General features: G+C 68.0%; 55 protein-coding genes (2 of these 55 only partly in view). 30 read left to right on the forward strand and 25 right to left on the reverse strand.

Annotated elements, in window-relative coordinates; genetic code table 11:
• Positions 1-1,568 carry the 3' portion of a S9 family peptidase gene (locus CJ177_RS26760; protein WP_095869017.1) on the forward strand. It extends 562 nt beyond the left edge of the window, so the window shows 1,568 of its 2,130 coding nt (coding positions 563-2,130); its start codon lies beyond the left edge, outside the window; its stop codon occupies positions 1,566-1,568.
• Positions 1,569-1,671: 103 nt separating this feature from the next.
• Here the strand turns inward: CJ177_RS26760 and CJ177_RS26765 are convergent, their stop codons facing one another.
• The 4 genes from CJ177_RS26765 to CJ177_RS26780 all read right to left on the reverse strand — a co-directional run bounded on the left by CJ177_RS26765 (position 1,672) and on the right by CJ177_RS26780 (position 4,900).
• Positions 1,672-1,851 carry a hypothetical protein gene (locus CJ177_RS26765; RefSeq protein ID WP_037230587.1) on the reverse strand — a complete coding sequence of 60 codons (180 nt, stop codon included), beginning with the start codon at positions 1,849-1,851 and terminating at the stop codon, positions 1,672-1,674.
• A 162-nt stretch (positions 1,852-2,013) separates the two neighbouring features.
• Positions 2,014-2,565, reverse strand: a complete 552-nt coding sequence (locus CJ177_RS26770) for an LppP/LprE family lipoprotein (RefSeq protein WP_005244416.1) — start codon at positions 2,563-2,565, stop codon at positions 2,014-2,016.
• 83 nt (positions 2,566-2,648) lie between these two features.
• A complete protein-coding gene (locus CJ177_RS26775) occupies positions 2,649-3,338 on the reverse strand; it encodes a response regulator (protein WP_005244415.1) in 690 nt (229 codons plus the stop codon).
• Positions 3,335-4,900 carry a sensor histidine kinase gene (locus tag CJ177_RS26780; protein ID WP_025431862.1) on the reverse strand — a complete coding sequence of 522 codons (1,566 nt, stop codon included), beginning with the start codon at positions 4,898-4,900 and terminating at the stop codon, positions 3,335-3,337. Before CJ177_RS26780 ends, CJ177_RS26775 begins: the two co-directional genes overlap by 4 nt.
• Before the next feature lie 160 nt (positions 4,901-5,060).
• Here CJ177_RS26780 and CJ177_RS26785 point away from each other — a divergent pair, with 160 nt between their 5' ends.
• The 3 genes from CJ177_RS26785 (at position 5,061) to CJ177_RS26795 (ending at position 7,828) form a co-directional block, all read left to right on the forward strand.
• Complete coding sequence (locus CJ177_RS26785) at positions 5,061-6,446, forward strand: cation:dicarboxylate symporter family transporter (RefSeq protein WP_061701192.1); 1,386 nt, start codon at positions 5,061-5,063, stop codon at positions 6,444-6,446.
• Positions 6,447-6,528: 82 nt separating this feature from the next.
• Positions 6,529-7,023 (forward strand): glutathione peroxidase, encoded by a 495-nt coding sequence (locus CJ177_RS26790; RefSeq protein ID WP_025431863.1) that lies wholly within the window; start codon positions 6,529-6,531, stop codon positions 7,021-7,023.
• Positions 7,024-7,123: 100 nt separating this feature from the next.
• Positions 7,124-7,828, forward strand: a complete 705-nt coding sequence (locus CJ177_RS26795; RefSeq protein WP_025431864.1) for a DUF2334 domain-containing protein — start codon at positions 7,124-7,126, stop codon at positions 7,826-7,828.
• A 50-nt stretch (positions 7,829-7,878) separates the two neighbouring features.
• Here CJ177_RS26795 and CJ177_RS26800 read toward each other — a convergent pair whose 3' ends face one another.
• On the reverse strand, positions 7,879-8,526 hold the full coding sequence (locus tag CJ177_RS26800; protein ID WP_061040664.1) for an MBL fold metallo-hydrolase: 648 nt from the start codon (positions 8,524-8,526) through the stop codon (positions 7,879-7,881).
• Between the two features lie 131 nt (positions 8,527-8,657).
• On the opposite strand from CJ177_RS26800, the gene purS reads away from it, so the two are divergent.
• Both purS and purQ read left to right on the forward strand, forming a co-directional pair.
• On the forward strand, positions 8,658-8,897 hold the full coding sequence (purS, locus tag CJ177_RS26805) for a phosphoribosylformylglycinamidine synthase subunit PurS (RefSeq protein WP_005244409.1): 240 nt from the start codon (positions 8,658-8,660) through the stop codon (positions 8,895-8,897).
• A complete protein-coding gene (gene purQ, locus CJ177_RS26810; protein ID WP_009477892.1) occupies positions 8,894-9,571 on the forward strand; it encodes a phosphoribosylformylglycinamidine synthase subunit PurQ in 678 nt (225 codons plus the stop codon). Before purS ends, purQ begins: the two co-directional genes overlap by 4 nt.
• A 44-nt stretch (positions 9,572-9,615) precedes the next feature.
• Here purQ and CJ177_RS26815 read toward each other — a convergent pair whose 3' ends face one another.
• Positions 9,616-9,705 (reverse strand): WhiB family transcriptional regulator, encoded by a 90-nt coding sequence (locus CJ177_RS26815; protein WP_257014688.1) that lies wholly within the window; start codon positions 9,703-9,705, stop codon positions 9,616-9,618.
• Positions 9,706-9,778: 73 nt separating this feature from the next.
• Positions 9,779-10,426: a HemK2/MTQ2 family protein methyltransferase gene (locus CJ177_RS26820; protein ID WP_005244403.1), complete on the reverse strand. Its 648-nt coding sequence runs from the start codon at positions 10,424-10,426 to the stop codon at positions 9,779-9,781.
• A 196-nt stretch (positions 10,427-10,622) separates the two neighbouring features.
• Here CJ177_RS26820 and malQ point away from each other — a divergent pair, with 196 nt between their 5' ends.
• On the forward strand, positions 10,623-12,728 hold the full coding sequence (gene malQ, locus CJ177_RS26825) for a 4-alpha-glucanotransferase (RefSeq protein WP_095869018.1): 2,106 nt from the start codon (positions 10,623-10,625) through the stop codon (positions 12,726-12,728).
• 9 nt (positions 12,729-12,737) lie between these two features.
• Here the strand turns inward: malQ and CJ177_RS26830 are convergent, their stop codons facing one another.
• A complete protein-coding gene (locus tag CJ177_RS26830; protein WP_025431865.1) occupies positions 12,738-13,328 on the reverse strand; it encodes a TetR/AcrR family transcriptional regulator in 591 nt (196 codons plus the stop codon).
• Between the two features lie 93 nt (positions 13,329-13,421).
• Between CJ177_RS26830 and CJ177_RS26835 the strand changes: the two genes are divergently transcribed.
• The 7 genes from CJ177_RS26835 (at position 13,422) to CJ177_RS26865 (ending at position 21,564) form a co-directional block, all read left to right on the forward strand.
• Positions 13,422-14,627 (forward strand): macrolide family glycosyltransferase, encoded by a 1,206-nt coding sequence (locus CJ177_RS26835; protein WP_061040666.1) that lies wholly within the window; start codon positions 13,422-13,424, stop codon positions 14,625-14,627.
• A gap of 40 nt (positions 14,628-14,667) precedes the next feature.
• Positions 14,668-15,021, forward strand: coding sequence for a VOC family protein (locus tag CJ177_RS26840; protein ID WP_005244396.1), 354 nt, complete (start codon positions 14,668-14,670; stop codon positions 15,019-15,021).
• Between the two features lie 25 nt (positions 15,022-15,046).
• Positions 15,047-16,330 carry a M18 family aminopeptidase gene (locus CJ177_RS26845; protein ID WP_005244393.1) on the forward strand — a complete coding sequence of 428 codons (1,284 nt, stop codon included), beginning with the start codon at positions 15,047-15,049 and terminating at the stop codon, positions 16,328-16,330.
• 143 nt (positions 16,331-16,473) lie between these two features.
• Complete coding sequence (gene purL, locus CJ177_RS26850) at positions 16,474-18,759, forward strand: phosphoribosylformylglycinamidine synthase subunit PurL (protein ID WP_095869019.1); 2,286 nt, start codon at positions 16,474-16,476, stop codon at positions 18,757-18,759.
• A 3-nt stretch (positions 18,760-18,762) separates the two neighbouring features.
• Positions 18,763-20,532, forward strand: coding sequence for an alpha/beta-hydrolase family protein (locus tag CJ177_RS26855; RefSeq protein WP_095869020.1), 1,770 nt, complete (start codon positions 18,763-18,765; stop codon positions 20,530-20,532).
• Positions 20,529-21,173, forward strand: coding sequence for a CPBP family intramembrane glutamic endopeptidase (locus CJ177_RS26860; RefSeq protein ID WP_005244387.1), 645 nt, complete (start codon positions 20,529-20,531; stop codon positions 21,171-21,173). Before CJ177_RS26855 ends, CJ177_RS26860 begins: the two co-directional genes overlap by 4 nt.
• 4 nt (positions 21,174-21,177) lie before the next feature.
• A complete protein-coding gene (locus tag CJ177_RS26865; protein ID WP_095869021.1) occupies positions 21,178-21,564 on the forward strand; it encodes a sterol carrier family protein in 387 nt (128 codons plus the stop codon).
• Here CJ177_RS26865 and CJ177_RS26870 read toward each other — a convergent pair whose 3' ends face one another.
• Complete coding sequence (locus CJ177_RS26870) at positions 21,565-22,884, reverse strand: cyclopropane-fatty-acyl-phospholipid synthase family protein (RefSeq protein WP_095869022.1); 1,320 nt, start codon at positions 22,882-22,884, stop codon at positions 21,565-21,567. It abuts the gene before it with no gap.
• A 174-nt stretch (positions 22,885-23,058) separates the two neighbouring features.
• Between CJ177_RS26870 and purF the strand changes: the two genes are divergently transcribed.
• Both purF and purM read left to right on the forward strand, forming a co-directional pair.
• Positions 23,059-24,642 carry an amidophosphoribosyltransferase gene (gene purF, locus CJ177_RS26875; RefSeq protein ID WP_005254820.1) on the forward strand — a complete coding sequence of 528 codons (1,584 nt, stop codon included), beginning with the start codon at positions 23,059-23,061 and terminating at the stop codon, positions 24,640-24,642.
• A 120-nt stretch (positions 24,643-24,762) separates the two neighbouring features.
• Complete coding sequence (purM, locus tag CJ177_RS26880; RefSeq protein ID WP_005244377.1) at positions 24,763-25,842, forward strand: phosphoribosylformylglycinamidine cyclo-ligase; 1,080 nt, start codon at positions 24,763-24,765, stop codon at positions 25,840-25,842.
• Positions 25,843-25,953: 111 nt separating this feature from the next.
• On the opposite strand, the gene CJ177_RS26885 is transcribed toward purM, so the two are convergent.
• The 4 genes from CJ177_RS26885 to CJ177_RS26900 form a co-directional block, all read right to left on the reverse strand.
• On the reverse strand, positions 25,954-26,154 hold the full coding sequence (locus CJ177_RS26885) for a DUF3073 domain-containing protein (RefSeq protein ID WP_005244376.1): 201 nt from the start codon (positions 26,152-26,154) through the stop codon (positions 25,954-25,956).
• A gap of 181 nt (positions 26,155-26,335) precedes the next feature.
• Entirely contained in the window at positions 26,336-27,289 is a 954-nt protein-coding gene (locus CJ177_RS26890; RefSeq protein ID WP_005244373.1) for an asparaginase, read from the reverse strand.
• Positions 27,286-27,954, reverse strand: a complete 669-nt coding sequence (locus CJ177_RS26895; RefSeq protein ID WP_005244372.1) for an MOSC domain-containing protein — start codon at positions 27,952-27,954, stop codon at positions 27,286-27,288. Before CJ177_RS26895 ends, CJ177_RS26890 begins: the two co-directional genes overlap by 4 nt.
• Positions 27,951-29,072, reverse strand: coding sequence for a folate-binding protein YgfZ (locus CJ177_RS26900; protein WP_257014689.1), 1,122 nt, complete (start codon positions 29,070-29,072; stop codon positions 27,951-27,953). Before CJ177_RS26900 ends, CJ177_RS26895 begins: the two co-directional genes overlap by 4 nt.
• Before the next feature lie 63 nt (positions 29,073-29,135).
• On the opposite strand from CJ177_RS26900, the gene CJ177_RS26905 reads away from it, so the two are divergent.
• From CJ177_RS26905 to cydC, 5 genes are all read left to right on the forward strand, one after another.
• Positions 29,136-30,008, forward strand: coding sequence for an aminodeoxychorismate lyase (locus CJ177_RS26905; protein WP_095869024.1), 873 nt, complete (start codon positions 29,136-29,138; stop codon positions 30,006-30,008).
• Positions 30,009-30,141: 133 nt separating this feature from the next.
• Positions 30,142-31,638: a cytochrome ubiquinol oxidase subunit I gene (locus CJ177_RS26910; protein ID WP_025431869.1), complete on the forward strand. Its 1,497-nt coding sequence runs from the start codon at positions 30,142-30,144 to the stop codon at positions 31,636-31,638.
• A gap of 11 nt (positions 31,639-31,649) precedes the next feature.
• Complete coding sequence (cydB, locus tag CJ177_RS26915; protein ID WP_005244367.1) at positions 31,650-32,687, forward strand: cytochrome d ubiquinol oxidase subunit II; 1,038 nt, start codon at positions 31,650-31,652, stop codon at positions 32,685-32,687.
• Entirely contained in the window at positions 32,684-34,390 is a 1,707-nt protein-coding gene (gene cydD / locus CJ177_RS26920; protein WP_095869025.1) for a thiol reductant ABC exporter subunit CydD, read from the forward strand. Before cydB ends, cydD begins: the two co-directional genes overlap by 4 nt.
• Positions 34,380-36,113: a thiol reductant ABC exporter subunit CydC gene (gene cydC / locus CJ177_RS26925; RefSeq protein WP_025431871.1), complete on the forward strand. Its 1,734-nt coding sequence runs from the start codon at positions 34,380-34,382 to the stop codon at positions 36,111-36,113. Before cydD ends, cydC begins: the two co-directional genes overlap by 11 nt.
• 188 nt (positions 36,114-36,301) lie before the next feature.
• Here the strand turns inward: cydC and CJ177_RS26930 are convergent, their stop codons facing one another.
• Both CJ177_RS26930 and CJ177_RS26935 read right to left on the reverse strand, forming a co-directional pair.
• Positions 36,302-37,411 carry a type IV toxin-antitoxin system AbiEi family antitoxin domain-containing protein gene (locus tag CJ177_RS26930; RefSeq protein WP_061701182.1) on the reverse strand — a complete coding sequence of 370 codons (1,110 nt, stop codon included), beginning with the start codon at positions 37,409-37,411 and terminating at the stop codon, positions 36,302-36,304.
• Between the two features lie 98 nt (positions 37,412-37,509).
• A complete protein-coding gene (locus tag CJ177_RS26935; protein WP_005244359.1) occupies positions 37,510-38,232 on the reverse strand; it encodes an FABP family protein in 723 nt (240 codons plus the stop codon).
• Between the two features lie 242 nt (positions 38,233-38,474).
• Between CJ177_RS26935 and CJ177_RS26945 the strand changes: the two genes are divergently transcribed.
• Positions 38,475-39,782: a cutinase family protein gene (locus tag CJ177_RS26945; RefSeq protein WP_095869026.1), complete on the forward strand. Its 1,308-nt coding sequence runs from the start codon at positions 38,475-38,477 to the stop codon at positions 39,780-39,782.
• A gap of 67 nt (positions 39,783-39,849) precedes the next feature.
• Here the strand turns inward: CJ177_RS26945 and CJ177_RS26950 are convergent, their stop codons facing one another.
• The 5 genes from CJ177_RS26950 to CJ177_RS26970 all read right to left on the reverse strand — a co-directional run bounded on the left by CJ177_RS26950 (position 39,850) and on the right by CJ177_RS26970 (position 43,005).
• A complete protein-coding gene (locus CJ177_RS26950) occupies positions 39,850-40,155 on the reverse strand; it encodes a DUF1416 domain-containing protein (protein ID WP_005244353.1) in 306 nt (101 codons plus the stop codon).
• Positions 40,156-40,158: 3 nt separating this feature from the next.
• Positions 40,159-40,995: a sulfurtransferase gene (locus CJ177_RS26955; RefSeq protein WP_061701180.1), complete on the reverse strand. Its 837-nt coding sequence runs from the start codon at positions 40,993-40,995 to the stop codon at positions 40,159-40,161.
• A 67-nt stretch (positions 40,996-41,062) separates the two neighbouring features.
• A complete protein-coding gene (locus tag CJ177_RS26960) occupies positions 41,063-41,515 on the reverse strand; it encodes a DUF4395 domain-containing protein (protein ID WP_005244351.1) in 453 nt (150 codons plus the stop codon).
• Positions 41,516-41,752: 237 nt separating this feature from the next.
• Entirely contained in the window at positions 41,753-42,229 is a 477-nt protein-coding gene (locus CJ177_RS26965; protein WP_061701179.1) for a thioredoxin family protein, read from the reverse strand.
• Entirely contained in the window at positions 42,226-43,005 is a 780-nt protein-coding gene (locus CJ177_RS26970; RefSeq protein ID WP_005244349.1) for an LmeA family phospholipid-binding protein, read from the reverse strand. Before CJ177_RS26970 ends, CJ177_RS26965 begins: the two co-directional genes overlap by 4 nt.
• Positions 43,006-43,211: 206 nt before the next feature.
• Here CJ177_RS26970 and CJ177_RS26975 point away from each other — a divergent pair, with 206 nt between their 5' ends.
• From CJ177_RS26975 to pstB, 6 genes are all read left to right on the forward strand, one after another.
• Complete coding sequence (locus CJ177_RS26975; protein WP_025431875.1) at positions 43,212-43,967, forward strand: response regulator transcription factor; 756 nt, start codon at positions 43,212-43,214, stop codon at positions 43,965-43,967.
• Positions 43,967-44,884: a mycothiol synthase gene (gene mshD, locus CJ177_RS26980; protein ID WP_095869027.1), complete on the forward strand. Its 918-nt coding sequence runs from the start codon at positions 43,967-43,969 to the stop codon at positions 44,882-44,884. Before CJ177_RS26975 ends, mshD begins: the two co-directional genes overlap by 1 nt.
• Positions 44,885-45,098: 214 nt before the next feature.
• Positions 45,099-46,217, forward strand: coding sequence for a phosphate ABC transporter substrate-binding protein PstS (gene pstS / locus CJ177_RS26985; RefSeq protein ID WP_005244346.1), 1,119 nt, complete (start codon positions 45,099-45,101; stop codon positions 46,215-46,217).
• Between the two features lie 67 nt (positions 46,218-46,284).
• Complete coding sequence (pstC, locus tag CJ177_RS26990) at positions 46,285-47,358, forward strand: phosphate ABC transporter permease subunit PstC (protein WP_095869028.1); 1,074 nt, start codon at positions 46,285-46,287, stop codon at positions 47,356-47,358.
• A gap of 3 nt (positions 47,359-47,361) precedes the next feature.
• Positions 47,362-48,270, forward strand: coding sequence for a phosphate ABC transporter permease PstA (gene pstA, locus CJ177_RS26995; RefSeq protein ID WP_005244344.1), 909 nt, complete (start codon positions 47,362-47,364; stop codon positions 48,268-48,270).
• 43 nt (positions 48,271-48,313) lie between these two features.
• Positions 48,314-49,090 carry a phosphate ABC transporter ATP-binding protein PstB gene (pstB, locus tag CJ177_RS27000; protein ID WP_005244341.1) on the forward strand — a complete coding sequence of 259 codons (777 nt, stop codon included), beginning with the start codon at positions 48,314-48,316 and terminating at the stop codon, positions 49,088-49,090.
• A 144-nt stretch (positions 49,091-49,234) separates the two neighbouring features.
• Here the strand turns inward: pstB and phoU are convergent, their stop codons facing one another.
• The 4 genes from phoU to CJ177_RS27020 all read right to left on the reverse strand — a co-directional run bounded on the left by phoU (position 49,235) and on the right by CJ177_RS27020 (position 54,342).
• On the reverse strand, positions 49,235-49,933 hold the full coding sequence (phoU, locus tag CJ177_RS27005) for a phosphate signaling complex protein PhoU (RefSeq protein WP_005254798.1): 699 nt from the start codon (positions 49,931-49,933) through the stop codon (positions 49,235-49,237).
• An 82-nt stretch (positions 49,934-50,015) separates the two neighbouring features.
• Positions 50,016-52,043, reverse strand: coding sequence for an LCP family protein (locus CJ177_RS27010; protein WP_095869029.1), 2,028 nt, complete (start codon positions 52,041-52,043; stop codon positions 50,016-50,018).
• 119 nt (positions 52,044-52,162) lie between these two features.
• On the reverse strand, positions 52,163-53,305 hold the full coding sequence (gene dusB / locus CJ177_RS27015; protein ID WP_095869030.1) for a tRNA dihydrouridine synthase DusB: 1,143 nt from the start codon (positions 53,303-53,305) through the stop codon (positions 52,163-52,165).
• A gap of 80 nt (positions 53,306-53,385) precedes the next feature.
• Positions 53,386-54,342: an acyl-ACP desaturase gene (locus tag CJ177_RS27020; RefSeq protein ID WP_025431878.1), complete on the reverse strand. Its 957-nt coding sequence runs from the start codon at positions 54,340-54,342 to the stop codon at positions 53,386-53,388.
• Between the two features lie 496 nt (positions 54,343-54,838).
• Here CJ177_RS27020 and CJ177_RS27025 point away from each other — a divergent pair, with 496 nt between their 5' ends.
• Together CJ177_RS27025 and CJ177_RS27030 are read left to right on the forward strand one after the other, a co-directional pair.
• Positions 54,839-55,279, forward strand: a complete 441-nt coding sequence (locus tag CJ177_RS27025) for an MmcQ/YjbR family DNA-binding protein (RefSeq protein WP_005244335.1) — start codon at positions 54,839-54,841, stop codon at positions 55,277-55,279.
• On the forward strand, positions 55,276-55,878 hold the full coding sequence (locus tag CJ177_RS27030) for a hypothetical protein (protein WP_005244334.1): 603 nt from the start codon (positions 55,276-55,278) through the stop codon (positions 55,876-55,878). Before CJ177_RS27025 ends, CJ177_RS27030 begins: the two co-directional genes overlap by 4 nt.
• 5 nt (positions 55,879-55,883) lie before the next feature.
• On the opposite strand, the gene CJ177_RS27035 is transcribed toward CJ177_RS27030, so the two are convergent.
• Positions 55,884-56,570, reverse strand: partial view of an NAD(P)-dependent alcohol dehydrogenase gene (locus tag CJ177_RS27035; protein ID WP_095869031.1) — the 3' portion only. The gene runs 402 nt beyond the window's last position; only the last 687 of its 1,089 coding nucleotides appear in the window; the start codon falls outside the window, past its right edge — the gene reads right to left on this strand; it ends in the stop codon at positions 55,884-55,886.

Genomic DNA, 56,570 nt, shown 5'->3' on the forward strand with positions numbered 1-56,570 from the left:
TCCCCGACACCGCGCCCGGCGCCACCTGGGCGATCGACCACAGTCACGTCTTCTACCTGACCGTCGACGAGTCCTGGCGTCCCGACACCGTGTGGCGGCACAAGCTCGGCACCGACCGCGCGCAGGACGTCACCGTGTTCCACGAGCCGGACGAGCGGTTCTGGGTGTCGGTCGGGTCCACGCGGAGCGAGAAGTACCTCATGATCTGGGTGGGGTCGAAGATCACCAGCGAAGGCTGGGTGCTCGAATCGGAGAACCCCGAGGGCGAGTTCCGAGTGGTGCTGCCGCGACGCGAGGGTGTCGAGTACGGCGTCGAGCACGCGGTCGTCGCGGGAGAAGACCGCTTCCTGATCATGCACAACGACGTCGTCGACGGTGAGAAGGCCGAGAACTTCGTGCTCGCCGACGCGCCGGTGTCCGACCCGACGTCGCAGACCATCCTCATTCCGCACCGCTCCGACGTGCGGTTGGAGGAGGTCGACGCGTTCGCCGACCACCTCGTGCTCGGCTACCGCCGCGAAGCGTTGACCCGGCTGGCCATCTGGCCGCTCGGTGAGGACGGCTACGGCGAGTTCACGGAGATCGAATTCGACGAGGAACTCTTCAGCGTCGGGCTCGGGGCCAACCCGGAATGGCGGCAGCCGACACTGCGGATGGCGTTCACGTCGTTCATCACGCCCGGCCAGGTCTACGACTACGTGCTGTCGACGGGTGAACTCGCCCTGCGCAAGTCGCAACCCGTGCTCGGCGAATTCGATGCCGGCAACTACGAGCAGCAACGCGACTGGGCCGTCGCCGACGACGGGACGCGCATCCCGCTCTCGATCGTCCGGCGCAAGACGAACGGCGTCGACGACCCCGCCCCCACCCTCCTCTACGGGTACGGATCGTACGAGGCCAGCATGGATCCCGCGTTCTCCGTCGCGCGGCTGTCCCTGCTCGACCGCGGAGTGGTGTTCGTAGTCGCGCACGTGCGCGGCGGCGGCGAGATGGGCCGGCACTGGTACGAGACCGGCAAGACGCTCACGAAGAAGAACACCTTCACCGACTTCGTCTCGAGCGCACAGCATTTGATCGACACCGGACGCACCACTGCGCAGCAGATGATCGCCGACGGCGGCAGCGCAGGCGGCCTGCTGATGGGTGCGGTGGCCAACCTGGCACCCGAACTGTTCGCCGGCATCCTCGCCAACGTTCCCTTCGTGGACCCTCTGACGTCGATCCTCGACCCCTCACTGCCGCTGACCGTCATCGAATGGGACGAGTGGGGAAACCCGCTCGAGAACCCCGAGGTCTACGAATACATGCGCTCGTACAGTCCGTACGAGAACGTCGAGGCCAAGGACTACCCGGCGATCCTCGCGATCACCAGCATCAACGACACCAGGGTCCTCTACGTCGAACCGGCCAAGTGGGTCGCGAAACTGCGCGCCACCAAGACCGGCGACACACCCCTGCTCCTCAAGACCGAGATGAGCGCCGGACACGGCGGCGTCAGCGGACGCTACGAGAAGTGGAAGGAAGTAGCGTTCGAATTCGCGTGGGTGCTCGACATGATCGGCGATTAGGTACTGCGGCACCCGCGCCGAGGATCCGATGTCTCGGCGTGTGAAAAGCATCGGCGGGCGAGGCGGAAGTCGGCTTGTCAGGGGACTTTCCGCCTCGCAGGGCTCAGATGCAGAAACTGATGCTGGCCGACCCCAATGGCAGGTTGAGGCAGACCGAGATCGAACCGACTGCCGGGGTCGGTGCGGGAGCGAGCGGTGCGGCGACAGCTGCGGGGGCGGCCAGGGCGCCGAGTGACAAGGTCATTGCAATCGCGGCGAGTGTGGTGGCAATTCTGCTAGACATGTGAAGGTCCTTGACTGAGTTACTACGAGCCGGAGGTGACTCCTCTACAATCGTCCACCGATGTGATGCAGGTCACAACCTCTAGGTGAGGTTTTCTCGACCGTCTCCGGTGGCCCCTTCCGTGTCATGTCAATAGCGTTGCGCCGCAGTGGTAGTCGGATGTCATTCGTACGAGTCGAGCATCTCCTGCGGTAACGGCTGCTCCATGACCACCCGGGATCCGTCCCAGGAGTAGGTGACGACCGCAGGTCCGCCCGACGGGCAGCAGTTGGCGTCCTGCTCGCCGAGCCACCTGTACTCCACCGAGACGGAGTCGTCGGTGGATCCGACCACGTCGGTGTAGGCATACGATTCGGCTGTCGCGGTGCCCAGATACGTGCCGTCGTGGAAGAACAGCACCTGGGTCGGCGAACTCACCGTTCCCATGGGCGTCTCCGCCGTGGCCCACAGCAGTGCGGGGCAGTCCTCGCCGGCGGCATCGGACGCGGTTCCGGGTACCCACGGATCGCCACCCGGCGCGTTGCCGAGCGTCGCGAACGCGTCGCTGACCATCGCGGAATCGAGGTCGAGACACGGCCCGCTGCGTACGTCTGCGCCAGAAGCGGCCTGTGGGATCGGGGAGGCGACGGATTCTGCCGCGTTGTCGCTTCCAGCGCACCCGGTGAGCACGGTCGCGGCCGCGACGGTCAGAACTGCTGCCACGTGAGTCTTCATGTGTTCTCCCTGCATCGTCCCCCGACAGGAATTACTTCGCCTCACTCACTGTCTCGCGCGGCGTGGCCGGTTCGTTACGGGGGTCAGCGCAGCGCGTACCGAATCTGCGGGCGCCCCGCCCGGCCGTACTCGGTGTGCCGGGTGAGCACCCCGTCGTCGGCGAGGCGTTCGAGATACCGCCAGGCCGTGACCCGGGAGACCCCGATGCTGGCCGCCACCTCGGCCGCCGTCAGCGGTCCGGCGGCGTCACGGACGCACGCCGATACATGATCGAGTGTCTGGGGTGCAACGCCTTTCGGGGACGCCGCGCGCTCGTCGGAGGTGCGCAGCGCGGACATCGCCCGATCGATGTCGTGCTGACTCAGCGCGTTGCTTCCGGCGGGCAGGGCGTCGCGGAATTCCCGGTACCGCTCGAGTTTGTCGCGGAACGCCGCGAACGTGAACGGCTTCAGCAGATACAACGCGATTCCGCGCGCCACGGCGGTGCGGACCATCTCGAGGTCGCGGGCCGAGGTCACCGCGATCACGTCGGGACTCGGTCGCACGCCGCTCAGTGCCGCCGCCACGTCGAGTCCGCTGGCATCCGGCAGACCGATGTCGAGGAGGACGAGGTCGATGGGGTCGTCGCTGCCGTTCGCGGCGGCGACCGCGCGCATGGCGCCGTTGCCGTCGTGAACGACGGTGTGGACCGAAAAACCCGGAATGCGTTCCACATACGCCCGATGCGCCTCGGCGATGAGTGGTTCGTCCTCGACGATCATCACGCGGATCACGAGGCGGCCCCCTCGATCGGGATCTCGACGACGATCATCGATCCGAGCGACGGCTCCGTGTGGATCGTCCCGCCGTGCCGCGCCACTACCTGGGCCACCAACGCCAGCCCGAGCCCGCGCTGACCCGACTTGGTGGAGTAGCCGCGCGTGACCGCCTTGTCGAGTTCGTCGGCGGGAATGCCGGGGCCGCTGTCGGCCACCCGCACCACCATCATCGAATCCTCCTGACGGACGGTCACTTCCACCCACGCATCCTCTCCGGGAGATTCCGTCGCACCGCGGGCGGCGTCGATCGCGTTGTCCACGAGATTACCCACCAGCGTGACGAGTTCACGCGCACTGAGCGGCGCGACGGGTCCGAGGGCGGTGTCTTCGGTGACGGTCAGGTCGACTCCCCGTTCGGCGGCCACACCCACCTTGCCGAGCAGCAGTGCGGCCAGGGCTGGTTCGTGCACCGCCGTCATCAGGCGGTCGATCAATTCCTGCGACAACCGTAGATCCTCGGTGGCGAACGCGATCGCGTCGTCGTAGCGGCCCAGTTCGACCATCGTGATGATCGTGTGCAGACGGTTCGCCGATTCGTGGGCCTGCGACCGCAGCGATTCCGCGAATCCGCGCACGGAGTCGAGTTCACCCATGATGCTTTGCAATTCGGTGCGATCGCGCAGTGTCAGCACCGTCCCGAGACGCTGTCCCTCCCACGTCACGGGCTCCCGGCTGACGAGCAGCACGCGGTCGGGGGTCACGTGCACCTCGTCCCGGGAATCGTCGTCGTGCGACTGCCGAAACGACTCCGGCAGCGCGGCCACCGGGACGGGGCCCTCCGGGAGATCGAGGAGGCGGCGCGCTTCGTCGTTCACCACTTCGGCCTTCGCGGTGTCACCGCTGTCGCGGCCGAGCACCACCAGGCCCTCGCCGATCGAGTGCAGGACGGCGTCGTGATGCTCGTACATCTGCCGCAGCTCGTCCGGCGCCATCCCCAGCGTCTGACGGCGCAGGCGCCGGCTCAGCAGGAACGATCCGGCTGCCGACACCGCCAGACCGATCGCGGCGACCGCGAAGATGGTCGGCAGGCTCGCGGCGAACTGGTCGCCGATCTTCTCGCGCGTGACGCCGACGGACACGAGACCCGCGATCCGGTCGCCGTCGTACACCGGGGCCACGGCGCGGATCGACGGTCCGAGTGAACCGGCATACGTCTCCGTGAACGTTTCCCCGCGGAGGGCGCGCTCGATGTTCCCGGAGAACACACCACCGATCAGCTCCGGGTTGGTGTGGGTGAAGCGGATGCCTGCGGGCGTCATCACGACGATGAAATCGGTGCCGGTCGCGGCGCGGATCTGCTCGGTCTGGGGCTGGAGAACCGCCGTCGGGTCGGGCGACCGCAATGCCTCGACGGTGCCGTCCGACATCGCGAGCGTGGTGGCGACGGCCGTGACGGCACGTCGGGTGGTCTCGTCGCTGTCGCGACGCTGGTCGACGATGGCCAGCGCGGTCCCGGCCCCGATGACCAGCACCAACACGACGAGCTGCAGGAGGAAGAGCTGCCTCGCGACGCTCATGGGCCGTCTCGGCGGATGGTGCGGCAATGCATTTCTCCTGAACGTAATGAACACAAACTTCTCCAGCCAAGCGATCGCTTAGAAGATTCTTCCAAGACGTGATCGCGGTCACTAACCGGCCTCACCGATCAGCTTGCCACTCGAATTGGAGGACAATCCCATGAGTACTGCGACAGGGAAGACCAAGAAGCGCGACCGGACACACTGGTTGTACATGGGGGTCATCGTCGCCGTCGTCGCGGGCGTCCTCGTCGGATGGCTGGCTCCGGGAGTCGGCAAGTCGCTCGGCGTGCTCGGCACGATGTTCGTCGACCTCATCAAGATGATGATCAGCCCGGTCATCTTCTGCACGATCGTCCTCGGCATCGGATCGGTGAAGGCCGCCGCCAAGGTCGGCAAGGTCGGCGGACTCGCCCTCACCTACTTCATCGGCATGTCGACGGTCGCGCTCGGCATCGGCCTGCTGGTGGGCAACCTGCTCAACCCGGGCTCCGGCCTGAACATCAGCGCCGACACCGCGGGCACCGGAGCGGCGCTCGCCGAGAAGGCCCACGGCGCCGGCGGCACCATGGACTTCCTCCAGTCGATCATCCCCACATCGCTGATGTCGGCGCTGACCGAGGGAAGCGTGCTGCAGACCCTGTTCGTCGCGCTGCTCGTCGGCTTCGGACTGCAGGCACTGGGCAAGCAGGGTGAGCCGATCCTGCGCGCTGTCGGCTCCGTGCAGAAGCTCGTCTTCAAGATCCTGTCGATGATCCTGTGGCTCGCACCGATCGGTGCCTTCGGTGCCATCGCGAACGTTGTCGGCCAGACCGGTCTCGGTGCCGTCGTCCAGCTCGCCACGCTCATGCTCGGCTTCTACCTGACCTGCCTGATCTTCGTGTTCGGTGTCCTCGGATCCGTGCTCCGCGTCGTCGCAGGCGTCTCCATCTTCAAGCTGGTCCGGTACCTGGCCCGTGAGTACCTGCTGATCTTCGCCACGTCCTCGTCCGAGTCCGCACTGCCCCGTCTGATCGCGAAGATGGAACACGTCGGCGTCGAGCGCACCACCGTCGGTGTCGTCGTCCCCACCGGCTACTCGTTCAACCTCGACGGCACGGCGATCTACCTGACCATGGCGTCGATCTTCATCGCCGACGCAATGGGCCAGCCGCTGTCCTTCCCCGAGCAGCTGTCGCTGCTGGTGTTCATGATCATCGCGTCCAAGGGTGCTGCCGGAGTCAGCGGCGCCGGGCTCGCCACCCTCGCAGGCGGCCTGCAGAGCCACCGTCCCGAACTGCTCGACGGCGTCGGCCTCATCGTCGGTATCGACCGGTTCATGTCCGAGGCCCGCGCGGTCACGAACTTCTCCGGCAATGCTGTCGCCACCCTCCTCGTCGGTTCCTGGACCAACACGATCGACAACGAGCGCGTCCGCACCGTCCTCGACGGCAAGCTCCCGTTCGACGAGTCGACGATGGTCGACGACGGCCACGGTGAGGTCGTCGAAGAGCAGGTCACCGAGACCCCTGCCGCCGACGAGCCGCGGGTGCTCGTGAAGAGCTGATACCCACTCCGAAGTAAACCTCTGTGCGCCCGGGCGATTCGAAGCCTGGGCGCACAGAGGTTTGTTGGCTACGTTGGTGCGCATGACGACACCTGTTCAGAACATCGGCATCAACACACTCGGCGGCACGCCGACCTCACTCGGCGAATACGACGGCCGCGCCGTCCTCGTGGTGAACGTCGCCTCGAAGTGTGGACTGACCCCGCAGTACAAGGGCCTCGAGAAGCTCGCCACCGACTACGCCGACCGCGGACTGACCGTGATCGGCGTCCCGTGCAACCAGTTCATGGGTCAAGAGCCCGGCACCGCCGAAGAGATCGAGACCTTCTGCTCCACCACCTACGGCGTCACGTTCCCGCTGCTGGAGAAGATCGAGGTGAACGGTGAGAACCGGCACCCCCTCTACGAAGAACTGACCAAGGCTGCCGACGCCGAGGGCGCCGCGGGCGACATCCAGTGGAACTTCGAGAAGTTCCTCGTCGCACCCGACGGCACCGTCGTGAACCGGTTCCGTCCCCGCACCGAACCCGACGCCCCCGAGGTCGTCGAGGCCATCGAGGCAGCCCTGCCCAAGTAGTAGGCGGCTTCGCCGCTCGTGCGCCTTTTCGGTAGCTCCCACTACCGGAAAGGCGCACGAGCTTTGCTCGCTGTTCACGTTCACCTGGCACGCTGGGGCCATGACCGGACAGCTGATCGTGTCGGTGTCAGGAATCAAGGACGAGACGCGCGACTTCGCGGCCGCGTTCGCCGAGGAGATGGATGTGCGCGGCGTGCCGCTGTCGCTGCTCGTCGCCCCGCGCCTGAAAGACAAGTATCGACTGGTCAACGACCCCGCGACGCAGGATTGGGTCCGCGCGCGCCGATCCCGCGGCGACGCCGTCGTCCTGCACGGATACGACCAGGCCGCGACCAAGCGTCGCCGGGCCGAGTTCGCCTCGCTTCCCGAGCACGAGGCGCGGTTGCGGTTGCTCGCGGCGGACCGGGTGATGGAACAGACCGGATTGCGCACCAGATTGTTCGCTCCTCCCCGCTGGCTGGCGTCGCAGGGTGCCGTCGCGGCTCTGCCGTCCGCCGGCTTCCGGCTGCTGGCCGTGATGACCGCCGTCCACGACCTCGAACGCGAGACGTCGGTGCGGTCGCGCGTGCTGGGGATCGGTGAGGGATTCCGCGCCGAACCGTGGTGGTGCCGGGCCCTGGTCCTCGGCTCCGGACGGACCGCCAGGCGTGGGGGCGTGGTGCGCCTCGCCGTCACCGCGAAGCAGTTGGGCACGTCGGGACCTCGGCAGGCGATGCTCGACGCCGTCGACCTCGCGCTCTACCACCACGCGCGGCCGCAGGTGTACCGCTGGGAGCCGCGGATCCCGCAGATCGGTGCCGCCTGACCCGTGAGTACTTATTAACCGCCCGCGGTTAACAAGTACTCACGGGGCCGTCAGGCCACCTCGACGCTCGACTCGCTCGGCATCGTGCGGAACTCGGTGCCCTCGGGAGCCATGTCCGAGTAGCGGCCGTAGAAGATGCCGGTGGCCTCGTTCGCGAGGATCGCCTGGTGGATGGGCACCGCGACCCGCGGCGCGACGGCGCGCAGGTAGTCGATTGCCTCGGAGATCTTCAGCCACGGCGCCGCGGCGGGCAGCGCCAGCACGTCGACCTTCTGCTCCGGGACGAACAGCGAATCCCCCGGGTGCATCAGCCGGGCGGGGTTGCCGGCATCGCCGAGCAGGAACGCCGTGTTGTCGATCACCGGGATGTCGGGGTGGATCACCGCGTGCCTGCCGCCGGTGCCGGTGACGTGCACGTCGCCGATGTCGAATTCGTCGCCGGCGTGCACCCCCGTCCACGCGCCGCCGAGCTGGGCCGCGGTCTGCGGGTCCGAGTACAGGGCCGCGCCGGGGTTCGCCTCGACGAGGGCAGGCAGTCGTTGCTGGTCGACGTGGTCGGGGTGCTGGTGGGTCACCAGGATCGCGTCCAGTCCGGTGATGCCCTCGAATCCGTGGGAGAAGTTGCCCGGATCGAAGAGGATGGTGGAACCGTTCAACTCGACGAGGACGCAGCTGTGGCCGAAGTGAGTCAGTCGCATGAATTCGAGTATGCGCCTGCATGCATGGCTCGTCCCGTTCGTCCGATGCGAACCGCAGGCAGGTAGCCCGGTAAACTTCCGGGTGCCCGGTGTTCCACTCTGGGCTCGCGCACTACTACAAGGAGCAGCACGTGGCCCGTGTCGTCGTCGAAGTCATGCCCAAGGCCGAGATTCTCGACCCCCAGGGGCAGGCCATTGTCGGAGCGCTGCCGCGGCTCGGCTTCGCTGGAGTTTCCGATGTCCGTCAGGGCAAGCGGTTCGAGCTCGAGGTCGACGGCAGTGTCGACGACGCTCAGCTCGAGAAGATCGCCGAGGCCCTGCTGGCCAACACGGTGATCGAGGACTGGACCGTGAGGCGCGTCGAAGCATGAGCGCCCGCGTCGGAGTCATCACTTTCCCCGGCACCCTCGACGACGTCGACGCCGCCCGCGCGGTGACCCTCGCCGGCGGCGAGGCCGTGAGCCTGTGGCATGGCGACGCCGACCTCAAGGGTGTCGACGCCGTCATCGTCCCCGGTGGCTTCTCCTACGGCGACTACCTGCGGTGCGGCGCCATCGCACGGTTCGCGCCCGTGATGGGCAAGGTCGTGCAGGCCGCCCAGGGTGGCATGCCCGTCCTCGGGATCTGCAACGGCTTCCAGGTTCTGTGCGAAGCGGGCCTCCTGCCCGGCGCGCTCACCCGGAACGAGGGCCTGCACTTCATCTGCCGTGACGAGTGGCTGAAGGTCGAGGCCACGTCGACGGCGTGGACGTCCCGCTACGAGTCGGGTGCCGAGATCCTCGTCCCGCTCAAGTCCGGCGAGGGCCGCTACCAGGCGTCGGAGAACGTCCTCGACGAACTCGAGGGTGAGGGCCGCGTCGTGTTCCGCTACGTCGGCGACAACCCGAACGGTTCGCAGCGCGGCATCGCAGGCATCTCCTCGGCCAACGGCCGCGTCGTGGGCCTCATGCCGCACCCCGAGCACGCCACCGAGGCCCTCACCGGCCCCAGCGACGACGGACTCGGCATGTTCTACTCCGTCCTCGACAGCGTCATCTCCGCCTGAGCCGACCGGCACCGTGTGTGGCCGAGGGCCTGCACGGTGCCGGGTCAGACGGCGACGATTCCCTCGCCGTGCTGCGCGATGCCGCGGCGCTCGGACGCGGTGAGCCCGTCCCAGATTCCGAACGGTTCGGTCACGCTCAGGGCGTGGCTCTGCCAGTCCCAGGCCTCGGTGTGGGCACTGAAAAATGTTGTGGCACATATTCGGTGTCTACTTGACGGCGCGGATCACCACGATCTCTTCGCGGGTCTGGCCGACCTCGATGAGCCCTCTCCGCTCGAGCATGCCCCTGCGTTCGACGAGGACCGGTCCGAAGGGGATCTCGGCGGTCGCGGCGACGTCGACCCGCATGTTCTGTTCCTCGAGCATCGTCAGAGTTTTCTCGACCCCGCTCAGGCTGGACTGCGCCAGCAGCAGAACACCACCGGCGACGAGAACGTCGGGGGCCTGGCAGCAGATCCGATCGAGCAGTGCGCGACCGTTCTTCCCCGCGTCCCAGGCCCGCGCCGGACCGCGGTCGGGCACGGCATCGACCAGTGCCGGAACGTACGGCGGGTTGGACACGACGACGTCGAACCGTTCCTCGCGAACCTGCTCGACGAGATCTCCGTGAATCACCCGGATCCGGTGCCCTCCGACAAGGGCATTGAGTCTGATGCTGATCGCTGCTCGCCTCGACACGTCCACCGCAGTCACCCGGCCTGCACCCGCAGCGGCGGCGCGCACGCTCAGCGCGCCGGTCCCCGCGCAGAGGTCGAGCACCCGGGAGTGGGGTCCGAGTGGCTCCGCCGCCAAGACGTCGGCCAGCAACTGCGTATCGTGTTGCGGGCGATAGACTCCGGGAAGACGTAGCAGCATCGAAGACTCCTCTGTCGCCGGTCGCATCGTGGTGCGTCCACGGCATTCCCTCGCGGGCTCACCGTGGACGTCGTGCGTCTGATTACTCCACAGTTACCCCGCCGGGCGCAGGGCCAATCACGCCGCGACGCACCGACCGCCGTGGCACGGGTCGGAAGCCGCGCAGATTCCGAGGTGAACTGGCACGATCGACGGGATGACGTACACCGAGCAGTTGCGTGACCTCGCCGCCCGGCACGGGGTTGCGACGTCGTACCGGGGTTGGGATCAGCAGCGCCACGACGTGCGCGACGACACGCTCCGCAGCGTCCTCTCGGCCCTGGACGTTCCCGCCGGAACGGAGGACGAGGTGCGGCGCGCCCTGTCCGAATGCGACGCGGCACCGTGGCGACGGATGCTGCCGCCCGTCGTCGTCGGCAGGGACGGGTTCGAGACCCGTTTCGTGGTCCACGTTCCACACGGCGAGGCGGTGGACGTCACGATCGACACGGAATCGGGCGGGACGGTTCCGGCGCACCAGCTCCAGGTGTGGGTCGATCCGCGGGAGGTCGACGGCGCCCTGGTCGGCCGCGCGACGTTCGTCGTCCCCTCCGACGTCCCGTGCGGGTGGCACACGGTGCGGGCGTCCACCTCGCTCGCGTCCTCGTCGTGCACACTCGTCGTGACACCGGCGCGTTTGTCGACGTCCGACGCACTGAGCGACCGCCGGCGCTGGGGTGTGCTCACGCAGTTGTACTCGATCCGCTCACGTCGTTCCTGGGGTGTCGGGGACTTCGGCGACCTCGCGGATCTCGCATCGATCTTCGGTTCCGTCCACGGCGCCGACTACGTTCTGGTCAACCCACTGCATGCCGCGCAGCCCCGCCCACCGATCGAGGCGTCGCCGTACCTGCCGACCACCCGCCGCTACGTCAACCCGATGTACATCCGTGTCGAGAACATCCCGGAGACGGCGTACCTCTCGACGCGACGCCATGCGCGGATGCGCGACGCCGCAGCGCGATTCGAGCGGACGAACGACCGGTCCGACCGGATCGACCGCAACCCGTCGTACCGGGCCAAACTCCGGGTGCTCGAACGGGTCTTCCGGATCGAGCGCAGCCCGAGCAGGCAGCACGCGTTCGAGGAGTTCTGCCGCGACGAGGGGGACGGGCTGCAGGACTTCGCGACCTGGTGCGCGCTCACCGAGAAACTGCCACCCGGCGACCCGCGATGGACGACGAAGGCCGGTGCGCCCGACAGCGACTGGGTGCAGGCGCAGCGGCGTAAGCTCGCGCCGCGAATCGAGTTCTACTCGTGGCTGCAATGGGTATGCGACGAGCAGCTTTCCGGCGCACAGGATGCGGCGCGCTCGGCAGGCATGGACATCGGGATCGTGCACGATCTCGCGGTCGGGGTCCAGCGCGGGGGTGCGGACGCGTGGTCGCTGGGAACGGCCCTGGCAGAGGGCATTACCGTCGGCGCTCCTCCCGACGACTTCAATCAGCAGGGTCAGCAATGGAATCAGCCGCCGTGGCGTCCTGATCGGCTGGCCGAACTGGGGTATGCCCCGTACCGCGACATGCTGCGCACCGTGCTGAAGCACGCAGGTGGGCTGCGGGTCGATCACATCCTGGGGCTGTTCCGGCTGTGGTGGATCCCCGCCGACGCGGAGTCGCCTGCGGACGGAACGTATGTCTCCTACGACCACGAGGCTCTCGTCGGGATCCTCGCGCTCGAGGCCGAGCGGGCAGGCGCCGTGGTGATCGGCGAGGACCTCGGGGTTTTCGAGCCCGCGGTCCAGGACTACCTTGCCGAGCGCGGGATCCTGGGGACGTCGATCCTGTGGTTCGAGCACGACGGCGAGCGGCCGACACCGCCGGAGCAGTACCGGACCCTGTGCCTGACATCCGTTACCACGCACGATCTTCCGCCGACCGCCGGATACCTGGCCGGCGAACACATCGAATTGCGCTCGCGGCTCGGGCTCCTCGAACGCGACCTCGAACTCGAGAAGGAACACGACGCCCGGCAGCGCGAGGCCGTGCTGCAATTGGCGCGCGACCGCGGGCTGCTGGCCGACGACGCGTCGATACCCGACACCGTGAAGGCGTTGTACCGGCTGATCAACCGGAGCCCGTCGTTGCTGTCGGGTGTCGCTCTCGCCGACCTGGTGGGGGAGTACCGCGTCCAGAATCAGCCGGGCACCGACGAGACCCAGTATTCGAACTGGAAGATTCCCCTCGCCGACGCGTCGGGGCGTGCCGTCCACGTCGAAGACCTGGCGGACGGCGATTTCGGATTCGTCGACGACGCCCGCTGATCCCGGCCGTCAGGGTGCGAGGGCGCGCATCGCCAGGTCGACGACGGCGTCCGCGTGGTCGTGGGTGAGGGGATGCGCCCCGCTCTGCCAGCGGTAGAACATCGGCGCCATGAACAGCTCGAACGCGAGGGCGAGGTCGACGTCGGGCCGCACCTGCCCCGCATCCTGCGCGGAGCGGAACCGCGCCGCGACGAACTCGAACTGCGGCCGGTAGATCCGCTCGACGATCTGTTCCTGCAGTGCGGGATCCTGCAGCGATTCGATGGACAGCGCCCGGAACAGCGGTTCGAAATCGGGTGAGGTGAACTCGTCGACCGTGGCCCGCAGGACCAGCCGCATGTCGGCGGCGAGGTCGCCGGTGTCCGGCAGGGCCATGGTCTGGTGGGCGCCGGCCGCGTTCTGTTCGTGCAGGGCGTCCACGACGAGCGCGCCCTTGGATCGCCACCACCGGTAGATGGTCTGCTTCCCGACCTTGGCGCGTGCGGCGATGCCTTCGACGCTGATCTTCGCGTAGGGCTGTTCGCGGATCAGTTCCTGCGTGGCCTGCAGTATCGCGGCGCGGGACCGTTCGGAACGGCGGGGATTGTCGGCGGACGGCATGAACGGATCGTAGACCAGACGAGACGTATCGTCTTGACTCGACTTTCCCCACGTGTCACTCTTGACCGAGACGGACCGTTCCGTATTGGAAGGATGAAGATGACCCGCTCACACATCGCCATGGTCAGCATTCCGGCGCCCGGGCACGTCAACCCGAGCCTGGAGATCCTCCGCGAACTCGTCACGCGCGGGCACCGCGTGACGTACGCCAACGACGCCGCCGTGAAGGACGTCGTCGAGAGCGCCGGAGCGGAATTCAAGGAATACGCCTCGACGTTGCCGCGCGTGAACACCGCGGGTGCGACGGAGGAGTCCGAGAAGTCCTGGGAGGGCGACACCATCGATCAGCTCACTCTGTTCCAGGCCGAATACGAGTCGATGCTGCCCCAACTGCGGGCGCTGTACGAGGACGACCGCCCCGACCTGTTCCTCTACGACATCGCGGGAGGCCCCGCCCGCGTCCTCGCCGAGGAATGGGGCGTCCCGATCGTGCAATTGTCGCCGACGTACGTGGCGTGGGAGGGCTACGAAGACGACATGAAGTCGTTCGTGGACACGATGCGGGCGGACCCGCGCGGCGCAGCGCTGTACGAGCGGCAAGGGAAGCTGCTGCGGGACAACGGTGTCGAGACGGACCCTGACGAATTCTACGGGCGCCCGGCCCGGGCGGTCGTGCTGATCGCGAAATCTATGCAGCCCAACGCCGACCGCGTCGACGAGGACGTCTACACGTTCGTCGGACCGGCCCTGCCCACCCGGCGGCCCGCCGACGGCCGGTGGCAGCGTCCGGCAGACGCGGGAAGGGTGCTGCTCATCTCGCTCGGCACCGCGTTCACCGACCACGCCGACTTCTACCGGCGCTGCATCGAGGCGTTCGGCGACCTCGACGGCTGGCACGTCGTTCTGCAGATCGGCCGGCACGTCGACGTCGCCGAACTCGGAACCGTGCCCGGCAACGTCGAGGTCCACCGGTGGGTGCCCCAGTTCGACATCCTCGGGCAGGCCGACGCGTTCCTCACCCACGCCGGCATGGGCGGGTCCAGTGAGGGAATGTTCACCGGAACGCCGATGATCGCCGCGCCGCAGGCCACCGACCAGTTCGAGAACGCCGACGCGCTCGTCGCCGCGGGAGTCGCGGTGCGAGTGGACAGTTCGGAGGTGTCGGCGGCCGAGTTGCGGGACGCGCTCGCGCACGTCGGCGCCGAGCCGGTCCGGCGCCGCAGCGCGGAGCTCGCCGCCGAGTTGCGTTCTGCGGGTGGAGTGGACGCCGCCGTCCGGGTGATCGAGGAGTTCCTGTGAAGCCGCGAGACGTGTCGGTGGTCACGTCTACTCTGCGGGCATGGCACTCACACTCGGCATGATCACGTTCGACACCACGGACCCGGGGCCGCTCGCGAAGTGGTGGGCGAAGCAGACGGCGGGCACGATCGAGCAGGAGAACGACGGCTGGTTCTACGTCGTCGCCCTCCCGGATTCCGCGCAGAAGCTGGCGTTCCAGAAGGTCGGCGACCCCACTCCGGGGAAGAACCGCATCCACCTCGACCTGGCGTCCGACGACCTCGACGGCGAGGTGGGCAGGCTGAGTGCCGAGGGCGCCACGGAGGTCGCGCAGCACGAGATGGGCGATTTCCGGTGGGTCACGCTCGCCGATCCCGACGGCAACCAGTTCTGCGTCTCGGGTCCCCACACGTGACAGCGGGTCCTGCATGATTGACCCCATGCCTTCCACTACGTGGGCCGACGCCCAGGGACTCTGCACCTTCGTCGATGCATCACCGTCGCCGTTCCATGTGTGCGCGACGGTATCGATGTTGTTGACCGGCAACGGTTTCACCGAGTTGCACGAAACCGACTCGTGGCCCGGCGAGCCCGGCCGGTACTTCCTGGTGCGCGGCGGATCCCTCATCGCGTGGAGTACCGAAGGGCTGGGCCGGACGGCGCCGTTCCGCATCGTCGGCGGGCACACCGACAGCCCGAACCTGCGCGTCAAACAGCACCCCGACCTGTCGTCGGCAGGGTGGCAGCTGGTGGGTCTCGAACCGTACGGGGGTGCGTGGCTCAACTCGTGGCTCGACCGCGACCTGGGCATCTCCGGGCGGCTGAGTGTGCGGGCCGGCAACACGGTCGAGGAGAAACTTGTCCGCGTCGACGAACCGATCCTGCGCGTCCCGCAGCTGGCGATCCACCTGTCCGAGGACCGCAAGGGCGTCCACCTCGATCCGCAGCGCCACCTCAACGGGGTGTGGGGGGTGGGGTCCGAACGCCGCTCGTTCATCGACTTCGTAGCCGACCGGGCGGAGGTGCCCGCCGACGCGGTGCTCGGGTGGGAACTGATGACCCACGATCTCGCGCCCAGCGCCCTCGTCGGGACCGAACAGGACCTCGTCAGTGCGCCGCGACTCGACAACCAGGGCACCTGCTACGCGGGCACCCAGGCGTTGCTGGCGGCGGCCGAGAACCCCGGTGACCGGGTGCCGGTGCTCGCGCTGTTCGACCACGAGGAGGTGGGGAGCATGTCCGATCGGGGCGCGTTCTCCGATCTGCTGAGCACCGTGCTCGAGCGCATCGTCCTCGGCCGTGGCGGTGGTCGCGAAGAATTCCTGCAGACGATGGCCGGATCGATCTGCGCGTCCGGGGACATGGCGCACGCCACGCACCCCAACTACCCGGAGCGGCACGAGCCCGCACACCACATCGCCGTCAACGGGGGACCGGTGCTCAAGGTCAATCAGAACCTGCGCTACGCCACCGACGCGGCCGGAGCCGGCGCGTTCGCCCTCGCCTGCGACCAGGCCGGCGTGCCGCTGCAGCGGTACGTGCACCGCGCCGATCTGCCGTGCGGTTCGACCATCGGCCCGATCACCGCGTCCAGGACCGGGCTGAGCACCGTCGACGTGGGCGCCGCGCAGCTCGGGATGCACTCGTCGCGGGAGCTGATGGGCGCCCGTGACGTGCGGGCCTATTCCGACGCACTTGCGGCCTTCCTCACACCGACGGCGTGAGGAAGCGGGACGAGGAGCGCCAGGTCGGTACCGGAGCGAGCCGCCGGATAGACTGACGTACGGCTCGTCGCCACCCGGCTTGCGCCGACCGTGACTCCCGGCTTGCCTCTCTTGACTCCCGTAGGGAAGGGACCCCACCTCCAGTGTCAGCACACCCGGTCGACACCGTCACCGCCGCCACCGCGACCCCCGACGTCGCACAGCCCTTCAAGGAACTGGGGCTGAAGGACGACGAGTACGCCCGCATCAAGGAGATCCTGGGCCGCCGCCCCACCGAGGCCGAGCTCGCGATGTACTCGGTGATGTGGAGCGAGCACTGCTCCTACAAGTCGTCCAAGGTGCACCTGAAGTACTTCGGTGAGACCACGACCGACGAGATGCGTTCCTCGATGCTCGCGGGCATCGGCGAGAACGCCGGCGTCGTCGACATCGGCGACGGCTGGGCCGTCACGTTCAAGGTCGAAAGCCACAACCATCCCTCCTACGTGGAGCCCTACCAGGGTGCGGCCACCGGCGTCGGCGGCATCGTCCGCGACATCATGGCCATGGGCGCACGGCCCATCGCGGTCATGGACCAGCTGCGCTTCGGTGCGGCGGACGCCCCCGACACCCGACGCGTCGTCGACGGTGTGGTGCGCGGTGTCGGCGGCTACGGCAACTCGCTCGGCCTCCCCAACGTCGGCGGCGAGACCGTGTTCGACGCGTCGTACGCCGGTAACCCCCTGGTCAACGCCCTGTGCGCCGGCGCGATGCGCGTCGAGGACCTGCACCTCGCGTTCGCATCCGGTGCCGGCAACAAGATCATCCTGTTCGGTGCGCGCACCGGCCTCGACGGCATCGGCGGCGTCTCCGTGCTGGCGTCGGAGACCTTCGACGGCGACGAAAGTGGAACCGGACGTAAGAAGCTGCCCGCCGTGCAGGTGGGCGATCCGTTCACCGAGAAGGTGCTCATCGAGTGCTGTCTCGAGCTGTACGCCGCGAAGCTCGTGGTCGGTATCCAGGACCTCGGCGGCGCCGGCCTGTCCTGCGCCACGTCCGAGCTCGCTGCGGCCGGCGACGGCGGCATGCACATCAACCTCGAGCAGGTCCCGATGCGGGCCACCGGCATGACCGCGGCCGAGGTGCTGTCCAGCGAGTCCCAGGAACGCATGTGCGCCGTCGTCACCCCCGACAACGTCGACGCGTTCATGGAGGTCTGCAAGAAGTGGGACGTCCTCGCCACCGTCATCGGTGAGGTCACCGACGGCGAGCGGCTCACCATCTCCTGGCACGGCGAGACCGTCGTCGACGTGCCGCCGCGCACCGTCGCCCACGAGGGCCCCGTGTACGAGCGCCCCGTGCAGCGTCCCGCGAGCCAGGACGCCCTCGTCGCCAACACCACCGCCGGTCTGACGCGTCCCGAGTCGGCCGACGAACTGAAGGCGACCCTGCTGAAGATGCTCGCGTCCCCGGCGCTGTGCAGCCGCAAGTGGATCACCGAGCAGTACGACCGCTACGTGCGCGGCAACACCGTCCTGGCCGAGAACGCCGATTCAGGCGTGATCCGCGTCGACGAGACGACGGGCCGCGGCATCGCGCTCGCCACCGACGCGTCCGGCCGCTACACCGCGCTCGACCCGTACGCCGGCGCGCAGCTCGCGCTCGCCGAGGCCTTCCGCAACGTCGCCGTCACCGGCGCGACCCCCAAGGCCGTCAGCAACTGCCTGAACTTCGGGTCCCCCGAGGATCCCGGCGTCATGTGGCAGTTCCAGCAGGCCGTCCGCGGCCTTGCGGACGGCTGCGCGAAGCTCGGCATCCCCGTCACCGGCGGCAACGTCAGCTTCTACAACCAGACCGGCTCGACCCCGATCCTGCCCACCCCGGTGGTGGCCGTGCTCGGCGTCATCGACGACGTGCACCGTCGCATCCCCACCGGCCTCGGACTGGAACCGGGCGAAACGCTGATCCTGCTCGGCGACACCCGCGACGAGTTCGACGGGTCCATCTGGTCGCAGGTCGAGCACGGCCACCTCGGCGGCGTGCCGCCGAAGGTCGACCTCGAACGGGAGCAGTTGCTCGCCGACATCCTCCTCGCGGCGTCCCGCGACGGACTGGTGTCCGCGGCGCACGACCTGTCCGAAGGTGGTCTCGCGCAGACCGTCGTCGAGGCCGCGCTGGCCGGCGAGACGGGCTGCCGAATCCTGCTTCCCGACGACGCCGATCCGTTCGTCACCCTGTTCTCCGAGTCGTCGGGCCGCGTGCTCGTCGCGGTCCCGCGCACCGAGGAAACTCGCTTTACCGGTATGTGCACGGCCCGTAATCTCCCGTGGGTGCGCATCGGTGTGGTGGACGAGGGGTCCGATTCCGTCGAGGTCCAGGGCCAGTTCTCGGTCTCGCTGGCCGAGCTGCGCACGACGTTCGAGGGAACTCTGCCGGCATTGTTCGGGTGATGAATGGTCGAATCGGGGGCATTGGAGAGGGTTGACAGGGGGCCGCGGGAACTCTCGCGGCTGGTTGATCCTGCACTCCTCCACGGTCCCCGACTCGACCGGACCTGGCGTTTCCTTCGGCTCGACTTCACCGGCATCGCGTTCGCGACGCTGTTCTTCTGCTGGTCGCTGACACCGTCGCTGCTGCCCCGCGACTGGCTGTTCCAGGGGCTGATCGGCGGCATCAACGCCGCGATCGGTTACACGGTGGGAACGGCGATCGGCTGGCTGGTGCGGCGCTACTTCCTGCGGCACCGGTCGTGGTGGCCGTTGCCGGAACCGTGGTCCACCGGCCTGCGCGTCGTCGTGACGGTGACGTGCGTGGTCGTGAGCCTCGTGATGCTCGCATACTCCGCGGCATGGCAGCGTGAGCTCGCCGCGCTGATGGGGGCGGAGGGCACCACCACCACCGGCTACATCCGTACGGGCGGTCTGAGCCTGCTCGTGGGCGCCGCGATCATCTCGGTGTGGCGGCTGCTGCGCGAACTCGTGCGGTGGATCGCGGCACGACTCATCCGGCGGTGGCACCTCGCGATCCCGACGGCCACCACCGCCGGCATCCTCATCGTGACGGTGCTGTTCTTCCTGCTCGTCGACGGTGTTCTGATGCGCGGCATCTACGCCGCCACGAATGCGGCGTTCAGCCTGCAGAATTCGACCACCCGCGACGGCGTCGAGCAACCACTCGACCCGGAGAAGTCGGGCAGCCCCGAGTCGCTGGCGCCCTGGGACACCCTCGGGTACGAGGGCCGCAACTTCGTGTCCCGAGGCCTCGACGCCGACGAGCTCACGGCGGCCAACGGCATCCCGGCCAAGGACCCCATCCGGGTCTACGCCGGACTCGAGACCGCCGAGGACCCGGACGCGCGCATGGACGTCGTCATCGACGAACTCGAGCGGACCGGCGCGTTCCAGCGCAAGGTCCTCGTCGTCATCCCCACCACGGGCACCGGTTGGGTCAATCCGACTGCGGCGCAAGCGATCGAGTTGGTCCACAACGGTGACACGGCGTTGGTGGCCAGCCAGTACTCGTTCCTGCCGAGTTGGATCTCGTTCCTCGCCGACCGTGAGAAGGCCGCGGAGGCGGGGAAGAAGCTGATCGACCGCGTGCACGCGCGGTGGTTGCAGGAACCCGAGGCGACGCGCCCCAAGCTGCTCGTCTACGGCGAAAGTCTCGGCACCCAGGCGGGGGAGGGCGCCTTCGACACGCTGAGCGACATCCGGCAGACCGTCGACGGCGTGTTGTGGGTCGGACCGCCCAACTCGAACCGCCTGTGGGGACAGCTGATCCAGCGCCGCGACCCCGGCACTCCCGAGGTCGACCCCGAGTACTCGGCGGGTCTGGTGGTGCGGTTCGCCGACGACTCCGCCGACATGGTCGACGACACCAGTGAGTGGCTGTCGCCGCGCATCCTGTACGTCCAGCACCCGTCGGATCCCGTCGTGTGGTGGTCGCCGGACCTCGCGTTCACCCGGCCCGACTGGTTGAAGGAACCACCGGGCGAGGATCGTTCGCCGTCGATGAAATGGTTTCCGTTCGTGACGTTCTGGCAGGTGTCCGCCGACCTCACCAACGCCGCCGGCGTGCCGGACGGGCACGGCCACAATTACGGGACTCTCGTCCTCGACGGCTGGATCACGGTGGCCCAGCCCGAGGGATGGACCCCCGTCGACACCGAACGCGTGCGGTCCACTCTCGAATCCCTCGCCGGGACAGAGGGTCCGGAGAAGTGAGCAGGCGCGCGTCCGTTGCCGGTGCGGCGGCGGCCGTGCTGTGGAACAACGTGGTGCTGCCCGGTGCGGGGCTCGGCCCCTACGGGCGGGCCGTCGCGGGAGGCGCGCTCGGACTGTCGGTCGTGGGAGCAGCGCGCGCCGCGGGGTACGGCATCGACGAGCTCGGCCTGTCCGCGTCGAAGGCCCGGTCCGGGTTGCGATACGGCGCCGTGGCGTCGGTGGTTCCGCTCGCCGGATATGCGCTCGGGTTGAGCGTGCCCGCACTGCGCAGGCGTGTGCCGGCGGGCGACGGCGTCACCGGTTTCGCCGGCTGGGTGGGGTTCCGGATCCCGGTGGGGACCGTGGCGCACGAGGAACTGCTGTTCCGCAGCGTCCTGTCCGCGATGCTGCGACGGGCCTGGCCGCCTGCGACGGCCCACGTCCTGCACGCCGCCACGTTCGGGCTGTGGCACGTGCGCGCGGCCCGGATCGCCGGTGACGGCGTCGCCGCGAGCGTGCTGCTCACCGGCACCTCCGCGTGGCTGTTCGAGTGGTTGCGTCGACGCAGCGGCAGCGTCGTAGCCCCTGCACTGCTGCACCTTTCGATCAATGTCGGCGGGGCGGTGGCCGCCGAGGTCGCGCGGGCCCGCACAGTAGATTGAGCGTATGCCGTCGCGCCGAGCCGTAGATCCCGCCGAACTGAGGGCCGCCGTACTCGAGGTCGGTCCGTGGTTGCGCGGCGATTCCGAGGAGAAACCGTCCCGCACCCAGCTGGCCGCGGCGGTCCGGCTCAGCGCGCGGACACTCGAGCAGGTCGCGCCCGGTTCGAGCGTGGAGGTGCGGGTTCCCCCGTTCGTCGCGGTCCAGTGCATCGAGGGTCCCCGGCACACCCGCGGCACTCCGCCCAACGTCGTGGAGACCGACCCCCGGACGTGGCTGCTGCTGGTGACGGGGCTGCTGGAGTTCGACAGCGCGACCGCCGACTGCGGAGTCTCGGTGTCGGGGAGTCGCGCCGGGGAGATCGCCCACTGGCTGCCGCTGCTGCGCGTATAGCTAGCCCAGCCACAACGCGCGGGTGCGCGGCAGCCCGCTCGACCCGTCGTCGGACGGGCGCACGGCCAGTAGCTGATGGATCGTCAGCCGGCCCTTCTCCTCGAACCCCAGGGCGCTGGCCGCGAGGTACAGCAACCAGGTGCGGGCCCGCTCCGCGCCGGCGAGCCGGATCGCGTCGTCCCAGGAGTCGCGCAGTCTGCCCACCCACGCCCGCAGCGTGAGTGCGTAGTGCTCCCGGAGGGCCTCGACGTCGCGGACCTCGAGTCCGGCGTGCTCGAAGGCGTCGACCGTTCTGCTCAGCGGCAGCACCTCGCCGTCCGGGGAGATGTAGTTCTCGATCAGTCCCGACGAATTGTCCGTGCCGGTGAGCGACCGGACCGAGGCGATGGCATGGTTGAGCAACCGCCCTTCGGGACGCAGAAGGTCGAGCAGGTGCTGCGCGTACTCGGGCAGCGCGGAGTCGCCGACGTGTTCGGACATGCCGATGCTGGAGATCGCGTCGAACGGACCGTCGACGACGTCGCGGTAGTCCTGCACGCGGATCTCGATCAGATCCGACAGCCCGGCCTCGGAGACCCTCGCCCGCGCCCGATCGGCCTGTTCGTGGCTGAGGGTGACGCCGACGACGGACACGTCGTACTTCTCGGCGGCGTGGATCGCCATCGAACCCCAGCCGCAGCCCACGTCCAGCAGTCGCATGCCCGACTGGAGGCCGAGCTTGCGGCAGACCAGGTCCAGCTTGTCGTTCTGCGCTTCTTCGAGCGTCCCGATCGCACCGCGGTCGCCGGATCGCTGGTCCCGGTACCCGCAGGAGTAGACCATCGTCGGCCCGAGGAAAAGGCGGTAGAAATCGTTGCCGACGTCGTAGTGATGTGAGACCGAGGACGCGTCGCGCGCCTTGCTGTGCTTGGGGCCGCGGCGCCGGGCCACCTCCACCGACGGCGGTGTCGGGCGGAGACCGAGGCCGCCGAGCCGGACGAACGTCGACAGCGACTTCAGGATGGTGCCGCGGTCGGATCCGCGGACGCCGAGTGTCCCCAGCCGGTCGACGAGATCCGGAAGCGTCAGCAGCCGGAAGACGTCGCCCTCGATCTCGAGGTCACCGGACACGTAGGCCCGGACGAGACCGAGTTCGTTCGGCGACCACAGCACCCTCCGGATGGCCCGGCGGTTGCGGAAGACGATGGTGACGTCCGAGTCGGGGCCGGCCTCCGAGCCGTCCCAGCATCGGACGTGCACGGGAATGGGGATGCCCATCGCGCCTTCGAACGCGCTCAGCAGGCGTTCAGCGGCGGTCGGTGCCGTGCTGCGGACGTCCATCGGAAAAGCCCCCGCTCTGTGGTTCGAGGATGCTGATCGATACCGAAACCAACCTATTTTTCGGCTGTCCGTCCGGGAGTCTGGCCGGTTCGATCGGCACCGTGGGCGAAGCGACGGCGCAGGGCACGTAGACTGACCTTGCCCCTCACACGCCCATCCCCAGGGAGCACCCCGGTGACCAGAGCCGATCTGTCGGTCCACAGTCCTAATCTTCTCTCTTCGAACCCGTCCGACGAGGACGAGAACGAGCCCCGCGAGGAATGCGGAGTCTTCGGCGTCTGGGCGCCGGGAGAGGATGTGGCGAAACTCACCTACTACGGACTTTATGCTCTGCAGCACCGTGGGCAGGAAGCGGCGGGCATCGCCGTCGCCGACGGTTCGCAGGTGCTGGTCTTCAAGGACCTCGGGTTGGTCAGCCAGGTGTTCGACGAGCAGACCCTGGCAGCGATGCCGGGACACGTCGCCGTCGGCCACTGTCGCTACTCCACCACGGGTTCGACCACGTGGGAGAACGCGCAGCCGATCTTCCGCACCACCGCCGCGGGCAGCGGCATCGCCCTCGGGCACAACGGCAACCTCGTCAACACGGCGGAGCTGGCGCAGCGCGCCCGTGAAGCCGGACTGGTCAACGACAAGCGCCCCGGCGGCGCCACGTCCGACTCGGACGTCGTCGGCGCCCTCCTCGCGCACGCCGCCGCCGACAGCACCATCGAGCAGGCGGCCATGAAGCTCCTGCCGACACTGCGCGGCGCGTTCTGCCTCACCTTCATGGACGAGCACACGCTCTACGCGGCCCGCGACCCGCACGGCATCCGCCCGCTGTGCCTCGGACGCCTGGACCGCGGCTGGGTCGTGGCCAGTGAGACGGCCGCACTCGACATCGTCGGCGCGTCCTTCGTCCGCGACATCGAGCCCGGCGAGCTGCTCGCCATCGACGCCGACGGCGTCCGCTCCTCCCGCTTCGCGAACCCCGAGCCCAAGGGCTGCGTGTTCGAGTACGTGTACCTGGCCCGTCCGGACAGCGTCATCGCCGGACGTTCGGTGCACTCCACCCGCGTCGAGATCGGCCGTCGCCTCGCCACCGAGCACCCCGCCGAGGGCGACCTCGTCATCCCGGTCCCCGAATCGGGCACTCCGGCGGCGGTCGGTTACGCGCAGGGGTCGGGCATTCCGTACGGCCAGGGTCTGATGAAGAACGCCTACGTCGGCCGCACCTTCATCCAGCCGTCGCAGACGATCCGCCAGCTCGGTATCCGCCTCAAGCTCAACCCGCTCAAGGAAGTCATCCGCGGCAAGCGCCTCGTGGTGGTGGACGATTCGATCGTCCGCGGCAACACCCAGCGCGCGCTCATCCGGATGCTCCGCGAGGCCGGCGCACTGGAGATCCATGTCCGGATCGCGTCGCCGCCGGTCAAGTGGCCCTGCTTCTACGGCATCGACTTCGCCTCGCCGGCCGAGCTGATCGCCAACGGCGCGGGCGGCGGTGGCGAGCCCGGCAGCTTCGACGAGATGCTCGAAGGGGTGCGCCGTTCCATCGGCGCCGACACCCTCGGCTACATCTCCACCGAAGGCATGATCGCGGCCACCGAGCAGCCTGCGACGCGACTGTGCGCGGCCTGCTTCGACGGCACGTACCCCATCGCGCTCCCCACGGAGACGTCGATCGGAAAGAACGTTCTCGAGGGGATGCTCGAGAGCGCGGCAGGCGGTCCCGCGACGCGGGAGAACGACAACGCGAACGCCCTCAGTCGGCCGTAGGCCGGTACATCGGGATCCGGCCGGAGAACGTACTCCGGTACCGTAAGGACGCAATCACAGCACTCGATTGCCCGACCGACACGATTTTGACGAGCAACAGAAGGCTGGAGTAACAACCACATGACCGAGGATCCGACAAGTCGCCCTGGCGCGTCCTACGCCGCCGCAGGAGTGGACATCGCCGCAGGCGATCGGGCGGTGGAACTCTTCGCTCCCTTGGCCAAGCGCGCCAGCCGTCCCGAGGTTCTCGGTGGTCTCGGTGGATTCGCGGGTCTGTTCTCGCTCAAGGGTGACTACAAGGAGCCGCTGCTCGCGGCGTCCACGGACGGTGTGGGCACCAAGCTCGCCGTCGCTCAGGCACTCGACAAGCACGACACCGTGGGCCTCGACCTGGTCGCGATGGTCGTCGACGACCTCGTCGTCTGCGGTGCCGAGCCACTGTTCCTGCAGGACTACATCGCCGTCGGGCGAGTCGTCCCGGAGCGTGTCGCCGAACTCGTCAGCGGCATCGCCGAGGGCTGCATCCAGGCCGGTTGCGCGCTGCTCGGTGGCGAGACGGCGGAGCACCCCGGTGTGATGGCGGACGGCGACTACGACCTGTCCGCGACCGGCGTCGGTGTGGTCGAAGCCGACCAGGTGCTGGGGCCGGACCGGGTCCGTCCCGGCGACGTCGTGATCGCCATGGGTTCGTCCGGACTGCATTCCAACGGTTACTCGCTGGCCCGCAAGGTCCTGCTCGAGATCGACCACATGAGTCTGACGGCGCACGTCGACGAGTTCGGCCGCACCCTGGGCGAGGAGATGCTCGAGCCCACGAAGATCTACGCCAAGGACTGCCTGGCCCTCGCCGCCGAGACCGACGTGCGCACGTTCTGCCACGTCACCGGCGGTGGATTGGCCAACAACCTCGCGCGGGTCATGCCGAAGGGTCTGGTCGCCGAACTCGACCGCGGCACCTGGAGCCCGGCTCCGATCTTCGCGATGATCGCACAGCGTGGACGCGTGGAGCGGGCCGAGATGGAGCAGACGTTCAACATGGGCGTCGGCATGGTCGCGATCGTGGCGCCCGAGGACGTCGATCGTGCGCTGGCCGTTCTGACGGCGCGCCACATCGACTGCTGGACGCTGGGCAGCATCAAGAAGTCGCACGACGTGTCGGCCGAGCGCGCAATTCTCGCCGGCGATCACCCGCGATTCTAGGGTCGGACGCCGTCTGTCGGAACGGGGCGAGCTAGTGGCCCCGACCGGCTGAAGATGTGGAAATGAGGGGGAGCCGGTATCGGCTCCCCCTCATTTCGTTGTCTTCAGATCTCAGCGCCGCCAGTCGTCGTCATCCTCCCGGGAGTGACCCTCCCTGTCGGCACGCTGGTCAGCGAAGACCTCGTCCCGATGCGAGTTGGACGACCCACCTGAGAGCTCTCGTTGCAGGCTGTCAAAATCCGTGGTCGGTACGCTGTACTTCAGCTCGCGTGCAACCTTGGTCTGCTTTGCCTTAGCCCGGCCGCGGCCCATGGCTGACCCCCTCGCGCTTTCGCGGGGCGGCCTGGGGAATTTGGCGGCCCCGTTTGAGTGTGTAAGTTCCTGCCCCACACTCTAGCGTGGAAAAGTCCCTCGCGCTTCCATCCACACCCCGAAGCGGTGTCGGTTTAGTCTCACCGGGCTCGCGAGCTGCCCCGATGCCGGTATTTCGCCTTCAGAAGACTCCCGGAATTGCCCGGACCGTCCCCACTCGGACGCCGCCGCCGAGCACGGGCTGCGACGCGAGGGCCGCCAGATCCTCGGTCCACTCGGCACCCATCCTGTGGAGAAGTGCTGCGGCGAGGGGTAACCGGGCCCGTTCGTGGCCGTCGTCGATCTTCAGCGCGAACGCCGAGCCGTCGGGAAGTGCGCCGGCGTAGACACCGTCGGCCCCGGCCTTCGTCATCAGCCCGGGCACGACCGGCATCAGCCGCGCGTCGTCCTTGCCGGTGCCCGAGACGAGGTAGGGGTGCTCGCGGACGGCGTCGGCGACGGCGAGCTCGGGGGAGTCGGGCTCGGCGGTGACGAGCCGGGCGAACGCCCGCGCCAGATGCGTCAGCGACAGCGGGACGATCGGCAGCCCGCATCCGTCGATGCCGAGCTCGGCGTCGACGTCGCCGCTGATCGACCCGAGCGTGTCGACGACCGCGAGTTGCAGCGGATGAGTCGGCTCGAGGTAGCTGTCCAACGGCCAGTCGTTGGCCAGGCACGTGGCGAGCATGGCCGCATGCTTGCCGGAGCAGTTCATGTACACCGGGCGGGGGAGCTCACCGGCGGCCAGCAGTTCGGCCCGGGCGAGTTCGTTGGAGGGCAGATCGGCGGGACAGCGGAGCTGGTCCTCGTCGAGGCCGTACCTGGCGAGCAGTCGCTCGACGAGTTCGATGTGGTCCGACTCGCCCTCGTGGGATGCGGTCGCGATCGCGAGCTCTTCGGAACTGGACGGTTCGAAGCCGTTTCGCAGCATCGTCACGGCCTGCCACGGCTTGTTCGACGACCTCGGGTAGATCGGCGTGTGCACCTCACCGAGGGTGAGCGCGATCTCGCCGTCCGCGCGGAGGATCACCGCGGAGCCGCGGTGCACGCACTCACGGAATCCGGAACGTACGACCTCCACCAGTTCGATGCTCAATACGTGACCTGCACTTCCAGTCCGGCGATCCGTCGGCGGGCCTTGTCCGCGACGGTCGGAGAGAGGTTCTCCTGCTGTTCGAGCAGCGCCACGAACCGTTCGGGGTCGCGGCCGGTGAACAGATCGCGCACGGTGACGCCGTGGCCGGGCACGTGGATGCGCTGGACGGTGTCGCCGGCGGTGACCGACCCCTCCGTCACCACCCGCAGGTACGCGCCCGTGTCGGCGCGTTCGGAGAACCGCTTGACCCATCGGGGCTCGGCGGCCCAGACCCCGAACGTGCCGCACGGTGTCCGCGGACTGGTCACCTCCAGTTCGGTGGTGCCGATCCGCCAGCGCTCGCCGATCACGGCGTCGGTCGCGGCGATCCCGTCGAGGCGGAGGTTCTCGCCGAACCACCCCGCGGGCAGCTCGCGGCCGAGCTCCGACGCCCAGCGCTGCGCCTCGTCCTCCTGGTAGGCGTAGACGGCCTTGAACGGGCCGCCGTGGTACTCGGTGTCGCAGACATGGTCGCCGACCAGTCCGGCGGTCGTGACGCGCACGGGGCCGTCGACGGGCCGCTTGTCGATCGCCGTCCGGGTGACCCGCCGGGTGCCGCTGTCCCGCTCGGTGTGCAGCACGCAGACTGCCAGCACCTCGCCGGCCGTCGCGGTCGCCTCGCTCATCGGCCCCGGAGCCGGTCGACGGCCGCGCGGCCCGCCTGGACCGTGTCGTCCGCGGGCACGGAGTCGGGGTCGATCGACGCGGCGCACGAGCCGACCACCAATTCGGTGTCGGTGGGGATGGACCGTTTGACGAGGGCCAGCGCGATGGGTCCGAGCTCGTGATGGTCGATCACGGTGCCGATCCGTCCGACCGCACGGCCTCCCGCCGTCACCGGGTCGCCCGGTTCGGGCCGGCCCTCAGCGCTGCCGTCGAGGTGCAGCAGGACGAGGTGACGGGGCGGTTTGCCGAGATTGTGGACGCGGGCCACCGTCTCCTGGCCGCGATAGCAGCCTTTCTCCAGGTGGACGGCGCCGTGCTCGGCGGGACCGCCGATCCAGCGGACCTCGTGCGGGATGGTGCGGTCGTCGGTGTCGAGTCCGATCCGGGGCCGTGCGGCGGCCACCCGGAGTGCCTCGAACGCCCACGTTCCCGCGGGAGCGGCGCCGGCGGCGGTGAGCCGTCCCCACCACGTCGCGAGTCCTTCCCGCGGGATCAGCAGGTCGAAGGAGTCGGCGGTCGGCCACGGCATGCGGCGGACGAACCCGCCCCCGGGCACCGCGACGGCGGCGTACGGCTCGGCGGGTGCCACGACACCGGCCGCGTCGAGGGCCGTGACGGCGTCGGGGCCGATCACGCTGAGGACCGCGAGCTCGTTGCCCTCACGGGGCTCGGCCTTGGACCAGAACACCATCTTGGTGAGGAACGACAGGAGGCCGGGTCCGCGGTCGGCCTCGGTGTCGATCCAGGTGACGCCGTCCAGGTCGGTCTGGACGAAGTGGTGCTCGACGCGGCCGTTGACGTCGAGGCTGAGGTTCTCGGCGCTCGCGCCGTCGGGGAGCGCGGCGACGTGCTGGCTCGAGATGGTGTGCAGCCAGGTGAGTCGTTCGGGTCCGCTGATCGCGATGACGAACCGGTGGGAACGGTCGACGACCACCGCGGAACGTTCGGCGCTGCGTTGTTCGCCGAGTGGATCGCCGTGATGCCAGGCGACGCCGGCGTCGAGCGAGCCTTCGGGCGCAGGAACCGCGCCCGGGGCCGTGAGGAGTGGACTGGGTGAGACGGGCAATTTGTCGACCACGAAACCTAGTCTAGGGACCATGGACCACAGGTGGCGGTCAGCAGGGTCGATAGGCTGGGTGTCATGTCTGATCGAGTGCTGGTGACACTGGACCACGAGGTGCGGGACGCGGATGCCCCGCTGCTGCACGCGGACGATCTGGCGGTGGTGCGCGGCGACGGTGTCTTCGAGACGCTGTTGGTGCGAGGCGGTCGCGCCCTGAAGGTCGAGCCCCACCTCACCCGTCTCGTCGCGTCGGCGCGCGCCCTCGGATTGCCCATGCAGGACCTGGACGAGTGGCGCCTGGCGCTCGAGCTGGCCGTCGAGGAGTGGGGGTCCGAGCGGGAGGGCGCGATGCGACTCGTGCTCAGCCGCGGCCGGGAGTCCGGTGGCGACGCGACCGCCTTCGTCACCGTCGGGCCGGTGCCCGAGCGGATTCTGGAGGCACGACGCGACGGGGTGTCGGTACTCACACTGGCCCGCGGGTATTCGGTGGATCTGTCGGCGAGTGCGCCGTGGCAGCTGCTCGGGGCGAAGACCTTGTCGTATGCCACGAACATGGCGGCGCTGCGGTATGCGGCGACACTCGGTGCCGACGATGTGATCTTCGTCAGTAGTGAGGGCAATGTGTTGGAAGGGCCACGTTCCACGGTGGTCATCGCCCGCGACAGGCACCTCCTCACGCCGCCGCCGGAGCACGGAATCCTGCCCGGCACGACGCAGCAGGCGCTGTACGAGGTGGCGTCCGGCAAGGGGTTCCGCTGCGAGTACGCGGCGCTGCGTCCGGCGGATCTCATTACAGCGGAAGGTGTTTGGCTCATCTCCAGCGTCACCATGGCCGCGCGCGTGTGCAAGATCGACGGCCTTGCCCTGCCCGACGCACCGCTCGCCGACGAGATCGTGGAGCTGGTCGACCTCGCGGTCGAGACGGCGGGTGCCGAGTCCGCGGAGGCTTGACAGGTCTACTACATTTCGTAGTAGCAAAGTCCTGCGGGGGAAACGACCCCGCAGTACGTTGTTTTCAAGGGTCGGGCGGAAGCCCACGCTCCGGCCCTGAAGCCTGTCCTACGGGCCCAGTTTCGGAGTAGCCATGGATGCCTTGGATGTCTCCCGGTGGCAGTTCGGCATAACCACCGTCTATCACTTCATCCTCGTTCCGCTGACGATCGGGCTCGCCCCGCTGATCGCCGTCATGCAGACGATGTGGGTGGTCACCGGAAAGGACCACTGGTACCGGCTCACCAAGTTCTTCGGGAAGCTCTTCCTGATCAACTTCGCGCTCGGCGTGGCCACCGGCATCGTGCAGGAATTCCAGTTCGGGATGAACTGGAGCGAGTACTCACGCTTCGTCGGTGACGTGTTCGGCGCACCCCTCGCCCTCGAGGGACTGGTCGCCTTCTTCCTCGAGTCGACGTTCCTGGGCCTCTGGATCTTCGGCTGGGGGCGGCTGCCCAAGCTCGTCCACCTCGCCACCATCTGGCTCGTCGCGATCGGTGTGAACGCGTCCGCGTACTTCATCATCACCGCCAACTCGTTCATGCAGCACCCGGTCGGGGCCGTGTACAACCCCGAGACCGGGCGCGCGGAACTCACCAGCATCTGGGAACTGCTCACGAACAACACAGCGCTCGCGGCCTTCCCGCACGTCGTGGCCGGAGCGTTCCTCACAGCAGGCACGTTCGTGGCCGGCGTCGGCGGCTGGTGGATGGTGCGCAGCATGCGCAAATCGAAGGAAGCCACCGAACCCGAAGTGGCGAAGAAGCACGAGGAGACCGCCCGGACGATGTTCCGTCCGGTCACCATCCTCGCGCTGTGGGTGATGGTCGCGTCGGGCATCGGACTCGCGATCACCGGCGACATCCAGGGCAAGCTGATGTTCGAACAGCAACCCATGAAGATGGCATCGGCCGAATCTCTGTGCCACACCGAAACCGGTGCCGACTTCTCGATCCTCACCGTCGGCACCCAGAACAACTGCGAGAGCATCACCCAGCTCATCAAGATCCCCGGGCTCACCTCGTTCCTGGCGGACGGCACGTTCGACTCCACCGTCGAGGGCGTCACCGAGATCCAGGCCCGCTACGAGGAGATGTACGGGCCCGGAAACTACAAGCCCAACCTGTTCGTCACCTACTGGACGTTCCGCGCGATGATCGGCTGGGCCGCCGGGTCGGCGCTGCTCGCCGTGGTCGGTCTGTGGATGACCCGCGGCGGGCGCGTCCCGGACAAGAAGTGGTTCGGCTGGTTGTCGATCGCCGTCATCCCGACACCGTTCCTCGGGAACAGCGCGGGCTGGGTCTTCACCGAGATGGGCCGCCAACCGTGGGTCGTGGCACCCAACCCGACCGGTGTCGACATGATCAGACTGACTGTCGACCAGGGCGTCTCGAATCACTCCCCGTGGACCGTCTGGGTCTCGCTCATCACGTTCACGGTGGTCTACGGGGCGCTGGCCGTCGTGTGGTTCACGCTGATCCGCCGCTACACGGTCGAGGGACCACTCGAACACGACGCCCATCCACCGGGTGACGACCACGACGAGCCCGAAGAACCGGGCAAGCCCGAGCAACTCTCGTTCGCGTACTAGGGGAGACGGTCATGGGACTTCAAGAAGTGTGGTTCATCCTGATCGCGGTGCTCTTCATCGGGTACTTCGTCCTCGAGGGATTCGATTTCGGTGTCGGCATGCTGATGCCGGTGCTGGGCAGGCGCAAGGACCCGAACGGGGACACGCGACGGCGGGTGGTGCTCAACACCATCGGGCCCGTGTGGGACGGCAACGAGGTGTGGCTCATCACCGGTGGCGGCGCGTTGTTCGCCGCGTTCCCGGAGTGGTACGCCACCTTGTTCTCCGGCTTCTACCTGCCGCTGCTGATCATTCTCGTCGCGCTCATCGTCCGGATCTGCGCCATCGAGTATCGCGGCAAGATCGACGACGACACCTGGCGCAGGCGGTGCGACTGGGGCATCGTCTTCGGGTCCTGGGTGCCTGCCGTGCTGTGGGGTGTCGCGTTCGCGAACATCGTGCGGGGCGTCGACATCGACGCCGACAAGCAGGTCACCTCGAGCCTCTTCGATCTGCTCAATCCCTATGCGCTGCTGGGTGGTCTGACGACCGCACTCGTGTTCGCCCTGCACGGTGCGGTGTTCCTCGCCCTGAAGACGGCCGACGAAGTACGCACGGATGCCGTCGAACTCGCGTCCAGGCTGGCGATCCCGGCCGTTCCGGTGGCAGGCGCGTTCGTGCTGTGGACGCAGCTGGCGCACGGCAAGGGCTGGACGTGGATCCTCGTCGCGATCGCCGCCGCCGCACTCCTCGGGGTGATCGCGTTCACCCGCGCCGAGCGTGAGGGCTGGGCGTTCCTGCTCACGTCGATCGCGGTCGTCGCCACGGTGGCCCTGCTGTTCGGCTCGCTGTTCCCCAACGTCATGCCGTCCACTCTGGACGCCGCGTACAACCTGACCATCGACAACGCGTCGTCGAGTCCGTACACGCTGAAGGTGATGACGTGGGCCGCCGCGTTCCTCACCCCGGTGGTGCTGATCTACCAGGGCTGGACGTACTGGGTGTTCCGCCAACGGATCTCGACCAAGCACATCCCGCCGTCGATCGGTCTCCCGCTCGAGCGCAGATGAGCACAGCGGTAGGCGACGCTCCCCGCCCGGCCGACGAGCGCCCGGGCGGGGCGCGAGGTTCCCGGCGCCCCGTCGATCCCCGCCTGTGGCATTACTCCGCGGCGGCCCGCGGGTATCTCGTTCTCACGGTCGCGCTGTCGATCGTCAACGTCGCGATGGTCATCGTGTCGGCGCTCATGATCGGCCGCGTGCTCGGTGGAATCATCGTCGACGACGACACCGACCTCGGGCGGTGGTCCACCGAACTGGTGGTGCTCGCCGGTGCGGTGGGGGTGCGGGTGCTCGGCACCTGGTTGCAGTCCCGGTTCGCGCACCGGTCCGCCACGCGGGTGGTGGCGGAGCTGAAACGGGAGGTCCTGGGCGTCGCCACCCGCCTGCGACCGCGCGAGCTCGATCCGCGGCGGGACGAGATCGCGACCGTGCTCACCCGCGGAATCGACGGTCTCGTGCCGTATCTCACCGGGTATCTGCCGGCTCTGGTCCTCGCGGCGACGCTCACACCGGCGACGCTGGCGGTCATCGCATTTCAGGATCTGACGGCGGCGGCGATCATCTTCGTCACGCTCCCGCTCATCCCGGTCTTCATGATCCTGATCGGCCTGCTCACCAGGGGCAAGGCCGCCAAGACGCTGACCGCGATGACCACCCTGTCGTCCCAGTTGCTCGACCTCCTGGCCGGCCTGCCCACACTCCGCGCGCTGGGCCGCGAGCAGGGACCGGCGACGCGGGTGCGTGAACTCGGCGACGCCCACCGCCGCACCACGATGTCGGCGCTGCAGGTGGCGTTCCTGTCGTCGATGGTGCTGGAACTGCTGGCCACGCTGTGCGTCGCACTCGTCGCCGTGAGCATCGGACTGCGGCTGGTGTACGGGGAGATGGGACTCGAGGCGGGAATCGTGGCGCTGATTCTCGCGCCCGAGGTGTACCTTCCGCTGCGGATGGTCGGAACCCAGTTCCACGCCGCCGAGGACGGAATGGCCGCGGCGAGCCGGGCCTTCGCCGTCATCGATACCGATCGTCCCGACGACGCCGCCGACCGTGCGGTCGTAGTGGACGCGGCCGGGGCGCGTCTCGAATTCGACGGCGTCGACGTCCGGTCCCGGCACGGCCTGGCGCCGCACGGACTGACCGGGACCCTCGAACCCGGCGCGGTGACCGTGCTGACAGGACCCAACGGTTCCGGGAAATCGACTGCGGTGCAGGCACTCCTCGGCCTCGTCGAACCCGAGCGTGGGGAGGTGCGGGTGGCGGGCGCCGCCGTGAGTTCGCTCGACCGGTCCGCGTGGTGGGCGCAGGTGGCGTGGCTCCCGCAGCACCCCGTTCTCGTTCCCGGCACTCTGGACGAGAACCTTCGGCTCATCGGCGAGGTCGTCGACCTCGAACAGGCCTGTGCGGCGACGGGTTTCGACGAGGTTCTCGCCGAACTCCCGGACGGCTGGAACACGCGCGTCGGATCCGGCGGAACGGGACTGTCGCTCGGCCAGCGGCAGCGGCTCGCACTGACCCGCGTGCTGGCCACCCGGCGTCCCGTCCTGGTGCTCGACGAACCCACCGCACACCTCGACGACGCGTCGGAGCGGACCGTGCTCGATTCGCTGCGGAGCCTGGCCGCCGCCGGCCGGACGGTCGTCGTGGTGGGGCACCGGCCGACCCTGCTCGCGGCCGCCGACCGGGTGATCGAGGTGAGCGCCGATGTCGCGTGACCCGCTGATCCGGGCATTGCCGCTCCTCGACCTGCAACCGGGACGGGTAGTGCGGGCCGTCACCGCCGGCGTCGCCACGCTGGGCAGTGCGCTCGCGCTCGCGGCGCTGTCGGCGTGGTTGATCACGAGGGCGTGGCAGATGCCGCCCGTCCTGGACCTCAGCGTCGCCGTCGTGGCGGTGCGGGCGCTGGGCATCTCCCGCGGCGTCTTCCGGTACCTCGAGCGGCTGGCCACCCACGACACCGCGCTGCGCGGGACCACGTCCGCCCGCACCCAGCTGTACCAGCGGCTGGCCGACGGTGACCCCGCGGCCGCTGCCGGCCTGCGCCGCGGCGAACTGCTCGCCCGCACCGGGGCCGACGTCGACACCCTCGGTGACGTCGTCGTCCGCGCGCTCGTCCCCATCGCCGTGTCCGTCGTCCTGGCCGTGGCCGCCGTCGGCATCCTCGCGGTGATCTCGCCCGCCTCGGCGGTCGTGCTCGCGGTGGCGCTCGCGGTGTCGGGGGTCGCGGCGCCCTGGTTGTCCGCGCGGGCCGCCCGCCTGGCGGAGACGTCCGGCGCCGACGCGCGTGCCCGGTTCAGTGAGGACGCCGTCACCGCGCTCGATCACGCCGCGGAACTCCGCGTCGCGGGTCGCCTCGACCGGACCGTGTCGCGGGCGGTCCGCTCCGAACGCGCCGCGGTCGCGGCCACCGACCGCGCCGCCGCACCCAGCGCGTTCGCGGAGGCCGCCACACCACTCGCGGTGGGCGTGAGTGTGATCGCGTCGCTGCTCATCGGGATGGACCTGTACTCGTCGGGGACCATGAGCCCGATGGCGCTGGGCATCCTCGTGCTCCTGCCGCTGTCCGCGTTCGAGGCCACGGTCGCGCTGCCCGCCGCGGCGGTCGCGCTGACCCGGGCCCGGATCGCGTCGCGCCGAATACTCGTCGTGCTCGACGCCGCCGTCGCGGATCCGCACCCCGGCGACCGGGAACTGGACGGGCCCGCGGAGGTCGTCGCGAAGGACCTGCGGTGCGGCTGGCCCGGAGGGCAGGCCACCGCCCCGCTCGACCTCGACCTGCGGCCCGGCTTCCGAGTCGCGATCGTCGGCGGCAGCGGGTCCGGGAAGACGACCACGCTGATGACCCTGGCCGGGTTGCTCCCGCCGGTGACGGGGACGGTGCGGGTCGACGGACTCGACCTGCACAGCGTCAGGTCCGAGGCTCTCCGCCGGAACGTCGGATTCTTCGCGGAGGACGCACACCTCTTCGACACGTCCGTCCTCGAGAATCTGCGGGTGGCGCGCGGCGACATCCAGGACGCGGAGGCGCTGACCGTCCTGGAGTCCGTCGGGCTCGGGGGATGGGTGTCGGCGCTGCCGGAGGGCGTGCACACGACCCTCGCCGGCGGTGCCAGGGCGGTGTCCGGTGGGCAGCGTCGCCGCCTGCTCCTCGCCCGGGCGCTGCTGTCGCCCGCCCGAGTGCTGTTGCTGGACGAACCGACCGAACACCTCGACGCCGACGCGGGCGCCGACCTGCTCCGGCGACTGCTCGCGCGCGACGGCGGACTGGTGTCTGCGCAGCGCACCGTCGTGGTGGTCACTCACCAGCTTCCGGAGGATACCAGCGCTGACCTGGTGATACGGGTGGAGAAAGCTGAGAGCGAAAATGCGTTGCCGACTCCGTGCGTGCGGCGTACTTTCTTCAGTACACGAGGAAGGAGGTGGTCTGAAATTGAATGACAGACGGACACGTGAGGTGGCTGCCAGCTAGCCGCTACCGCTGACGGAATTCACTGACCGCGCGAGCGGCGAGCGAATCCCAGGCAGCTACCCGGCCCCCGAGCCCCCGGTCTGGTCCAGATCGGACCCGGTGCACAAGCACCGGAAGGCTCGGGGGCCGTTGTGCGCTCCGCGCCCGTGAGTACTTGTCAACCGCCCGACGTTAACAAGTACTCACGGCAGCGCGGGCACGGGTTCGGCGCACTCCAGCCGCCCCGCTCGAGCACCGTCCGCACCTCGGCCGCGACCTCGCACGAGCGCCGCGTCACCTCATCCCAGCCGTAGACCAGCGTCGCCTTTCCGGCGAGTTCCGCCGCGTTGCCGCGACGACGATCGCGCAGCGCCACCGACCGCGACGAGTGGTACCGCAGTCCGTCCAGCCGCACGAGGAGCGGAACGCCGCTGTCCGAGTAGTCCACGTCCTCGTAGAGGGTTCGTCCGTCGACGAGAACCGGCGACTGTCGTCGGGCGGCCGGTAATCCGTGCGCGAGTTCGACGTCGACCGCGTACCGGTGTTCCAGAATCGACTGGACCCCGCCGGAGACGAACGTCAGCGCGTCGGTGAGAGCCCTGCGGTATCTGCGCGGTGGACGCTGCTCGATCCGTCGGAGCAGTTCGTGGACCGGAATGTCGCTGCCGGTGACCGCTGATACCAGGACCCGTGCGGCCGCCACCGCCGACGGCTCCGCGACAGCGAGATCGACGACGGTGTCGGCCCGGGACGTTCGAGGCGGAAGCGTCGGGACGAGGATGTGGGCGTGCGCCCGCGATCGGTGGACCACGACCCCGGGGTGGAGGAGATCGCCCTCGCGGGGCACGGGACGGTTGGATCGCCGGCCGACCTTCCGATACGTCGGTCCCTGCGGCTCCGCAGACAATCCGTAGGGGACGGTGACGTGAATCGGCCCGTCAGGGTCGACGGGCATCAGCCCCCACTCCTCGGCCGCAGTCCGATGACTGAGAATCGCTCGGGGACCACCGAACAGCAGCGCCGCCCACAGCCTCATCGGCCGGTCGAGCGGACCGTTCGTGACGGCGTAGACGCCGTGCAGAACCGCCGACCATTGGCCGGACTCCACCATGTGCTGAATCTGCCGGGTCGAGATACCCAGTCCGCGCAGTTGCCGGGCCGTGACGAGGCCGTGCTGATAGTCGAGAACGCGTTGGAATTCGGGCCGGAAGTCGATCGTCGCAGTCGTCATGGACGCGACGGTGCGCACGGCGACCGACAGGATTCGCCCGAAACAGGCCGAATTCAATTGACCTGTGGATGAACCTCAGGTTGTGGATAACCGGAGCCGTGAGTACTTGTCAACCGCCCGTGGTTAATAAGTACTCACGGGCGCGAAGCGCACGCCTAGCCAACGTAGCGGGACAGCCGCGCGGAGAGGTGGGGACGCAGCTCACCGTCGGCGATGATGCGTTCCTCGACGTAGGCGAGGTCGCCGCCCTCGACGATGCCGTAGAGGCGCTTGGCGCCGCCGACGAGAACACCGGAGGTGCTGCGGATCACGACGTCGGTCGCGAGCTCCCACGACGACTGCGTGAGGGCCTGGCCGTAGAACAGTTCGACGATGCCGGAGCTGTGGGCGAGGAGGAGTTCGACGACTTCCTCGTTGGTGCTGCCGGGAATGCCGTCTCCGCTGATCCGCCAGAAGCCGGTCTCGTGGAGGTCGGGGCGCACGTATTCGCCGTCGGCGTCGAGAACCCAGGTCTGGGATTCCCACTTGAGGTAGTTGCCACCGTTGTGGGAGACGATGATCTGCTGCCCGAAGGGGTAGTCGCCTGTGTCGGGGTCGTGGCCTTCCCCTTCACCGCGCCACACACCCACGAGGGGCAGCACTGCGAGGAGTTCGTTGTTCAGATCCGGGCCGAGCCGCAGATTTGCGGTGTCCTCGGGCAGCGGAAGGTCCGGAAGCTGCGGGATGTTCCGCGACGCCGTCGTCTTGGAACGCTCGATGGCGTCCGCGACAGCTGCGTCACCGCTACCACGACGCACGGTGGGGGTGTCCCCAGCGGGCGCGCTCGTAGTCGGGTGCTCGGAAGGCGGATCTGCGCCTGCGTCCGGGTTCTGACTCACGACTCGTCGGTGACCAGGCGGTAGATCGTGTAGAGCGAGAACCACGTGATCAACACGGCGGCAAGGACAAGAAGTACCTCGAAGAAGATAACCACGGGGACATCCTAAACCGAACCCGTCGAACGGTCGAAACGGGAGGCGGCTTACCGTCACTGAGGCTACGGTTTCTCGAAGGCGACCACCCGGTCGGTTCCGAACATTCTCATGCGGTCGTCTCTTCTCCCGTCCCTCCTGGAGGTCCCATGCTTCGATCGAGTACTGCCGTCACCGGTCCGGTGCGGGCCGCGATCGCGGCGACGGTGCTGCTGCTGACCGTGTCGGCGTTCGGTGCTCCCGGCCTTGCCGTCGCTGCGCCGGACACCGGGAGCGCGGGCTCGGGAAGTGCAGATTCGGGGAGTGCCGACACGGACCGTGTCGATCCGAACAACTACGCCGCCGACTGCCCCGACGTGATGATCGTCGCCGTGTCCGGCGCCACCGACTCGACGGAGGACCGCAACCCTCTGACAGACGAGAACCGGCAGCTCTGGTCGAACTGGGTGGGCAACGTGACGGTGCCGACCGGCGAGGCCAACAAAGACGATCCGGGGACGGTGGGGTGGATGTACGTGCCCTACCCCTCCACATACGGCCCGGGTCTGCTGCAACCCGTTCCGACATACCAGGATTCGATGGCTGCGGGTGTCGCGTCGACGAACAGGATCCTCGACGAGAACAAGGCGAAGTGCGGCGACGACACCAAGTACGTGCTCCTCGGATACAGCGTCGGAGCGGAGGTGGTCGAAAGGGTGTCGCGCGAACTCGGCCACCGCGACAGCAATGCTCTGGTTACCGCCGACGACATCGCCGGCGTCGCGTTGATCGGCGACCCGTACCGTCCCGCGGGCACCCCCTCGATGGGCGAACCCGGCCCGCCAGGAGGCGGATTCATGTCGTCGGAGCCGGCCGATTACGGCGCTCTCGGCGGCAAGATCATCTACGCGTGCCGCCCCTACGACATCGCGTGCGACGCGCCGCAGGAGATCGCCGTCCTCGAACTGGCGCTCGGGGTGCTGGGACAGATGCACTTCACCCTGCTGAACCCGGGCCAGACGGTCTCCGACTTCGCGAATGCGGTGACGAACATGGCGGCGCGGTCGATCGTGCACATCGTCACCCACGAAGACTGGTTCGCCTCCGACGAGTCCTTCCTGGACGTTCTCCGCAAGGTCGCCGACCGGACCTACGACCCCGACGGCCCGGACCGGAACGTGCAGGTGTCTCAGGAGCAGATCGTCGAGGCGCTCAACTGGGCGATGGGTCCCGGTTCGGAGGTCGTGAAGGCGAAGCTCGCGGACGAGGGCCCGGGGTTCGTCGAGGACAACAGGGATGTCTTCGAACTGGTGATCAAGCCGTACATCTTCCTGGGCTTCATTCAGCACCTGTTCTACTGGAACAACAATCCGAACGACCCCTGGTACTGGGAGAGCGAGAAGGTCGTCGACTGGATCACCGCGCTCGCGCAGTCGGAGAAGGACGGCGAGACCATTCCAGCCGCGCCGGGCAAGTAGATCCCGCACGACAGAAGGGCCCCGCTCCGGATCGGAGCGGGGCCCTTCTGGTGTCGTCGGCTGGTGACTACTCGCCGACCGTGACGTCGACGTTGTGCACGCCTGCGCTCGACGGGCTCACCGTCGAGGTGCCGTTGCCGGAGCTGGACAGTGCACGCACGGTCCACTCGCCGGGAGCGGCGAAGAAGCGGAAGTCTCCGGTGCCCGAGGCGACGACCTCGGCGGTGAACTCTCCGCCGCCGTCGAGGAGACGCACGAACGCTCCACCGATCGGCTGGCCGTCAGCGGCGAGAACGCGGCCGGTGATGACCGTTTCCTTCTCGACGTCGACGCCCGCGGGCAGGGTCTGGGTCTGTACAGGTGCTCCACACATGGCTCAGTGAACCTCCAACTCGATGGGTGCGCCGACGAGTGAGCCGTATTCGACCCAGCTGCCGTCGTAGTTCTTGACGTCGGACTTGCCGAGGATTTCCTTGAGCACGAACCAGGTGTGGCTGGAGCGCTCGCCGATTCGGCAGTACGCGATGGTGGGCTTCGACTCGTCGTAGCCCTTCTCCGAGTACAGCTTCTCCAGGTCGTCGTCCGACTTGAAGGTGCCGTCCTCGTTTGCGGTGGTGCTCCACGGGATGTTGATGGCCGTGGGGACGTGTCCACGCTGCTGCGCCTGCTCCTGCGGCAGGTGCGCGGGGGCGAGGATCTTGCCGGAGAACTCGTCGGGCGAACGCACGTCGACGAGGTTCTTGTTGCCGATGGAGTCGATGACCTCGTCGCGGAACGCGCGGATCGTCAGGTCGGGTGCGTCGGCCTTGTACTGGGTGGCCTCGCGGGTGACGGTCTCCTTGGAGAGGGGACGTCCGTCGAGCTCCCACTTCTTGCGGCCGCCGTCGATGAGCTTGACGTCCTGGTGGCCGTACAGCTTGAAGTACCAGTACGCGTACGCCGCGAACCAGTTGTTGTTGCCGCCGTAGAGAACGATGGTGTCGTCGTTGGCGACGCCCTTGGCGGACAGGAGATCGGAGAACTGCTGCTGGTTCAGGAAGTCACGACGGACGCCGTCCTGCAGGTCCTTCCGCCAGTCGAGGCGGATGGCGCCTTCGATGTGGCCGCCGTCGTATGCGCTGGTGTCCTCATCCACCTCGACGAAAACGGTCTTGGGGGCGTTGAGGTTCTGCTCAGCCCAGTCGGCGGAGACTAGGACATCGGAGCGAGCCATGGTGTTCCTTTCGATGTGTACTTACTTGTGTCGGGTGGATCGTGCAGTGGTTCTCGGTGTGAAACTTTCAGGCCGCGGTGCGGAAGCGTGCGACGAGTGGATAGATCTGGCAGCCGAGGCAGAAGCCGAACGCAGCATTGAGAAACGCCGCGAACAGGGCGAATGCGGTGGCCACGGCACCGACGACGCCGGAGCCGGCGAAGAAGCCGACGGTGCCGACGGCGGCGAAGACGAAGCCGACGAGCTGCGCGAAGCGGAGCGGTGCGACCGGTTCGCGTTCACTCACCGGAGCGAGTCGCGGCGCGAGGAGGGTGCCGAAGATCCGGCCGTACGGGCTGCGTCGCGGTCCGGTGGCTGCGCCTGCCGCGAAGACGACCGCTTGCAGCGCCAGCAGAATTCCTGCTGCGACCAGCGAAAACGTCGACACGACGAGCACGGCGACGAGGACAGCGGTGGTGACCCAGGCGGCAAACCGGGGGCCACGAACGTCGACCTGCTCGAGCTCGAGTGTTGTGGACATGAGAAGTGCTCCTGCGGTGAGTCCTGAATGCTTGCCTGGCGCCGAACGACGACGGAAGACGTCGTCATCGGGGGTTCGATCACGTGCGCGGAATCCGCGGTGTCAGCAGAAAGCGACAGCCCTGGTGATCAGCAACAGGTACAGCAACAAGCCCCGAGGCGGCACAGGTCTACTGTGCGGCGACGGGTGAGCATGAGCTCGTGGCTGGATTGCACGACGACGAGTTTACCCGGTTCTTCAGGAATTTGAAGCCGGGGGCCGGGTGAGGGGTCCCAGCGCGGCCCGCAGGTCGGTCGCGGCGGGCACTCCGGACACCCGGAAGCGTTGCTGCAGGTCGGCGTCGAGAATGAACGTCGTCGGCAACGACAGAACGCCGAGTTCCTTGGCGAGAGCGGGATACTCGTCGATGTCGACCTCCACTTCGACGGGCGGTTCCGGCTCGCCGGCGAGGTCCGCGACGACCTGTCCCACCACCCTGCGCACCGCCGCGCAGGGTCCGCACCAGTCGGCGGAGAAGTGGAGAACGGTGGCCCGGCGAGCATGCTCCGGCGACCCCGGCCCGACGCCCGCCGCCTCGAGGAGCAGTCGTCGTTGGTCGGTCACGACCGCGGAAGCCTCGCCGGTGCTCCGGACCGTCCCCTGGCGGCGTCGCCAGACGAGCCCGAACACGACGGCGGCGAACAGCGCGGTCAGTAACAGTGTGATTCCTGTCATCGGCTCTGCAGTTCGTTCAGGTCGATCGTGACGTTGTTGCCGACGCCCTCGATGACGATCTGCGAGCCTTCCGCGTAGACCTCCGTCGGCTGGACGCCGAACGGGAGTTCCCGGGGGTCGATGGTCCGGGTGAAGAGGCCGAGGATCGCGGGGGCGAGGGGCTCGGGGATGGTGAAGTCGGCGTGGCCTTCGGGCCCGAAGTAGAAGTCGCTGGCGACGATCTTCACCTGACCGCCGTCGAGTACCAGGTCGGCCTGCACGCTGACGGTGGTCTCGATGGGCCCGACGGGGACGGTGCCGGTGAGGACGACGCCGCCGGCGGTCGGCATCCCCGAGCCGCCGGAGCCGCCGGTGCCGTCCGACTTGCTGGCCGGCGGGGCCGAAACCTGCAGGTCGGGGATGTCGAGGAAGCGTCCCAGGTCGGTGGCGTCGATGAGCATGCGGCCGGACAGGTGATCCACCGGAAGGGTCTTCACGGAGCCGTCGACGAGGTCGGACAGCGGCGCGGAGACTCCCAGGAGGGTGGACTCGATCGTCACCTCACCCACGACGTCACTCTGTACTCCCTGGGCGCGGATCTCGATGTTCTCGTACTTTCCGTCCCACGCCTGGGTGAGGAACGGAAAGCCGTGAACAGTCACCTCGGGATCCGCGGTGAGGGACGCGCCTGCCCGCAGTTCCCGCGACACCCGGTACTCCGCGTAGGCCGCCGAACCGAAGTCGACGACGAGACCGAGAGCCACGAGGAAGACGATTCCGATGATGAGTTTCCGCACGGCCCCATTGTGACGGACACCGGTCGGGAGAGTGTCGGTGCAACCTCCGCGCCGGTTGCCGGGGGTTCGGTGCAACGAACGCAGACGGCGGCGCGCTACTCTGTCACCGACAAAAGTGTCGATACCTTCAGTGTCGATCTACCTGGACCGGCGGATGAACGATCCGTCGGCCGGCCGGGTACGACGGCGACGAGATGGGAGGCTGTGTGGAGCTACTGCTTCTTACCTCCGACCCCAACCCCGAGGCAGTGCTGCCTGCCCTCGCCCTGCTGGCGCATTCGGTGCGGCCTGCCCCGACGGAGGTGTCCTCTCTCCTGGAAGCGAGCTCCGCCGACGTCGCCCTGGTGGATGCGCGCACCGATCTCGCGGCCGCTCGCGGCCTCTGCAGGCTGCTGGGCAGCACGGGTTCCGCGGTTCCCGTGGTGGCAGTGCTCACCGAGGGTGGCCTGGTCGCGGTCAATTCGGACTGGGGCCTCGACGACATCCTGCTCCCGGGCACCGGACCGGCGGAGGTGGACGCCCGCCTGCGACTGCTGGTCGGACGCACCGGCGGCGTCGCCAGCCCGGAGGCCTCCGGCAAGATCACGCTGGGCGAGCTGGTCATCGACGAGGGCACGTACACGGCCCGTCTGCGCGGCCGCCCCCTCGACCTCACCTACAAGGAGTTCGAACTCCTCAAGTACCTGGCACAGCACGCGGGTCGCGTCTTCACCCGCGCGCAATTGCTGCAGGAGGTGTGGGGATACGACTTCTTCGGTGGTACCCGCACGGTCGACGTCCACGTGCGTCGTCTGCGCGCCAAGCTGGGCAGCGAGTACGAATCCTTGATCGGTACAGTCCGCAACGTCGGCTACAAGGCCGTCCGTCCCACCCGCAGCAAGTCGGGTGCGCCGGTGCCGCCCGTCGACGACCTCGACGCCGACGACGCGGACTTCGAATCCGCGGAAGGGCCGGCGATCTAGTGAGTGCTCCGGTGCAGTCCTGGACTGATCGACTCGACGGCAAGCAGGCCGCGGACGTGTCCGCCCTGCTCGAACGCGCGACGGCAGCGGACGGAACCGCCCCGGTGTCGGAGCAGGGCGTGCACGCCGTGTCCGGCGCCGGTAGCGCCGGTGTCCGTCATCTCGTGGAGACCGACGCCGATCGGATCGTCGGGTATGCGCAGCTGCAGCCGGGTCACGGGGATCATCCCGCGATGGCCGAACTCGCCGTCGACCCCGAGGCGCGTCGCCGGGGGATCGGTGGCCGGCTGGTCACCGAGGTCCTTTCCGAGGGTGGTCCGGACGCCCGCGTGTGGGCGCACGGAAATCTGCCTGCGGCGCAGGCGGTGGCGCAGCGCCTCGGGCTGACCGGTGCGCGCGAACTTCTGCAGCTCCGGCGTCCGCTCGTCGATGCGGAACTCCCAGAACTTGTTGTGCCGGAAGATATTTCACTCCGCGAGTACCGCGGCGTCGAGGACGATCCAGAGGTGTTGCGGGTCAATGCTGCCGCCTTCGCGTGGCATCCCGAGCAGGGGTCGTGGACCGAACGCGAAATGGCTGAGCGTCGTTCGGAGGCCTGGTTCGATCCGTCCGGACTGTTCATGGCGTTCGCCGCTTCGGACGAGCAGAGACTGCTCGGATTCCACTGGACCAAGGTGCACCCGAAGCAGGGCGACGAGCCGGCCATCGGAGAGGTCTACGTGGTGGCGATCGGCCCCGACGCCCAGGGGCGTGGTCTCGGCCGGTTGCTGACGCTCGCCGGACTGCACTACCTGCGTGACCGCGGGCTCGGTGCGGTGCTGCTCTACGTCGAGGGCGACAACGCGTCGGCGCTGCACACCTACGACCGTCTCGGGTTCGAGCGGTTCCACACCGACGTCGCGTACGCCCGCGCCTGAGGCGTTCCTCTACTGCCGCACCTGTTGTTCGTCTCGGAAATGTGGACAAATGCTCGGTCTGTTCACCTTCCGTTCACCGATCGTGGTCCAACTGGACATTAGCTACCCCTAGGTTTCTCCGTGGGCAGCGCCGTGTTGCCTGGTGCAGATTTCAACGAAACGCACCTCATGTCGCCGCCCGATCGCGGGCGAGACGGTATTTCCGGAGGACTAGGTGAATCTCAAGCGCAGTGGCGCCCTGCTCGGTGCAGTGGCCCTGGGTGCCATGACCTTGGCCGCGTGTGGCAGCGACAACAACGCGGCGTCGAGCGGCGTCGACGCAGCGTCGTCCAACGCGACGTGCGAGGGCAAGGCCAACCTCTCCTCGGCCGGTTCGTCGGCCCAGAAGAACGCCATGGACCAGTTCGTCTCCACCTACATCTCCGTCTGCCAGGAAAAGGGCAAGACCGTCAACCTGGCGTACAACCCCAGCGGTTCCGGCGACGGACGTACCCAGTTCATCGCGAGCCAGATCGACTTCGCCGGCTCCGACTCGGCGATCAAGGCCGAGCAGGCCGAGCAGGCCAAGGCCCGTTGCGTCGGCGGCGAGGCCTGGAACCTTCCGCTCGTCTTCGGACCCGTCGCTGTCGCCTACAACCTCGACGGCGTCGAGGACCTGGTGCTGAACGGCGAGGTGACCGCCAAGATCTTCAACGGCACCATCAAGAAGTGGAACGACCCGGCCATCGCCGCGCTCAACCCGGGGGCCACCCTGCCGGACCAGGACATCACCGCGATCATCCGCTCGGATTCGTCGGGTACCACCGACAACTTCCAGCAGTACCTCACGGCCGCCTCCAACGGCGCCTGGACCACCGGTGCCGGCTCCGACTTCACCGGCGGAATCGGTGAGGGCGCCAAGGGTTCGGCCGGTGTCGCGCAGGCAGTGGCCTCCGCTCCGGGCTCGATCACCTACGTCGAGAAGTCCTACGCCGACCAGAACAAGCTGTCTGCCGCACAGATCGACACCGGCTCCGGCCCCGTCGCGCTGTCCGACGAGTCCGCGGCGAAGGCGATCGAGGGTGCTCAGTTCAAGGGTGAGGGTGTGGGCGATCTGACCCTCGACCTCGGCTCGATCTTCGGTACCAAGGAAGCGGGTGCGTACCCGTTGGTGCTCGCCACCTACGAGATCGTGTGCTCGAAGGGCTACGACGCCGACACCTCCGCAGCGGTCAAGTCGTTCCTGACCAGCGCAGCGAACGAGGGTCAGGACAACCTGGCCGAGCAGGGTTACGTGCCTCTGCCCGACTCCATGAAGGAGAAGCTGAACGCGTCGGTCGCCGCCATCGGCTGATCACACCGTTAGTCGTTCGGACCCGCCCATGACTCGATATTCTGACCAGGAAAGATTGCGAGCGCAGATGAGTGAAGCGCACATCGAATCAGCACCTCGCGCCTCCGACTCCGCTTCTGGCGGAGTCGGGGTGGGCGGTCCGAACGGCACCCCGGAGGCCGAGTTGAGTACCACCAAGGCCGAAACCCCGACTCCGACAGGTTCACCGCGCGGCAAGTCCGTCGCCAGGCCGGGGGACCGGATCTTCAAGTCCCTCGCAACCACCTCGGCGATCTTCATCTCGATCCTCATCGCCGCGATCGGCATCTTCCTGATCTGGCGCGCAGTTCCCGCACTGAGCAGGAACCAGGTCAACTTCCTCACCAGCCGCGAGTGGGTCACTCAGAACATCAACGCCATGGCGTTCGGTGTTCTCGACCTGTTCCAGGTGACCGTGCTCGTCTCGCTGTTCGCTCTGATCCTCGCGATGCCCGTCGCCCTCGGCATCGCGATCTTCCTCACCGAGTACTCGCCGAACTGGCTCAAACGTCCGCTGGCGTACGTGATCGACCTGCTGGCCGCCGTGCCGTCGATCGTCTACGGCCTCTGGGGTCTGCTGGTGTTCGCTCCCGCGATCAAGCCGCTTGCCATGTGGCTCAACGAAAAGTTCGGGTGGTTCCCACTGTTCGCGACAGGAAGCGGTTCCATCACCGGCGGTGGCACCATCTTCACCGCAGGTATCGTCCTCGCCGTCATGATCCTTCCCGTCATCACCGCGGTGACCCGCGAGGTGTTCGTACAGACGCCGACGCCCCAGATCGAGGCAGCACTCGCGCTGGGTGCCACCCGGTGGGAAGTGGTGCGAACCACGATCATTCCGTTCGGCAAGTCGGGCTACATCAGCGGATCGATGCTCGGCCTGGGTCGCGCCCTCGGCGAGACCATGGCGCTCTACCTGATCCTGCGCACCACGTCGCAGCCCTTCGGATGGTCGCTGTTCGACGGCGGCGCCACCATCGCCTCGAAGATCGCTCTCGGCTACGCGGAGTTCAACAACAACATTCAGGCCGGCGCCTACATCGCCGCAGGTCTGGTGCTCTTCGTTCTCACCTTCGTCGTGAACGCCGCGGCCCGCGCCGTGATCGCAGGAAAGAAGGACTGACCCATGACCGCGACACTCGACAAGCCGGTCAAGGCCCCCACCTTCCAGGGGGTCGGTGTCCGCCGACGCATCATCGACCTGACCGCCACCGTCCTCGTGACGCTGGCAGTGCTCGTGGCGCTGGTCCCGCTGGTGTGGGTCCTGGTCACCGCAGTCATCAAGGGAATCCCTGCCCTGACGTCGGCCACCTGGTTCACCCACTCGCTCAGCGGGCTGACGTCCTCGGCGGCGGGCGGCGGCATCTATCACGCGCTGATCGGCACCATTCTGCAGGGAATCGTCTGTGCGGTGCTGTCCATTCCTCTCGGACTGTTCGTCGCGATCTATCTCGTCGAGTACGCCGACCGGAAGTCGCGGCTGGCGAAGCTGACCACGTTCATGGTCGACATCCTCAGCGGTGTCCCGTCGATCGTGGCCGCCCTGTTCATCTACGCCCTGTGGATCGCGACGTTCGGTTTCCCCAAGTCCGGCTTCGCGGTAGCACTCGCCCTGGTGCTGCTGATGGTTCCCGTCGTCGTCCGCAGCACGGAGGAGATGCTCCGCATCGTTCCGCAGGATCTGCGCGAGGCGTCGTACGCGCTGGGCGTTCCGAAGTGGAAGACGATCGCCAAGATCGTGCTGCCCACCGCACTGCCCGGCATCATCACGGGCGTCATGCTGGCGCTGGCCCGGGTGATGGGCGAAACCGCGCCGCTGCTGATCCTCGTGGGTTATGCACCCTTCATCAATTTCAATCTGTTCGGTGGCGAGATGGGCACGCTGCCCGGCGTCATGGTCGCCGAGATGAACAACCCGACCGATGCCGGCACCAACCGCATCTGGGGCGCGGCGCTCACGCTGATTCTCCTCATCGCCATCCTCAACATCATGGCCAAGGTAATCGGCCACTTCTCACAGGTCCGCAGCAAGTGACACATAAACTCGATCTCGAACACCAATCAGTAGGGAGCCGGTAATGGCCAAGCGTCTGGATCTCAAGGACGTCAACATCTACTACGGCAAGTTCCACGCCGTCGCCGATGTCGGGCTGTCCGTCCCCCCGCGGAACGTGACCGCCTTCATCGGTCCCTCCGGCTGCGGCAAGTCGACGGTGCTGCGTTCGCTGAACCGCATGCACGAGGTGACTCCCGGTGCGCGCGTGGAGGGTTCGATCCTGCTCGACGGTGAGGACATCTACGGTTCCGGCATCGACCCGGTCGGCGTCCGCAAGACGATCGGCATGGTGTTCCAGCGTCCCAACCCGTTCCCGACGATGTCCATCAAGGACAACGTGGTGGCCGGACTGAAGCTGCAGGGCGAGCGCAACAAGAAGCGTCTCGACGAGGTGGCCGAGCGGTCGCTGCGCGGCGCCAACCTGTGGACCGAGGTCAAGGATCGTCTGGACAAGCCGGGCGGCGGACTGTCCGGCGGTCAGCAGCAGCGTCTGTGCATCGCCCGGGCCATCGCGGTCTCGCCCGACGTCCTGCTGATGGACGAGCCCTGCTCGGCGCTCGACCCCATCTCGACCCTCGCGATCGAGGACCTGATCACGGAGCTGAAGAAGGACTTCACGATCGTGATCGTCACCCACAACATGCAGCAGGCGGCGCGTGTGAGTGACCAGACCGCGTTCTTCAACCTCGAGGCCACCGGCAAGCCGGGGCGCCTCGTCGAGATCGACGACACCGAGAAGATCTTCTCCAACCCGACGCAGAAGGCCACCGAGGACTACATCTCGGGCCGCTTCGGATAGACCGAGCACACGAGAACGCCCCGACCGGAGATCCGGCCGGGGCGTTCTCGTGTCCGGAGACGGCGGCATCGGGCGAACGAACGGGACGCTCGTACGGTCAGGCCGTACGAGCGTCCCGTTCGCGCGAAAAGTGTTGGCGGAGTTCTACAGTTCCGGGTACGAGGTGAGACTGTCGGCGTCGGCTACGGCGGTCTCGGTGTCGTCGGGCAGCTTGCCGGTGACGAGGAAGATCACCCGTCGGCCCACCTCGACTGCGTGGTCGGCGAAACGCTCGTAGAAGCGGCCGAGCAGGGTGACGTCGACCGCAGCGGCCACGCCGTGCTTCCACTCGCGGTCCATGAGCACGGTGAACAGGTGACGGTGGAGGTCGTCCATCGCCTCGTCCTCTTCACGCAAGCGGGCGGCCCGCTCGGGGTCACGGGTCTCGAGAACCTCGCGGGCAGCGGCGCCGATGGAGACGGCGATGCGGCCCATCTCGGCGAAGTAGCCGTTGACCTCTTCGGGAAGCACGTGGTTGGGATGTCGGCGGCGCGCGATCTTGGCGACGTGGAGAGCCAACGCACCCATGCGGTCGATGTCGGCGACGATCTGGATCCCGCTGACGACCGAGCGGAGGTCGCCGGCGACCGGTGCCTGCAGGGCGAGGAGGGCGAACGCCCGCTCCTCGCAGATGGTGCTGAGCTCGGTGATCTTGTCGTGCTCGCCGATCACCTGCTCGGCGAGGGAAAGATCTGCCTGGAGCAGCGACTGGGTGGCGCGCTCCATGGCGACCCCCGCAAGCCCCGCCATCTCACCGAGCAAGTCGGCAAGCTCGGTCATCTGTTCGTTGTAAGCCACGCGCATGAGGTCACAGCCTACGGTGCACGGGAAACCAAGTCACGATCACACGGTGAACGCGGGGTGAACGACGCGACCCGGCGGGCGCTCATTCGCAGGACGTGTCGCCTGCGTTCACAACCGCGAGGTCCGCGGGGATTTCCACGTCCTCGGGCTGGCCGATTCGCACGTCCGACATACTGAGCGGTGTGTCGATCGGGCTCGGTGTCTGGACGGTCCCGGAGAAGTTCGAACCGAGCGCGACCTCGACGACCGTCCCGAGTCCGGTGGTCGACTCGAGCACCGCACCCGGGAACGACGACGCCAGGGTCGCCGCCTCGGCTTCGTGGCCCGGCGAGAACCGGACGACGGTCTCGCCGCTTGTTCCCGTGTAGTTGCCTACGTTGTAGATCTGGAACCCCTCGGCGGCCAGCGAGTCGGCCACGGTCGCGGCCAGTCCCGACTCACCCGATGCGTTCGACACCTGCACGGTCACGCTGGACGGGTCGACGGCCTGGACCGACAGCGGCGCCGGCGCGGCCTGCGGTTCGGGGGCGGAGGACAGGGGTTCCGCACGCTTCTCGCCGGGCAGCGCCTCGTCGTCGATGATGGCGCGGAAGATGGCCTTGATGTCGTCGGTGCGGGGAATCTCGTTGCCCCACTCGGTGGTGCCTGCGGTGGGCACCGTCAGGAACGTGACCGCGCCCGCGTCGACGTTCTGCAGTGAGCGTCCGAGCGTGACCAGTGACTTCGTGTCGATGTTCTCGACGAACGTGTCGCGGGTGAACGCGTTGATGAAGCCGTTCAGTTTGCTGGGATTGAGCAGTACCTGACTGGACAGAGCGCCCCGCAGCAGGGCGGACAGGAATCTCTGCTGACGGTTGATGCGGCCGTAGTCGCCGTTGCCCTCCGCCTCGACATGTCTGGCGCGGACGAAGTTCAGTGCGGTCTTGCCGTCGAGCATCTGGGTGCCCGCCTCCGGCAGCACGGTGCCGAGAACGCCGTCCTCGAGCGGCTGGGTGGTACAGACCTTGACCCCGCCGATCTCGTTGACCATCGACTCGAATCCGGCGAAGTCCATGCCGACGAAGTGGCCGATCTTCAGACCCGACATCTTCTGAATCACCTTCACCAGGCACTTCGGTCCGCCGAGTGCGTAGGTGGCGTTGAGTTTGTCGCCGTCGGCGGCGGGAAAGGTTTCCTCGGTGTAGGTGCCGCTGGCGTTGTCCCAGCCCTGGCAGACGGGCCGCTCGACATCGAGGTCGCGGGGGAACGACACCGCGACCACCCGGCTCCGGTCGGCAGGGATGTTGACGAGCATCACCGTGTCGGCGCGGGATCCCTCGGCGTCGTCGATGGTCCCGGCACCCACTTCGCCGCTCGCGCCGGCACGGGTGTCGCTGCCGACGATGAGATAGGTCTCGTCACCGGTCTGCCCGACGGCGTCGACGATGTCGGTCGACTCCGTGTCGAGTGCCGCGATCTGGTCGAACTTGCCCTCGGTGGAGCGGAGGTAACCCCAGACGATGCCGGTTCCGGCGAGTGCGACCACCGCCACGAGCGCGACGACGGCCCGTCCCGCTGCACGCAGACGCTTGCGTTTACGGGTCTTGTTGAGGGCCAGGCGGGTCGTGCCCGGGTTGCCGACCACCTGCGGTACCGCGGTGGTCTCGGCGGAATCCGCGACCCATTCGGGCTCGGGCGTGCTCTGCGGGGGCTCCGGCGGCGGAGGCGCGGCAGGGGTCTCCCGCGGCGGAATCCCGGGAGGCGGCGGCTGCCGCTCGTCGATCGGGTCAATGATCTCCGTTTTGTCCGGATCGTCCGGCTCGCCCGGTTCTTCCCCGGAAACCTTCTTCACCAGGTCTGCGACGGAGAGCGCTTCGGTGGGTCCACCCGCGGCCCGGCGGCCGATCCGGCCACTGTCGTGGCGGGACGGTTCGGTGCGTTCTACCTGCGCACGGCGCTCGGGTGGCGCGGTTCGTTCGGGTGGCGCGGTCCGCTCGGGCGGTGGCTGCCGCGGCGGGAGTCGCCGCGGCCGTCCCGACTGGGCTTCTCGGTAGCTGGGATCCGCGAGAGGACGCTCCCAGGGGGCGCGGGATTCGGGAGTCGGTGAGTCCGAGCTGTGATCATCACCCACCGATGCAACCTGACCTCTCCGCCGACTCCGACCTCCGTCGGCCTCGACGGATTCCAGCCATAGTACTTATCGAGCGTCGGGGCTCCACACATGTAGCGAGGTGACGCGCGTTCGTGCTGCTAACCACCAGAATGCATGAGGTCGGCGCCGGCGGGTACCAGGCAGTCGTCGGGGTCGTCGAGCCATCCCTCGGGGAGCGCGACCGTTCCGGGTGACCCCTGCCGTCCCCGCGGTCCCTCGGCGTCCTTGGGGAACGGGATGGTCGGATCGAGCTGAACCAGGAGGTCGTCGAGTTCGGTGAGGGTGCTCACGAGGGCCATCGCGACCCGCAGCTCGGACCCGGCGGGGAAGCCCCGCAGGTACCAGGACACGTGCTTGCGCAGTTCACGCAGGCCCTTGTCCTCGCCGTGGTGATTGGCGAGGAGTTCCGCGTGCCGGCGGATGATCGTGGCCACCTCGCCGAGATTGGGCGGAGTGGGCTGCGGGTTTCCGTTCAGTGCGGCGCTCAGCTCCGCGAACAGCCATGGGCGCCCGAGGCATCCGCGCCCGACGACGACGCCGTCGCACCCGGTCTGTTCCATCATGCGGGCCGCGTCCTCGGCGGCGAAGATGTCGCCGTTCCCGAGGACGGGCACGTCCGTGACGTGTTCCTTGAGCCGGGCGATCTCGTTCCAATCGGCCGTGCCGGAGTACCGCTGCGAGGCGGTACGCGCGTGCAGTGCGACCGCGGCGGCGCCTTCGCCTGCGGCGATCCGGCCGGCGTCGAGATGCGTGTGGTGCTCGGCGTCGATGCCGACGCGGAACTTGACGGTCACCGGGACGTCGGTGCCCTCGGTCGCCTTCACTGCCGCCGCGACGATCCGGCCGAACAGGGTGCGCTTGTACGGCAGCGCCGCGCCGCCGCCCTTGCGGGTCACCTTGGGAACCGGGCAGCCGAAGTTCATGTCGATGTGGTCGGCCATGTTCTCGTCCACGATCATCTTGGCCGCGGCGTACGTGGTGTCGGGGTCGACGGTGTACAGCTGCAGCGACCGCGGGGTCTCGGTCGGGCCGAACGTCGTCATGTGCAGGGTCGCGGGCTGCCGTTCGACCAGCGCACGGGCGGTCACCATCTCACAGACGTACAGGCCGGACGTGCTGCCCGCGCGCTCCGTCTCGAGCTCACGGCACAGCGTGCGGAACGCGACGTTGGTGATCCCGGCCATGGGGGCCAGAACCACCGGGCTGCGCAGCTCGAGCGATCCGATACGAAGGGATGACATTGACGACCTCTGGGAAAGTGCTGGAACAAAAACTGTGCCCGGTACCGAATCCGGTACCGGGCACAGGATAGCTGTTTACGTCACGAAGCCTTCTGCTCGCGCTTCTTGGCCTCGCGGGCCAGCATGCGGTCGCGCTGCTCCTCGAACTTGGTGGCCTGGCCCTCGAGGTTCTCGAGGAACTTGCCGAGGCTCTCGCGGACCTCTTCGCCGCGGGCGGTGAAATCGGTCCGCTCGAAGATGTTCCACTTGCGCAGGACGGGCATCACGACCTCTTCGAGGTGCTGACGCAGGTCGTAGATGCCGTGCTTGGCCATGAGCACACCGTTGCGCCGGAAGTTCGGCATGCCGGCGCCCGGCATCTGGAAGTTCTGGACGATCATGTTGATGGCCTCGAGCGCCTGATCGGGCGAGAGGTCGAGGGCAGCGCCGCACATGTTGCGGTAGAAGATCATGTGCAGGTTCTCGTCGGCGGCGATGCGCTGCAGCATCTTGTCGGCGATCGGGTCCTTGCACGCCTTACCGGTGTTGCGGTGGCTGACGCGGGTGGCGAGTTCCTGGAACGTCACGTACGCGACGGAGTGGAGGAAACCGGCATCGACGTCGGCGGGGGAGGCGAAGCCGTTCGTCATGTGCTCCATGCGGAAACGCTCGAGCTGGACGGGGTCGACGGCGCGGGTCACGACGAGGTAATCGCGCATCACGATGCCATGACGGTTCTCCTCGGCGGTCCAGCGACCGACCCACGTTCCCCACGCGCCGTCCTGCGAGAAGTTCTCGGCGATCTCGCGGTGGTACGACGGCAGGTTGTCCTCGGTGAGGAGGTTCGTGATCATCGCGGCCTTGGCGACCTCGTCGAGCTGCGACTGCTCGGGATCCCAGTCGATGCCGCCCATCGCGGCGAAGTTGCGTCCTTCGTCCCACGGAACATAGTCGTGGGGATGCCATTCCTTGGCCATGGAGATGTGGCGGTTGACGTTCTCTTCTGCAACCGGCGACAACTCCTGCAGCAGTTCGAGTTGGGTCAGATCCCTCGCCATGTGTAATGCCTCCAGTAGCTCAATTTGACTTTGTTCAGCCTACGGCACCGTAAGTAGGTTGGTAAACGCCGTCGGCGGCCCGGGAACCGTCCAAGTTACCGATCCGTAATGGATCTTCCGGGATGTGTCGCCGCCACGCGGCGAACCGTTACATGACAGTGTACTGATGAGCGTGCGTGTGCGGTGACCAGCGTAATCATCGCAGGGAGAGATCATCACAGCGACGCGCGGACAGTTGTGGACGATCACAGATTTGTCGGTCTCCACAGATTCCCCGCCGTAACTCGAGCCATGTCGGCGGTTGCGCGGAAACCCGGTCGTCCGAGCTGTCGGTCTCCTGGGAATTCGATCCACCCCAGGTGTGAATATCGCCACCCGGGCCCAGTCGGCCGCCCGCACCCTTTCCGGGCAGGCCACCCAGGACCCCCGGCGCGCCCGCCGACGAGCGTCGGCAGCGCCGACTTCACCGCGGTCTCGGCGGTGGGAAATCCCGCGTATGTCCGTTATGCCGGTTGCGGTCGGTCTGGGCGCTGCCGACAATCGTCACATGGGCAACAACATGAGCCGCCTCGAACAGATCGTCGCCGAGTTGCCCGAAGCCGTGCGCGTGGACGTCGCCCAATGGGACGGACACCCGACGTTCCGGGTGCGGGGGAAGAACTTCGTGTTCAGTGACGTGGAGGCCACCCGGTTGACGGTGAAGCTCACCGTCGACGAGGCCGAGGCGGTCGTCGCAACGGAACCAGGGGCCGAGCCCGCGGGATACGGTCTCGGTAGACACGGCTGGATCGCACTGGACGTCGCGGACGCGGACGAGCCTCGGTGGGAACAGCTGCGTGAGTGGATCAGGACGTCGTACACGCTCGTCGCCCCGAAGCGACTGGCCGAGCAGGTGCTGGACGAAGAACCGTTGCCGACGCAGGGAGACCAGTCATGACGACCGAGGACAGCGCATCCACTTCCACACCGGCGAAATCGGGCCTGCCGGCGTGGGCCAAGAAGGCCATCGGCATCGCAGTCCTCCTGGTGGTACTGGTCATCGCCTACTTCATCCTCGCGGCCTACCTCCCGCGGGCGTGGGCCCAGAACGTGGGCGGACTGGCGAACGGCAGCTTCGGCGGCGGCATCCTGTGGGGACTGTTGTTCGGCACCCTGTGCACCCTCCTGCCGCTGCTGCTGGTCCGCGGAGCGTGGCGGCTGTTCCGCCGACGCCGGTTCAAGCCGGTGCAGATCGTGTTGCTGATCCTCGGTGTCCTGGTGGTGCTGCCCAACCTGCTGACCCTCAGTGTGGTGCTCGGCGGCAACAGCGCAGCGCACGCGGGCGAACGGATCATGGACGTCGACGCGCCCGGATTCCGCGGCGCGTCACTCGCCGGCGCCATCATCGGAGTGGTGCTGTTCCTCGGCGTCGCCGGGGTCAGCTTCACGTACCGCAAGCGCGGCGAGGATCTCGCCGAGATGCGAAGAGACACGAAAGCGAAGGACGGACAGGTGGGCGACGGGCCGCCGGCCGGACCGTCACCTGCCACGCCCTAGCGCATTCACCACACGAGCACGGGCTTGATCACCGTGCCCGCGGCCTGATCGGCGACGGCGCGGTTGATGTCGTCGAATCGATACTCGGTGACGAGACGGTCGTACGGGAACTTCCCGTCCGCGTGCAGCGCCAGCAACTGCGGAATGAACTGCTGCACCGACGAATCGCCCTCGACGCAGCCGCGGAGGGTCTTGCCGTTCAGCATCAGATCCTGAATGTTCACCGCCATTTCGGGTGCGCCGAGGCCGACGACCACCGCGCTACCCCGCGCGCGCAGGGACGACAACGCCTGGCCGACGACGGCGGAGATCCCCGTCGTGTCCAGGGTGTGGGTGGCGCCGCCACTCGTCGCCGCACGGATCGCGGCGACCACGTCCTGCGAGCCGGGATCGATCGCGACAGCGCCGAACTCCTCCGCGAGCGCGCGTCGCGCGGGTACCGGATCGACGGCGAGAAGCGTTGCGACGCCGACTGATCGGGCTGCAAGCAGCGCGGCGAACCCGACACTGCCCGCGCCGAAGACGACCACACTGGAATCGCGGCCCGGCCGGAGCACGTTCAGTACCGCGCCGGCACCCGTCTGGAACCCGCAGCCGAGCGGCGCCGCGGCGGCCAGGTCGACGGACTTGTCGACGACGACGACGTTGTCGGCCGTCGCGAGGACGTGCTCGGCGAAGCTGGACTGGCCGAA

The sequence above is a fragment of the Rhodococcus sp. ACPA1 genome, from assembly GCF_002300195.1.
GTDB lineage: Bacteria > Actinomycetota > Actinomycetes > Mycobacteriales > Mycobacteriaceae > Rhodococcus_F > Rhodococcus_F opacus.

Bases quoted from the DNA above. Each gene is read 5' to 3' on its own strand.
- CJ177_RS26765 (WP_037230587.1), bottom strand. From the start codon at position 1,851: ATGTCTAGCAGAATTGCCACCACACTCGCCGCGATTGCAATGACCTTG.
- CJ177_RS26770 (WP_005244416.1), bottom strand. From the start codon at position 2,565: ATGAAGACTCACGTGGCAGCAGTTCTGACCGTCGCGGCCGCGACCGTG.
- CJ177_RS26780 (WP_025431862.1), bottom strand. From the start codon at position 4,900: ATGAGCGTCGCGAGGCAGCTCTTCCTCCTGCAGCTCGTCGTGTTGGTG.
- CJ177_RS26785 (WP_061701192.1), top strand. From the start codon at position 5,061: ATGAGTACTGCGACAGGGAAGACCAAGAAGCGCGACCGGACACACTGG.
- CJ177_RS26790 (WP_025431863.1), top strand. From the start codon at position 6,529: ATGACGACACCTGTTCAGAACATCGGCATCAACACACTCGGCGGCACG.
- CJ177_RS26795 (WP_025431864.1), top strand. From the start codon at position 7,124: ATGACCGGACAGCTGATCGTGTCGGTGTCAGGAATCAAGGACGAGACG.
- CJ177_RS26800 (WP_061040664.1), bottom strand. From the start codon at position 8,526: ATGCGACTGACTCACTTCGGCCACAGCTGCGTCCTCGTCGAGTTGAAC.
- purQ (WP_009477892.1), top strand. From the start codon at position 8,894: ATGAGCGCCCGCGTCGGAGTCATCACTTTCCCCGGCACCCTCGACGAC.
- CJ177_RS26820 (WP_005244403.1), bottom strand. From the start codon at position 10,426: ATGCTGCTACGTCTTCCCGGAGTCTATCGCCCGCAACACGATACGCAG.
- malQ (WP_095869018.1), top strand. From the start codon at position 10,623: ATGACGTACACCGAGCAGTTGCGTGACCTCGCCGCCCGGCACGGGGTT.
- CJ177_RS26830 (WP_025431865.1), bottom strand. From the start codon at position 13,328: ATGCCGTCCGCCGACAATCCCCGCCGTTCCGAACGGTCCCGCGCCGCG.
- CJ177_RS26835 (WP_061040666.1), top strand. From the start codon at position 13,422: ATGAAGATGACCCGCTCACACATCGCCATGGTCAGCATTCCGGCGCCC.
- CJ177_RS26840 (WP_005244396.1), top strand. From the start codon at position 14,668: ATGGCACTCACACTCGGCATGATCACGTTCGACACCACGGACCCGGGG.
- CJ177_RS26845 (WP_005244393.1), top strand. From the start codon at position 15,047: ATGCCTTCCACTACGTGGGCCGACGCCCAGGGACTCTGCACCTTCGTC.
- CJ177_RS26855 (WP_095869020.1), top strand. From the start codon at position 18,763: ATGGTCGAATCGGGGGCATTGGAGAGGGTTGACAGGGGGCCGCGGGAA.
- CJ177_RS26865 (WP_095869021.1), top strand. From the start codon at position 21,178: ATGCCGTCGCGCCGAGCCGTAGATCCCGCCGAACTGAGGGCCGCCGTA.
- CJ177_RS26870 (WP_095869022.1), bottom strand. From the start codon at position 22,884: ATGGACGTCCGCAGCACGGCACCGACCGCCGCTGAACGCCTGCTGAGC.
- purM (WP_005244377.1), top strand. From the start codon at position 24,763: ATGACCGAGGATCCGACAAGTCGCCCTGGCGCGTCCTACGCCGCCGCA.
- CJ177_RS26885 (WP_005244376.1), bottom strand. From the start codon at position 26,154: ATGGGCCGCGGCCGGGCTAAGGCAAAGCAGACCAAGGTTGCACGCGAG.
- CJ177_RS26895 (WP_005244372.1), bottom strand. From the start codon at position 27,954: ATGAGCGAGGCGACCGCGACGGCCGGCGAGGTGCTGGCAGTCTGCGTG.
- CJ177_RS26905 (WP_095869024.1), top strand. From the start codon at position 29,136: ATGTCTGATCGAGTGCTGGTGACACTGGACCACGAGGTGCGGGACGCG.
- CJ177_RS26910 (WP_025431869.1), top strand. From the start codon at position 30,142: ATGGATGCCTTGGATGTCTCCCGGTGGCAGTTCGGCATAACCACCGTC.
- cydB (WP_005244367.1), top strand. From the start codon at position 31,650: ATGGGACTTCAAGAAGTGTGGTTCATCCTGATCGCGGTGCTCTTCATC.
- cydD (WP_095869025.1), top strand. From the start codon at position 32,684: ATGAGCACAGCGGTAGGCGACGCTCCCCGCCCGGCCGACGAGCGCCCG.
- cydC (WP_025431871.1), top strand. From the start codon at position 34,380: ATGTCGCGTGACCCGCTGATCCGGGCATTGCCGCTCCTCGACCTGCAA.
- CJ177_RS26945 (WP_095869026.1), top strand. From the start codon at position 38,475: ATGCTTCGATCGAGTACTGCCGTCACCGGTCCGGTGCGGGCCGCGATC.
- CJ177_RS26950 (WP_005244353.1), bottom strand. From the start codon at position 40,155: ATGTGTGGAGCACCTGTACAGACCCAGACCCTGCCCGCGGGCGTCGAC.
- CJ177_RS26955 (WP_061701180.1), bottom strand. From the start codon at position 40,995: ATGGCTCGCTCCGATGTCCTAGTCTCCGCCGACTGGGCTGAGCAGAAC.
- CJ177_RS26960 (WP_005244351.1), bottom strand. From the start codon at position 41,515: ATGTCCACAACACTCGAGCTCGAGCAGGTCGACGTTCGTGGCCCCCGG.
- CJ177_RS26965 (WP_061701179.1), bottom strand. From the start codon at position 42,229: ATGACAGGAATCACACTGTTACTGACCGCGCTGTTCGCCGCCGTCGTG.
- pstC (WP_095869028.1), top strand. From the start codon at position 46,285: ATGAGTGAAGCGCACATCGAATCAGCACCTCGCGCCTCCGACTCCGCT.
- pstA (WP_005244344.1), top strand. From the start codon at position 47,362: ATGACCGCGACACTCGACAAGCCGGTCAAGGCCCCCACCTTCCAGGGG.
- pstB (WP_005244341.1), top strand. From the start codon at position 48,314: ATGGCCAAGCGTCTGGATCTCAAGGACGTCAACATCTACTACGGCAAG.
- phoU (WP_005254798.1), bottom strand. From the start codon at position 49,933: ATGCGCGTGGCTTACAACGAACAGATGACCGAGCTTGCCGACTTGCTC.
- dusB (WP_095869030.1), bottom strand. From the start codon at position 53,305: ATGTCATCCCTTCGTATCGGATCGCTCGAGCTGCGCAGCCCGGTGGTT.
- CJ177_RS27020 (WP_025431878.1), bottom strand. From the start codon at position 54,342: ATGGCGAGGGATCTGACCCAACTCGAACTGCTGCAGGAGTTGTCGCCG.
- CJ177_RS27025 (WP_005244335.1), top strand. From the start codon at position 54,839: ATGTCCGTTATGCCGGTTGCGGTCGGTCTGGGCGCTGCCGACAATCGT.
- CJ177_RS27030 (WP_005244334.1), top strand. From the start codon at position 55,276: ATGACGACCGAGGACAGCGCATCCACTTCCACACCGGCGAAATCGGGC.